The sequence below is a fragment of the Kitasatospora sp. NPDC051914 genome, assembly GCF_040680995.1.
Lineage (GTDB): Bacteria > Actinomycetota > Actinomycetes > Streptomycetales > Streptomycetaceae > Kitasatospora.
Genome location: NZ_JBFAXX010000066.1, coordinates 1 through 41,771 on the forward strand (window position 1 = coordinate 1; position 41,771 = coordinate 41,771).

At 71.7% G+C, this 41,771-nt stretch carries 36 protein-coding genes and 1 pseudogene; 31 read left to right on the top strand and 6 right to left on the bottom strand.

Going from position 1 to position 41,771, the window contains the following annotated elements; all coding sequences use genetic code 11:
• Positions 1-336 precede the first annotated feature (336 nt).
• From rimM to AB0M03_RS32515, 14 genes are all read left to right on the top strand, one after another.
• Positions 337-978 (top strand): ribosome maturation factor RimM, encoded by a 642-nt coding sequence (rimM, locus tag AB0M03_RS32450; protein ID WP_363498208.1) that lies wholly within the window; start codon positions 337-339, stop codon positions 976-978.
• A 5-nt stretch (positions 979-983) separates the two neighbouring features.
• Complete coding sequence (trmD, locus tag AB0M03_RS32455) at positions 984-1,802, top strand: tRNA (guanosine(37)-N1)-methyltransferase TrmD (RefSeq protein WP_363498299.1); 819 nt, start codon at positions 984-986, stop codon at positions 1,800-1,802.
• Positions 1,803-1,957: 155 nt separating this feature from the next.
• Entirely contained in the window at positions 1,958-2,308 is a 351-nt protein-coding gene (rplS, locus tag AB0M03_RS32460; RefSeq protein ID WP_363498211.1) for a 50S ribosomal protein L19, read from the top strand.
• A gap of 346 nt (positions 2,309-2,654) precedes the next feature.
• Positions 2,655-3,308 (top strand): signal peptidase I, encoded by a 654-nt coding sequence (gene lepB, locus AB0M03_RS32465; RefSeq protein WP_363498214.1) that lies wholly within the window; start codon positions 2,655-2,657, stop codon positions 3,306-3,308.
• On the top strand, positions 3,292-4,248 hold the full coding sequence (gene lepB, locus AB0M03_RS32470; RefSeq protein ID WP_363498217.1) for a signal peptidase I: 957 nt from the start codon (positions 3,292-3,294) through the stop codon (positions 4,246-4,248). Before lepB (AB0M03_RS32465) ends, lepB (AB0M03_RS32470) begins: the two co-directional genes overlap by 17 nt.
• A 237-nt stretch (positions 4,249-4,485) precedes the next feature.
• Positions 4,486-5,478 carry a signal peptidase I gene (gene lepB, locus AB0M03_RS32475; RefSeq protein ID WP_363498220.1) on the top strand — a complete coding sequence of 331 codons (993 nt, stop codon included), beginning with the start codon at positions 4,486-4,488 and terminating at the stop codon, positions 5,476-5,478.
• 195 nt (positions 5,479-5,673) lie between these two features.
• A complete protein-coding gene (gene lepB / locus AB0M03_RS32480; RefSeq protein ID WP_363498223.1) occupies positions 5,674-6,426 on the top strand; it encodes a signal peptidase I in 753 nt (250 codons plus the stop codon).
• Between the two features lie 91 nt (positions 6,427-6,517).
• Complete coding sequence (locus AB0M03_RS32485) at positions 6,518-6,967, top strand: NUDIX domain-containing protein (protein ID WP_363498226.1); 450 nt, start codon at positions 6,518-6,520, stop codon at positions 6,965-6,967.
• Between the two features lie 55 nt (positions 6,968-7,022).
• Positions 7,023-7,349 (top strand): DUF2469 domain-containing protein, encoded by a 327-nt coding sequence (locus tag AB0M03_RS32490; protein WP_030275680.1) that lies wholly within the window; start codon positions 7,023-7,025, stop codon positions 7,347-7,349.
• Between the two features lie 243 nt (positions 7,350-7,592).
• On the top strand, positions 7,593-8,240 hold the full coding sequence (locus AB0M03_RS32495) for a YraN family protein (protein ID WP_363498229.1): 648 nt from the start codon (positions 7,593-7,595) through the stop codon (positions 8,238-8,240).
• Between the two features lies 1 nt (position 8,241).
• Positions 8,242-9,918 carry a YifB family Mg chelatase-like AAA ATPase gene (locus tag AB0M03_RS32500; RefSeq protein ID WP_363498232.1) on the top strand — a complete coding sequence of 559 codons (1,677 nt, stop codon included), beginning with the start codon at positions 8,242-8,244 and terminating at the stop codon, positions 9,916-9,918.
• Positions 9,919-10,038: 120 nt separating this feature from the next.
• On the top strand, positions 10,039-11,313 hold the full coding sequence (dprA, locus tag AB0M03_RS32505; RefSeq protein ID WP_363498235.1) for a DNA-processing protein DprA: 1,275 nt from the start codon (positions 10,039-10,041) through the stop codon (positions 11,311-11,313).
• Between the two features lie 1,414 nt (positions 11,314-12,727).
• Positions 12,728-13,498, top strand: coding sequence for an RNA polymerase sigma factor WhiG (gene whiG / locus AB0M03_RS32510; protein ID WP_363498238.1), 771 nt, complete (start codon positions 12,728-12,730; stop codon positions 13,496-13,498).
• 120 nt (positions 13,499-13,618) lie between these two features.
• On the top strand, positions 13,619-14,182 hold the full coding sequence (locus AB0M03_RS32515) for a helix-turn-helix domain-containing protein (RefSeq protein WP_363498301.1): 564 nt from the start codon (positions 13,619-13,621) through the stop codon (positions 14,180-14,182).
• Positions 14,183-14,319: 137 nt separating this feature from the next.
• Here AB0M03_RS32515 and AB0M03_RS32520 read toward each other — a convergent pair.
• Positions 14,320-14,997 (bottom strand): annotated as a pseudogene (locus AB0M03_RS32520) (M23 family metallopeptidase); the annotation flags it as partial.
• 665 nt (positions 14,998-15,662) lie between these two features.
• Between AB0M03_RS32520 and rpsB the strand changes: the two are divergent.
• The 6 genes from rpsB (at position 15,663) to rlmN (ending at position 21,417) form a co-directional block, all read left to right on the top strand.
• Positions 15,663-16,508 (top strand): 30S ribosomal protein S2, encoded by an 846-nt coding sequence (gene rpsB / locus AB0M03_RS32525; protein WP_363498241.1) that lies wholly within the window; start codon positions 15,663-15,665, stop codon positions 16,506-16,508.
• Between the two features lie 129 nt (positions 16,509-16,637).
• Positions 16,638-17,477 carry a translation elongation factor Ts gene (tsf, locus tag AB0M03_RS32530; RefSeq protein WP_263103491.1) on the top strand — a complete coding sequence of 280 codons (840 nt, stop codon included), beginning with the start codon at positions 16,638-16,640 and terminating at the stop codon, positions 17,475-17,477.
• A gap of 282 nt (positions 17,478-17,759) precedes the next feature.
• Positions 17,760-18,524, top strand: coding sequence for a UMP kinase (pyrH, locus tag AB0M03_RS32535; protein WP_363498244.1), 765 nt, complete (start codon positions 17,760-17,762; stop codon positions 18,522-18,524).
• Positions 18,525-18,590: 66 nt separating this feature from the next.
• Entirely contained in the window at positions 18,591-19,148 is a 558-nt protein-coding gene (frr, locus tag AB0M03_RS32540) for a ribosome recycling factor (RefSeq protein WP_363498247.1), read from the top strand.
• Between the two features lie 44 nt (positions 19,149-19,192).
• The gene (locus tag AB0M03_RS32545) at positions 19,193-20,182 is read left to right on the top strand and encodes a phosphatidate cytidylyltransferase (RefSeq protein ID WP_363498249.1); all 990 of its coding nucleotides are present in this window, start codon (positions 19,193-19,195) and stop codon (positions 20,180-20,182) included.
• A 134-nt stretch (positions 20,183-20,316) separates the two neighbouring features.
• A complete protein-coding gene (gene rlmN / locus AB0M03_RS32550; protein WP_363498252.1) occupies positions 20,317-21,417 on the top strand; it encodes a 23S rRNA (adenine(2503)-C(2))-methyltransferase RlmN in 1,101 nt (366 codons plus the stop codon).
• A gap of 120 nt (positions 21,418-21,537) precedes the next feature.
• Here rlmN and AB0M03_RS32555 read toward each other — a convergent pair whose 3' ends face one another.
• The 4 genes from AB0M03_RS32555 to AB0M03_RS32570 all read right to left on the bottom strand — a co-directional run bounded on the left by AB0M03_RS32555 (position 21,538) and on the right by AB0M03_RS32570 (position 25,514).
• The gene (locus tag AB0M03_RS32555) at positions 21,538-22,674 is read right to left on the bottom strand and encodes a hypothetical protein (RefSeq protein ID WP_363498255.1); all 1,137 of its coding nucleotides are present in this window, start codon (positions 22,672-22,674) and stop codon (positions 21,538-21,540) included.
• A gap of 17 nt (positions 22,675-22,691) precedes the next feature.
• Positions 22,692-23,420 (bottom strand): ATP-binding cassette domain-containing protein, encoded by a 729-nt coding sequence (locus AB0M03_RS32560; protein ID WP_363498258.1) that lies wholly within the window; start codon positions 23,418-23,420, stop codon positions 22,692-22,694.
• A gap of 229 nt (positions 23,421-23,649) precedes the next feature.
• The gene (locus AB0M03_RS32565; protein ID WP_363498261.1) at positions 23,650-25,044 is read right to left on the bottom strand and encodes an aspartate aminotransferase family protein; all 1,395 of its coding nucleotides are present in this window, start codon (positions 25,042-25,044) and stop codon (positions 23,650-23,652) included.
• Positions 25,041-25,514, bottom strand: coding sequence for an Lrp/AsnC family transcriptional regulator (locus AB0M03_RS32570; protein WP_030306695.1), 474 nt, complete (start codon positions 25,512-25,514; stop codon positions 25,041-25,043). Before AB0M03_RS32570 ends, AB0M03_RS32565 begins: the two co-directional genes overlap by 4 nt.
• Before the next feature lie 265 nt (positions 25,515-25,779).
• On the opposite strand from AB0M03_RS32570, the gene AB0M03_RS32575 reads away from it, so the two are divergent.
• Positions 25,780-27,225, top strand: coding sequence for a gamma-aminobutyraldehyde dehydrogenase (locus AB0M03_RS32575; RefSeq protein WP_363498264.1), 1,446 nt, complete (start codon positions 25,780-25,782; stop codon positions 27,223-27,225).
• A 158-nt stretch (positions 27,226-27,383) separates the two neighbouring features.
• Positions 27,384-28,742: an aspartate aminotransferase family protein gene (locus AB0M03_RS32580; protein WP_363498267.1), complete on the top strand. Its 1,359-nt coding sequence runs from the start codon at positions 27,384-27,386 to the stop codon at positions 28,740-28,742.
• 73 nt (positions 28,743-28,815) lie between these two features.
• Here AB0M03_RS32580 and AB0M03_RS32585 read toward each other — a convergent pair whose 3' ends face one another.
• Positions 28,816-30,471: a PucR family transcriptional regulator ligand-binding domain-containing protein gene (locus AB0M03_RS32585; RefSeq protein WP_363498270.1), complete on the bottom strand. Its 1,656-nt coding sequence runs from the start codon at positions 30,469-30,471 to the stop codon at positions 28,816-28,818.
• Positions 30,472-30,899: 428 nt separating this feature from the next.
• Between AB0M03_RS32585 and AB0M03_RS32590 the strand changes: the two genes are divergently transcribed.
• The 9 genes from AB0M03_RS32590 to AB0M03_RS32630 all read left to right on the top strand — a co-directional run bounded on the left by AB0M03_RS32590 (position 30,900) and on the right by AB0M03_RS32630 (position 41,252).
• Positions 30,900-32,426 carry a gamma-aminobutyraldehyde dehydrogenase gene (locus AB0M03_RS32590; RefSeq protein WP_363498273.1) on the top strand — a complete coding sequence of 509 codons (1,527 nt, stop codon included), beginning with the start codon at positions 30,900-30,902 and terminating at the stop codon, positions 32,424-32,426.
• A 49-nt stretch (positions 32,427-32,475) separates the two neighbouring features.
• Positions 32,476-33,732 (top strand): spermidine/putrescine ABC transporter substrate-binding protein, encoded by a 1,257-nt coding sequence (locus AB0M03_RS32595; RefSeq protein ID WP_363498276.1) that lies wholly within the window; start codon positions 32,476-32,478, stop codon positions 33,730-33,732.
• Between the two features lie 43 nt (positions 33,733-33,775).
• Entirely contained in the window at positions 33,776-34,942 is a 1,167-nt protein-coding gene (locus tag AB0M03_RS32600) for an ABC transporter ATP-binding protein (RefSeq protein ID WP_363498279.1), read from the top strand.
• On the top strand, positions 34,939-35,865 hold the full coding sequence (locus AB0M03_RS32605) for an ABC transporter permease (protein WP_363498281.1): 927 nt from the start codon (positions 34,939-34,941) through the stop codon (positions 35,863-35,865). Before AB0M03_RS32600 ends, AB0M03_RS32605 begins: the two co-directional genes overlap by 4 nt.
• Complete coding sequence (locus tag AB0M03_RS32610; protein ID WP_363498284.1) at positions 35,865-36,668, top strand: ABC transporter permease; 804 nt, start codon at positions 35,865-35,867, stop codon at positions 36,666-36,668. Before AB0M03_RS32605 ends, AB0M03_RS32610 begins: the two co-directional genes overlap by 1 nt.
• A gap of 68 nt (positions 36,669-36,736) precedes the next feature.
• Positions 36,737-38,131: an FAD-dependent oxidoreductase gene (locus tag AB0M03_RS32615; protein WP_363498288.1), complete on the top strand. Its 1,395-nt coding sequence runs from the start codon at positions 36,737-36,739 to the stop codon at positions 38,129-38,131.
• 175 nt (positions 38,132-38,306) lie between these two features.
• Positions 38,307-38,753: a hypothetical protein gene (locus AB0M03_RS32620; protein ID WP_363498291.1), complete on the top strand. Its 447-nt coding sequence runs from the start codon at positions 38,307-38,309 to the stop codon at positions 38,751-38,753.
• A gap of 101 nt (positions 38,754-38,854) precedes the next feature.
• Positions 38,855-39,541 carry a hypothetical protein gene (locus tag AB0M03_RS32625; RefSeq protein WP_363498294.1) on the top strand — a complete coding sequence of 229 codons (687 nt, stop codon included), beginning with the start codon at positions 38,855-38,857 and terminating at the stop codon, positions 39,539-39,541.
• 172 nt (positions 39,542-39,713) lie between these two features.
• Positions 39,714-41,252, top strand: coding sequence for a CoA-acylating methylmalonate-semialdehyde dehydrogenase (locus tag AB0M03_RS32630; RefSeq protein ID WP_363498297.1), 1,539 nt, complete (start codon positions 39,714-39,716; stop codon positions 41,250-41,252).
• Positions 41,253-41,771 lie beyond the last annotated feature (519 nt).

The window sequence follows — 41,771 nt, forward strand, 5'->3', positions numbered from 1 at the left end:
CCGGGGCAGCCTTAATTTTTACGAAGGGACCGGGGGGCCCCGGGGGCCCCCCGCCGCCCCGGTCGGCCCTTCTGGCGTTCCCGGCCCGCGCCGGACCGCCGTCCGCCGGGCCCTTCCGTTCCGCGTCCGCGGGCGCGTCTTGCGCGGAGCTTGAGGCCCGAGGGTGTGCCGCGCGGGCAACTTCGCGGCGTGCGGCGGTGCCCGTTGTGTACGGCAGCCGCGCCCGGGCGTCCGCGCCGGAGCATCCGCGTCGGGGCATCCGCGCCGCCATTCAGAATCAGCCAGCCAGAGCCAGGACCGCGCCCGGGGCGCGGCGACACCAGGAGAACGATCACCGTGCAGCTCGTCGTCGGTCGGATCGGCCGTGCCCACGGCATCAGGGGCGACGTCAGTGTCGAAGTCCGCACCGACGAACCCGAACTCCGGCTCGGCCCGGGCGCGGTCCTGCTCACGGACCCCGCCTCCGCCGGCCCGCTGACGGTCGAGTCTGGCCGCGTGCACAGCGGTCGGCTGCTGCTCCGATTCGCGGGCGTCAAGGACCGCAACGGCGCCGAGGCCCTGCGCGGCACCATGCTGATCGCCGAGGTCGACCCGGAGGAGACCCCGGAGGACCCGGACGAGTACTACGACCACCAGCTGATCGGTCTCGACGTCGTCCTTCTCGACGGCACCCTCGTCGGCGAGCTGACCGAGCTCGTCCACCTGCCGTACCAGGACCTCCTGACCGTCACCAGGCCCGATGGCACCGAGGTGCTGGTGCCTTTCGTCGAGCAGATCGTCCCCACCATCGATCTGGAGAACCAGCGCGCGGTGATCACGCCGCCGCCCGGTCTGATCGAGCCGCTGGAGTCAGAGTCGGACACCGCGGAGGGCGGCGAGACCGGGACGACCGGCGACGCCGCGGACGGCGGGGCGGCCGATGCCGCCGGCCGTGACGCCGGTGCCGGCGAGGATTCGTCGGGCGGTGCCCGGGCGTGAGCGAGATGCGGATCGACGTCGTCACGATCTTCCCGGAGTACCTGGAGCCGCTGAACGTCTCCCTGGTCGGCAAGGCCCGGGCCCGCGGCCAGCTCGACGTGCACCTGCACGACCTCCGCAGCTGGACCACCGACGTGCACCGGACGGTCGACGACACCCCGTACGGCGGCGGGCCCGGCATGGTGATGAAGCCCGAGCCGTGGGGCGCCGCCCTCGACGCGGTGCTCGCCCAGGGGCCGGAGGGCGAGGTGCCGACACTGGTCGTCCCGACGCCCAGCGGCCGCCCGTTCACCCAGGAGCTCGCCCAGGAACTGGCCGCACGCCCGTGGCTGGCCTTCGCGCCCGCCCGGTACGAGGGCATCGACCGCCGGGTGATCGAGGAGGCCGCCACCCGGATGCCGGTGGTGGAGGCGTCGATCGGCGACTACGTCCTGGCCGGCGGTGAGGTCGCCGTCCTGGTGATGGTCGAGGCCATCGCCCGGCTGCTGCCCGGCGTCCTCGGCAACGCCGAGTCGCACCGGGACGACTCGTTCGCCCCCGGGGCCATGGCCGACCTGCTCGAAGGCCCCGTCTACACCAAGCCCGCCGAGTGGCGCGGCCGCGAGGTGCCGGAGATCCTGCTCAGCGGCCACCACGGCAAGATCGCCCGCTGGCGGCGCGAGGAGGCCTTCGCCCGCACGCTGGCCAACCGGCCGGACCTGGTCGCCCGCTGGCAGCTCGGCTCCTTCGACAAGAAGGAGCGCGAAGCGCTCAGCCGGCTGGGCCTGGTCTGGGACGAGGCGGAAGGCCGATTTCGGCCGGTGCCGGAGGCTGTGGAAGAATAGGCGACTGCTGTCTGTCGCTGGGCGTCCCCTCGGGGCCGCTACGTGGCCCGATGCGCCCGCCACAGGGGGTTCGTCGCCAGCCGATGCGGCCCGCAGCACCATCATTTCTCACGAACTTCCGTGGACGGCCTGTGGCGTCTGCGATGGAGAGCACCATGAGCAACAAGCTCGCTGCTGTCGACGCGGCCTCGCTGCGTTCCGACATCCCGTCCTTCCGCCCGGGTGACACCCTCAAGGTTCACGTCCGGGTCATCGAGGGCAACCGCTCCCGCGTTCAGGTCTTCCAGGGCGTCGTCATCCGCCGCCAGGGCTCCGGCGTCGGTGAGACCTTCACCGTTCGCAAGGTGAGCTTCAACGTCGGTGTGGAGCGCACCTTCCCGGTGCACACCCCGGTCGTCGAGAAGATCGAGGTCGTGACCCGCGGTGCCGTTCGCCGCGCCAAGCTGTACTACCTCCGTGACCTGCGCGGCAAGGCCGCGAAGATCAAGGAGAAGCGCGAGAACTGATCCGCTGCCCCGGCTCGCCGGGGCACGGAGTCTCGGGTCGAGCCCGCCCTTCGGGGCTGAAGGCCTTGGCCTTTCAGGCCTTGGGGATAAGCTCAGCCCGATGACCACGTTCGAACCTTCCACGGACCACGACGGAAGGTCCGCACCTGCCGGTGCGGACTCGCCGTCGTGGTCCGTGGTCGTTTCCGCTGGTACGCAGGCCGCGGAATCCGCTGCAGCGGGAGCCCCGGATGCCGGCGATGCCGGCGATGCCGGCGAGGACGTTACGGGAGCCGGCGGCGACGCCAGTGACGCCGCTGGGGCCACTGCCGCTGCTGGCGACGACTCCGGCCGCGGGGCCGGGTGGGTGCGCGACCTGGCGCTGATCGGCGGCACGTGCCTGCTCCTCCTGGTCGTGGTGAACACCTTCGTCGCCCGTCCCTTCGCCGTGCCTTCCGCGTCGATGGAGAACACCCTGCGACCCGGCGACCGTGTCGTGGCCAATGAGTTGGCGTACGCGTTCGGCGGCCACGTCCAGCGCGGCGACGTCGTGGTCTTCGACGGGACCGGCTCCTTCCTGCCGTACGCGGCCGAGCCCACCGCGGGACAGAAGATGCTGGACCGCCTGGGGCTGGACCCCGGCAGTGACACGGTCTTCGTGAAGCGGGTGATCGGCGTGGGCGGTGACAGGGTGACCTGCTGCGGGTCGGACGGCCGGCTGCGGGTGAACGGGGTGCCGATCGACGAGAGCGCCTACCTGGCTGCGGGCGACGCCCCGTCGAAGGTGGCCTTCGACGTGGTGGTCCCGGCCGGCAAGCTCTGGGTGATGGGCGACCACCGCAGCGACTCCCGCGACTCCCGCGACCACCTCGGCGAGCCCGGCGGCGGCTTCGTGCCCGAGTCCCGGGTGATCGGCCGAGCCGACTGGGTGGTCTTCCCCTTCGACCGCTGGACATCGCTCGACCGGCCGGAGGCGTTCGCCGCAACAGGGGGGACTGGTGGCCATGGGCACCCGAGGTAGGGGCAGGACGGTCGAGGCGGCCCCGCAGGAGGCCGGTGCGTCCGCACCGATACGCGGCCGGGCCGAACGCCGCAGGACGGCCCAGCGGGCTGCCCGCCGCCGCCGGCGCTCGCTGCTGCGCGAGATACCGCTGGTGGTGGTCGTCGCGCTGGTGATCGCCCTGGTGCTGAAGACGTTCTTCGTCCAGGTCTTCGTCATCCCTTCGGGGTCGATGGAGGAGACGATCCAGATCGGTGACCGCGTCCTCGTGGACAAGCTGACGCCGTGGTTCGGCAACGAGCCCGGCCGGGGTGAGGTCGTCGTCTTCCGCGACCCGGGCGGGTGGCTGGAAACCGACCGCACCACGTCCACCGACGGGCCGGTGCTGCGGCAGGTCAAGCACGCGTTCTCCTCGGTCGGCCTGCTGCCGTCCGACAACGAGCACGACCTCATCAAGCGGGTCATCGGCGTCGCCGGCGACACCGTGGAGTGCTGCGACGCGAAGGGCCGGGTGAGCGTCAACGGCACCCCCGTGGACGAGCCCTACCTCGCGCCCGGCAACGTCCCCTCCCGCCAGCCGTTCAAGGTGAACGTACCGGCCGGCAGGCTGTGGGTGATGGGCGACCACCGGGACCTGTCGGCGGACTCCCGCTTCCACATGGGCAATCCCGGCGGCGGCACCATCCCGGTCAAGAACGTGGTCGGCCGTGCCGTCCTCATCGCCTGGCCGCTGCCCAGGCTCAGTCAACTCGACGTGCCACAGTCACTCTCCTCGATCCAGGCGCGGTCGACCGGTGTGGTCGCCCCGGTTTCGGCGACGGCGCTCCCGGCGCCCACCGGATTGGTGGGCCTGCCGCCGACTCCTGCGGAACCCTCGCTCGTTATGGGTGTGTTGGGCGTCCTTCCGTTCGCCGTCAGGCGGAGGTCGGCCGGGTCGCGGCGCATGCACCGCTCCGGTTGATGGTGGGGCCGGCCGTGTGGGAGCGCGGCTGGGCCGATCGGGAGTGATAGAGAAGTGCTGGAATGCTCGGCGCACGGTCTCGTGGCCTTCCGGGGTTCCCGGGTCGTCATCGGTGTCAGGCAGGGCCTTCGCGGGCAGGCCTGATGCGGGCCGACGGTCGGTTACGGAGCGTGGTGCCCGCTGTGCGGCACTGTGAGCGCGGGCGCATGGGCGTCCGCACAGCAGGGAGGAGATGTCGTGGGGGATCTGGTGGTCGGTGCCCGCTCGGGCGCCCCGGAGCCCGATGGCGCGGGGGGCCGTGCGGTCCGGTCGGCCCAGTCCGCACAGACCGCGGGACCGGCAGGCGCCGGCGCGGCGGTCGCCGCCGACGGTCGCCCCGTCGGTGCCCCGAACGACTCGGAGGACGTGGTGAGTGAGGCGGCGGAGGACAACGACACCGCACAGGACGGCTCCGACGAGCGCGGTTCGCGACCGCAGAAGCAGCGGTCGTTCTGGAAGGAACTGCCGATCCTGATCGGCATCGCGCTGATCCTGGCGCTGGTGATCAAGACCTTCTTCGTGCAGGCCTTCTCGATCCCGTCGGGCTCGATGGAGCAGACGCTCAAGATCGGCGACCGCGTCCTGGTCGACAAGCTCACCCCCTGGTTCGGTGCGGAGCCGGAGCGCGGCGAGGTCGTCGTCTTCCACGACCCGGGCGGCTGGCTGAACGACGAGCCGACCCAGCAGAACAGCAATGCCTTCGTCCGGGGCATCCAGAACGTCTTCAGCTTCATCGGCCTGATGCCCTCCTCCAACGAGAAGGACCTGATCAAGCGGGTGATCGCGGTCGGCGGCGACACCGTCGAGTGCCAGGGCAGCGGCCCGGTCAAGGTCAACGGCATCGCACTGGACGAGCCCTACCTCTACCCCGGCAACACCCCCTGCGGCGAGAAGCCGTTCGGGCCGGTGAAGGTCCCCGACGGCCGGATCTGGGTCATGGGCGACCACCGCGGCGACTCGCTCGACTCCCGCTACCACCAGGACCAGCCCGGCGGCGGCACCGTTCCGGTGGACAACGTCGTCGGCCGTGCGTTCGTCGTCGCCTGGCCGATCGGGGACTGGGCCACCCTGCCCGTGCCGGACACCTTCGACCAGAAGGGCCTCTCCGCCGCGGCGCCCCTCGCCCCGCCGATGGCAGGCGCGGCCGCCGTGCTGCCGGCCGTCTGGTGGCTCCGCCGGCGCCGCCCCTGAGCGGACGGACCGGGGAACGGCCGACAGCCGATCCGCCACCGACTCTTGCGCGAGCCGCGGTACCGACGAGTAATCTGCTCGGACGTGCCGCGGCTCGCCGGTTCCTCGGAGCCCGGCGCAGTGCCCGTACCGCAGGCGCGGACCGCAAGAGGGCGAGCCGAGACGGCGCGTCCCGGCCAGGAAGGTGCGACCGCGATGAGCAGTGTCACGGAGCGTCCGGTCGCCACCCCGGCGGCCCGAAAGCCCCGGCGGAACATTGCCTCCGCGCTTCAGGGCGTAGCCATCGCCGTCGGCTTCGCCATGCTGGTCGGCGGCTTCGGTCTGATCGCCCTGCAGTACCGGCCCTACCGCATCCCCACCACCTCCATGTCGCCGACGCTCCAGACCGGGGACACCGTGCTCGCCCGGAAGACCGACGGCGCGTCGGTCGGCCGTGGTGACGTCGTCGTCTTCAGCGAGCCGCTCTGGGGCGGTGCGACGATGGTCAAGCGGGTCGTTGCCGTCGGCGGCGACACCGTCGCCTGCTGCGACGCCGGCGGACACCTCACCGTCAACGGCGTGCCGGTCGACGAGGCCTACGCCGACGAGCGGATCGGCCCCGGTGCTGCCTTCAGCACCACCGTCCCCGAGGGGCGGATCTTCCTGCTCGGCGACTCCCGCTCCAACTCGCTCGACTCGCGCGCCCACCTGGATGTGGCGAGCGGTACCGTGGCCGCGTCCGACGTCGTCGCCCGGGTGGAAGGCATCGCCTGGCCGTCGGCCCGGATCATGGCGCTGCCCCGGACAACGGCCTTCGACGCCGTGAAGGGACCGAAGACATCGGAGCACGGCCTGCTCGTGCCGGCCTCCTATGCCGCGGTCGGCGGCGGTGCGCTCGTCCTGCTGGCCGGTGCCGCCGGGTGGGTGGTGTCCTTCGGGCACTGGGTGCAGCGGCGTCGGCGCGGATGACCCGCCGTACGCCTGCTGCCGCTCCGGCTGCCGCGACCGGGCCGCTCCGCAGAAGGAGGTGAGCGGGCTGGCTGCTCGACGCCGCCGTGCCGTGCGCGTGCTGCTCCTCGATCCGGACGACCGGGTGCTGCTCCTACGGGGGCTCGATCCTGCGGTACCGGAGACCACCTGGTGGATCACCCCGGGAGGCGGACTGGAGCCCGGAGAGGGCGCGCGCGAGGCCGCCCTGCGCGAACTCGGGGAAGAGATCGGGCTGGCCGACGTGGAGCTGGGCCCCGTGGTGGCGTACGGCACGGTGTCGTTCTCCTTTCAGGGGCAGGCGTACGAACAGGAGCAGTGGTTCCATCTGGCGCGGACCGGGACCAGGGACATTCGGCTCGCCGCCCCCGGCAGCGACGAGCACGCCCGGCTACTGGCCGTCCGCTGGTGGACGGTCGGCGAGCTGCGGGACACCCCGGAGACGGTCTATCCGGCAGGCCTGACCGAGCTGGTCGAACAGCTGGTCACGGATGGCCCGCCAGTCCCGCCGGTACGGCTTTGAGTGCGGGTGCGGTGGTCCACAATGGGGTGGACGTGACGAGTGAGGGGACGCCTGGATGAGTGCCGAAGACCTCGAGAAGTACGAGACCGAGATGGAGCTCAAGCTCTACCGGGAGTACCGGGACGTCGTCGGGCTCTTCAAATTCGTGATCGAGACCGAGCGGCGGTTCTACCTCACGAACGACTACGACCTGCAGGTCCACTCGGTGCAGGGCGAAGTGTTCTTCGAGGTGTCGATGGCGGATGCGTGGGTCTGGGACATGTACCGGCCGGCCAGGTTCGTCCGCAAGGTGCGGGTCCTGACCTTCAAGGACGTCAACATCGAGGAGCTGGCGAAGAGCGACCTGGAGCTGCCCTCCGACGACGCCTCGTTCGGCAACTGACCGTCGACCGTCGGCAACCGACTGCCGACCGCTGATCGCTGACCGCCGGCATTCGACCGTCGGTGTCCTTTCCGGTGCACCGAGCATGGGGGCGCCGTTTTCCCCATGTCCAGAGCAGCCCCCGCAGAGTCACCCCTGAGAGGGACCCGAGTTATCCACAGGCCCGGGTTGTCCACAGGTTGAGGCGCAGTGCCGACCCGAACCGCGGGACCGCGGCAACCTCCGTCCTCGGAGGTGATAGCGGTGCAGAGTCCCAACAACGGTCTCGGCCGATACGGCGAAGAGGTGGCCGCCCGCAGGCTCGCGCACGACGGCCTGCACATCCTGGAGCGCAACTGGCGGTGCGCCGAGGGTGAGCTCGACATCGTGGCGCTCGACGGGGACACCCTTGCGATCTGCGAGGTGAAGACCCGGTCGGAGCACGCATTCCAGCAGCCCACCGAGGGCATTGATCGGACGAAGGCAGAACGGCTGCGCAGGCTCGCGGAGCGCTGGCTGGCCGAACGCTGGCCGACCCACTTCGAGCTCCTCGCCGAACGCGTGACGCCCCGGCCGCACGCCGACGGATCGGCCGTCCCGCCGGGCCCGTCGTCCCAGCCGGACCGGCAGGAGGTGTCGGCTCCGACGGCGGAGCCGGCGATCGAGGGACGGGCTGGGGCGTCGTCCCCCACATCGGGCGAGACCGCCGCCGGCTCCGCGCCGAAGAAGGCCGCCAGGAAACGGGTCGCCAGGAAGCCGGAGGCGAAATCGATCGCCGCGGCCGGGGGAGTGACCGCCCTCGCCACAGTGCCGGCGCCACCGCCGCCCGGCGGTGTCCGCATCGACCTGGTGGCAGTGATCAACCGCCTCAAGGGCGCGGCCCAGGTCGAGCACGTCCGAGGGGCGGTCTGACATGGCCTTCGCCCGCACCTGCTCGGTCGCGCTCGTCGGAGTCGACGGTGTCGTGGTCGAGGTCCAGGCCGATCTCGAACCCGGCTTGGCCGCATTCACCCTGGTCGGCCTCCCCGACAAGGCACTGTCCGAGGCCCGGGACCGCGTCCGTGCCGCCGTCGTCAACAGCGGCGAGACCTGGCCCCAGCGCAAGCTCACCGTCGGCCTCAGCCCGGCGTCCGTCCCGAAGAGCGGCAGTGGTTTCGATCTTGCGGTCGCCTGTGCGGTCCTGGCAGCCGCAGACCGACTGGACCCCTCTGTGATCGCAGGCCTCCTCATCATCGGAGAACTCGGCCTGGACGGCCGGGTACGGCCCGTCAGGGGTGTCCTTCCCTCGGTGCTGGCGGCAGCCGACGCCGGATACCGCCAGGTCGTGGTCGCCGAACAGACCGCGGCGGAAGCCTCCCTCGTGCCCGGGGTGTCCGTGATGGGCGTTCGCAGCCTTCGCCAGCTGATCGCCCTGCTGACCGACGCACCGCCGCCGGAGGAAGCCCCGGAAACCCTGGTCGGCCGCCCGGACCCGCTCCTGGCAGGCCTGCTGCTGCCCGGTATCGGCGTACGGGATGTGGCTTCCGCGCATGTGATTCGGCCCGACCTCGCCGACGTGGCAGGGCAGTACGAGGCCCGCCACGCACTGGAGATCGCAGCGGCAGGGGGCCACCACCTCTACCTGAAGGGCCCGCCGGGCGCAGGCAAAACGATGCTGGCCGAACGGCTGCCGGCACTGCTCCCGCCACTGACCGAGGCCGAGGCCTTGGAGGTGACGGCCGTTCACTCCGTCGCAGGCCTCCTGCCGCCCAACCGGCCGCTCATCGACAGCCCTCCCTACTGCGCGCCCCACCACTCGACCACGATGCCCGCCATCGTCGGAGGCGGCAGCGGCATGCCCAGACCGGGAGCAGTCTCGCTCGCGCACCGCGGCGTGCTGTTCCTCGACGAGGCACCCGAGTTCCCCGTCCGGGTGCTGGACGCTCTGCGGCAGCCCCTGGAATCGGGGGAGGTGATGATCGCCCGGTCGGCAGGCTCCATGCGTCTGCCTGCGCGCTTCCTCCTGTGCCTGGCGGCCAACCCGTGTCCCTGCGGCCGTCACTCGATCCGAGGCGAGGGCTGCGAGTGCACGCCGACCATGGTGAACCGCTACCAGGCGAGACTCTCCGGACCGCTCCTGGACCGGGTCGACCTCCAAGTCCGGGTGTCCTCGGTCTCCCGGGCCGAGCTGCTGGCACGCGACAGCAGGGCCGAGAGCACGGCAACCGTCGCGGCCCGCGTGCGGGAGGCACGGCGGCGTGCCGCCGTACGCCTGGCAGAGACGCCCTGGCGCACCAATGCCGAGGTCCCCGGCCACGAACTGCGCACCCGGTGGCGCCTGCAGTCCGATGCCCTCACCGACGCCGAACGCGACCTGGAACGCGGACTGCTGACGGCCCGCGGACTCGACCGGGTGCTGCGGGTGGCCTGGACGATCGCCGACCTCTCCGGCCGGGATCGCCCGAGCCGACCCGACGTCCGCACGGCCCTGGCCCTACGGACCGGCGTGCACCGCGGGCCGCTGGCAGAGCGACCGCCGCACCGCCGCGCTCCGGACTTCGAAGGCACCAACGACGGCACCAGCGACAGCGACATCGGTGCCGAGCAGTGACAGCACTTGGCGCCGCCCTGACGGCCGCCGCAGGCACGGCGGACGGGCTCCGCGGCCCGACTGCGGTCTCACCGCCGCGCCCGCCGACCGGCACGCCCACCCACACACCGGAGGACCACCATGGACCACACAACCACCGCACCACCGCCCCCGACCGCGGCCGACAAATCGGACGCGGGTGCCCCGATGCAGCAGGCCCCACCGCGGGCCGCGGCCAGGGACAACCTGCCGTCCGAACAAGCACGACCATCCCCGCCCGGCGGCCCGCCGCCACCCTCCCCCGAACGACTGGCCAGGGCCGCACTGACACGGCTGATCGAGCCCGGCGACGCCGTCATGGGCCGCTGGCTCGCAGAACTCGGGGCCATCGCCGTGGTCGACGCCGTCCGAGGCAGCGCGGACCCGGGGCCTCTCGGCCTCGACCCGGGTCGGATCGCCGACTACCGCGCCCGAGGTGCGTCCCTCGACCCGATCGCCGACCTGCGCCGCATCCAGGGCGGCGGCGGACGGTTCATCATTCCGGGCGATCCGGAGTGGCCCAGCCAGCTGGACGACCTCGGTCACGGGCGCCCCGTCGGCCTGTGGGTCCGCGGCACCGGCTCGCTCCGCCTTCTCGCCCTGCGATCCGTCGCCCTGGTCGGCTCCCGGGCCTGTACCGCCTACGGTGCCCACGTCGCCGGCGAGATCGCGGCACAACTCGCCGAACGCGGCTGGGTGGTGGTCTCCGGGGCGGCGTACGGCATCGACGCCGCCGCGCACCGCGGCACGCTCGCAGTCGGCGGCGCCACCATCGGCGTGCTGGCCTGCGGGGTCGACACGGCCTACCCGCCCGGCAACGCCGAACTCATCCGCCGCATCTCCGAGCAGGGCCTGCTGGTCAGCGAACTGCCGCCCGGCACGCACCCCAACCGCTTCCGGTTCGTCCTGAGGAACCGCGTCATAGCCGCCCTCACCCGCGGCACCGTCGTGGTCGAGGCGGCCATGCGCAGTGGCGCGCTGAGCACCGCCCGCCGTGCCCGCGACCTCAACCGCCACACCATGGGGGTCGCCGGCCCCGTCACCTCGGAGCTGTCCGCCGGGGTGCACGCCCTGATCCGGAGCGGTGGAGCGACCCTGGTGACCGACGCCGCCGAGATCGCCGAACTCATCGGCGCCATCGGCGACGATCTCGCCCCGCCCAGGTCGGGCCCCGTCCTGCCGCGGGACCTCCTGGAGCCGGCCGTCGCACGAGTGCTGGAGGCCGTACCCGCAGGAGCAGACGGGGCGCCGGTCGACCGACTCGCCCGCGAGTCCGGAGTTCCGCCCGACGATGTGCTGCAGCGCCTGTACGAGTTGGTGTCGCTCGGATACGTCGAACGCTTCGGCGCCCACTGGAGGCTCGTCCGCCGGCGCTGACTGCCTCGTGCCCCTCGCGTACAGCCATTTGCAGTCATCTGCGCAGACGTCGGTGACCCGGTGACGGCCCGGCGCGTGTCGCGTTCACGCGCCGGGTCCGCCACCGGATCGGGGGACGACCGAGTGGCGGTAGCACACCGCAGCGATGCGGTCACGCTACGCTCCTTTGTGGCTTCCCTATCAGCACATGACTCGGCAGAACGGCGCAGACCAACGCATGCCCACAAACATTCCGGGACACAGGGTGACCGGTGACGCCCGGTCTGCGGGAAGGGCTGGGGCCGGTGCCCGTCCCGCAGCGGACCTCGGACCGCAGGGGCCGACGCTGTTGAACCCCTCACGGTCCGCCAACCCGACCCGCTCGGCAGCTCGACAGGTCTCCCGCGGCCAGCAGGAGACCCGGGGCGTCGTCGTCCCGCCGGCACCCGGACCGTCGCCGGCAGCCGGTTCTGCCCCGGAACCGGCATCGCGGCCCGCTCCGGCGGCCCCCACGGCGTCCGGCGTACCCGGTGTGCCGACGGCGCAGGCCTCGGCGCTGCCCGCCTCGCCGACGGCGTCCCGACCGCTGGTGGGCCTGCCGGCTCCGCAGCCGTACGGCCTGTCGGCCGCGCACTCACGGCCGGCACCGGACCTCGCTGCCGCGGAAGCCGTTGCCTGCGGCCCGACGCCCTTCGGGTACGGCGGTGGGCGCGCAGCTGGGCATCCCGGCGAGCACGGCGGGCGCGACTCGGCCGAGGTCGAGCGCCCCTCGGCGGAGCACATCGGCGGTCGTCCGGGCGGGGGACCGGCGGAGGGGGCACCTGCGGCCAGGACGCCCGCATCCGGGAGCGCGGATCCAGGTGGCCGACGTGGTGCGGCGTCGTACGAGACGGAGCCGACCCACGGCCGTGTCCACGCTCACGCGGACCAGCCGCCACCGGCCCGCAGCGCTTCGCAGAGCGGGGGCGGGGACCGGCCGCCGTCGGGCATTCGGCCGTCGGGTGCCGGCCGTGCGACAGGCAGCGGTCCGGGGACACCCCGGAGGCTTCCGTCACCGGTGAAGCCGAATCCACCGTCCTCCACGTTCGGCGGCGGGCACGAACGCGTCCCCGACGGTGTGGAGACCGTCGGACGGCCGGTGGCGCCACGCGAGTCGGAGGACTCCCAGCCGTGCGGTCAGGAGGCGGCTCGCAACGGATCGACCGCGGCGGAGGTCGGACGCCAGGCTGCTCCGCCCGACCGTCCCGGAGCCCACCCCGAGCCCGGGCAGGTGCAACCCGCCTGCCCGACGCCAGGGCATCTGCAGCAGGCCCGTCCCGCTGCACCCACGGCACCGTCCGCCGAGCAGTCCGAGCAGTCCGAACAGTCCGAGCAAACCGGGCAGCCGCAACCGACCGCGCAGACCGGGCGGCCGTCGTCCGGCCGGGGGACGAAAGTGCCCACCGAGCGCAGCGCGTTGGAGATGCTTTGGCGCTCGTACAAGGAGTCCGGCGACCCGCGGCTGCGGGAGCAGCTGATCCTGCACTATTCGCCGCTGGTCAAGTACGTGGCCGGCCGGGTCGGCGTCGGTCTCCCGGCCAACGTGGAGCAGGCGGACTTCGTGTCCTCCGGTGTCTTCGGGCTGATCGACGCGATCGAGAAGTTCGACATCGATCGGGCGATCAAGTTCGAGACCTACGCGATCAGCCGGATCCGCGGGGCGATCATCGACGAGCTCCGGGCCCTGGACTGGATTCCCCGGTCGGTGCGGCAGAAGGCCAAGACCGTCGAGCGGACGTACGCGACCCTGGAGGCCCGGCTCCGCCGGACACCGCACGACCCCGAGGTCGCGGCCGAGATGGGCATCGCGCTGGAAGAGCTGCACACCATCTTCAGCCAGCTCTCCCTGGCCAACGTCATGGCCCTCGACGAGCTGATCCACCCCATCGGGGAGAGCGGCGACGCCCTCACCCTGATGGACACCCTGGAGGACACGGGTGCGGACAACCCGGTGGAAATCGCCGAGGACCGCGAACTCCGCAGGCTGCTCGCCACCGCCGTCAACACCCTGCCCGAGCGGGAGAAGACCGTGGTGACGCTCTACTACTACGAGGGCCTCACGCTCGCCGAGATCGGGCAGGTCCTCGGCGTCACGGAGAGCAGGGTCAGTCAGATCCACACCAAGTCCGTACTGCAGCTGCGCGCGAAGTTGTCGGACGCGCGCTGACGCACCGGGATGCGGCCGGAGTGCTGCTCAGGGCCCACGCGGCCGGGATGCGTGGTGGCACCTTCTCCACCTGTAAGGCTCCGTAAAGTAGGGAACGTGCCGAAGATCCGGGCCGCCACTGTGGCCGAGCATCGACAGTTGCAGCGGGCTGCCCTCCTTGATGCCGCTCGCGTCCTGCTTGCGGAGGGCGGCCGGGAGGCGCTGACCTTCTCGGCCATCGCGGCACGGGCGGGTCTGGCCCGGTCGTCCGTCTACGAGTACTTCCGTTCCCGTGCGGCTGTGGTCGAGGAGCTGTGCGCGGTGGACCTCCCGCTCTGGGCCGCCGAGATCGAGGCAGGCATGGCGGCGTGCGACAGTGCCCGGGACCGGCTCGAGGCGTACGTCAGGGGCCAGCTCCACCTGGCGGCCGACCCGCGGCACGTCGCCGTTGCCGCCATCTCCGAGCTGGAGCTGGACGATGCTGCGCGCGAGCGGATCCGGGCAGCGCATGCAGGCCTGATCACCCTCGTCGTGGACGCGCTTCGCAAACTCGGCCACGAGAACCCGCGGCTCGCCGCAGTCCTGCTGCAGGGCGTGGTGGAGTCGGCGTCCCGGCAGGCCGAGCGGGCCACGGCGGACGAGGCGGCGGCAATTGCCGACGCTGCTGTCGCGCTGGCACTGGACGGGCTGGCCGGCTCCGCCTGAGGGCACGGCAGATCGGGCAGCGAGGACGACACCGGCCGTCGCCCTGCCGGGCCGCTCGTGCCGCCCGGGCCGGCTCGGCCGTGGAGCGGCAGCAGGCGGACCCGACCGGAGCCGAGCAGGGCGAGCGGGTCGAGGTACCGCGGGCCGCGCAGCAGTCCCCAGTGCAGACAGCTGCCGGCCCTGCAGTGGGGTGCGCCGTCGGCGACCGTCCCGATGACCGCGCCCGCCGGCACGGCCGTGCCGAGCGGGGCGGAACCCTCCACCGGCAGGTACGTCGTCCGCAGGGGCGGGTCGCCCGAGCCGGTGTGGGTCACCGTCACCACCGGGTGGCCGGCGACCGTGCCCGAGAAGGAGACGACGCCGGGCGCAGCGGCCCGTACGGGTGTCCCGACGGCAGCGGCGAGGTCGACACCGCGGTGCCCGGCAGCCCATCGTTCAGCCGGCGGCTCGAACCGGCGCAGCACCCCGGCAGGTCCGCCGACCGGCCACACCCGTCCGCCCCTCTGCGCCGGTGCCGCACCGGCCGGCCCCACGACACCGACCACCCCCACCGCTCCCTCCACCCCGACAGCGTCGGCGGCCCCCGCCCCGGGCGATGGCGGCGCTGTGGTGAACACCGCCGCGAGCACGAGCGCCAGCATCACCGGCCAGTGCCGCCGGTCCGGCGCCGGTGGAGGCAGGACGGTCCGGGCAGAGCCGAGCCGTCGCGGCATCGGAAACCACCGCGCCACCGACAACCACAACAGCCGCAGGGGCGACGGCGGACGCAGGCGGAGCAGGCGCGACGGCCCCGCGGAGGAGAACGAACGACTCATGCCGGCCAGCGTGGCCCCTTGTCACGCATCGCACCGGCACCGCCCCGAGGCTTGTGGACAACCCGGCCCTGTGGAGAACCGCTGTCGCCCGGACGGGTGAACATCCCCGCACCACCGCGCAACACGCGCCCCTTCCGGAATGAACACTTCGCCACCCCCTGCTGAACTGATCCCTCGAACTGATCACCGCTCACCTCCGCCGCGCCGGCACCCGACGACCACGGAAGCCGCGCCGGCACCTGCTCCGGCGAGGGCCCCACCTCCGCCGACCCCCTCGACCCGACCCCCCTCGACCCGGCCGGCCCGGTCCGCCCCGCTTCCGGGCCCGGACGCGTTCCGGGGCCCGCCCGCACCTGCCGGAGTCGCCCGCAACTCGGGCCTTCCCGTACACTTCACACGCGACCCGGTCCACCGGGTCGACTTCGCACGCCCCGCCACAGGTGGAGCGGCCGCCCCGCAAGGGGCCGGCCGGGCTCCTCCGGTGCGAGTGCCGCTCGGTCCGCCGAGCCCGCTGCGGCCATCGCCGCGCCGGGCCGAGGCGGCTTGGCACGTACGGGGCGTCAGGCGTGGCGGTCACCCGGCCGCTGCGGAGACAACCGAGAGACTCGGCTCCCCGCCTCCCCCGCGGAGCGGCGCGCCGGGCGCAAAACCTGAGGAGCACGGCCATGGCCGTCGTCACGATGCGGGAGCTGCTGGAGAGCGGCGTCCACTTCGGTCACCAGACCCGTCGTTGGAACCCGAAGATGAAGCGCTTCATCTTCACGGAGCGCAACGGCATCTACATCATCGACCTCCTGCAGTCGCTGAACTACATCGACCGCGCCTTCGAGTTCGTCAAGGAGACCGTTGCCCACGGCGGCAGCATCCTCTTCGTCGGCACCAAGAAGCAGGCCCAGGAGGCCATCGCCGAGCAGGCCACCCGCGTGGGCATGCCCTACGTGAACCAGCGCTGGCTCGGCGGTATGCTGACCAACTTCTCGACCGTCTACAAGCGTCTGCAGCGCCTCAAGGAGCTCAGCGAGATCGACTTCACGGATGTGGCCGGCTCCGGCCTCACCAAGAAGGAGCTCCTGGTCCTCCAGCGTGAGTACGACAAGCTGGAGAAGACCCTCGGCGGTATCCGCGACATGCAGCGCGTTCCGAGCGCCGTGTGGATCGTGGACACCAAGAAGGAGCACATCGCGGTCGGCGAGGCCCGGAAGCTCAACATCCCGGTCGTCGCCATCCTCGACACCAACTGCGACCCCGACGAGGTCGACTACAAGATCCCGGGCAACGACGACGCGATCCGCTCCGTCACCCTGCTGACCCGTGTGATCGCCGACGCCGTCGCCGAGGGCCTGAAGGCCCGTGCCGGTGTCGCCAAGGGCGACGCGAAGGCCGAGCCGGGCGCCGACCAGCCGCTGGCCGACTGGGAGAAGGACATCCTCGAGGGCCAGAAGGCCGCCGAGGCTCCGGCCGCCGAGGCCCCCGCCGCCGAGGCTCCGGCCGCCGAGGCCGAGCAGGCCTGACGTACCAAGGGTGAGGGGCACCCGCCGGGTACGACACCGGTAGGTGCCCCTCTCTCCCGTGCCGGGGCCGAACCACCGGCCCTCGCACCACCCCACGCAGACACGCGAGACGTGAGAAGAGATCACACCATGGCGAACTTCACCGCCGCGGACGTCAAGAAGCTCCGTGAGCTCACCGGCGCCGGCATGATGGACTGCAAGAAGGCCCTGGACGAGGCCGAGGGTGACGTCCAGAAGGCCGTCGAGCTCCTTCGCATCAAGGGCCAGAAGGGCGTGGCCAAGCGCGAGGGCCGTGACGCCTCCAACGGCGCCGTCGCCTCGCTGATCGCCGAGGGCAACAAGGCCGGCGTCCTGGTCGAGCTGAACTGCGAGACCGACTTCGTCGCCAAGGGTGGCAAGTTCGTCGAGGTCGCCAACGCGATCGCCGCGCACGTCGCCGCCACCTCCCCGGCCGACCTCGAGGCCGCCCTGGCCTCCGAGATCGCCGCCGGCCAGACCGTCCAGCAGTTCGTGGACGAGGCCAACGCCACCCTGGGCGAGAAGATCGTCTTCCGTCGCTTCGCGCAGTTCGACGGCGACGGCTACGTCGGCGTCTACATGCACAAGTCCGACCCGGACCTCCCGCCGACCATCGGCGTCCTCGTCGAGCTCGACAAGGAGAACGCCGAGGTCGCCAAGGACGTCGCGCAGCACATCGCCGCCTTCGCGCCGAAGTACCTCTCCCGCGAGGACATCCCGGCCGAGGACCTCGAGAACGAGCGCCGCGTCGCCGAGGCCACCGCTCGCGAGGAGGGCAAGCCCGAGGCTGCCCTGCCGAAGATCGTCGAGGGCCGCGTGACCGGCTTCGTCAAGGAGAACTCCGTTCTGGAGCAGGCGTTCGCCAAGGACAACAAGAAGACCGTCGCCAAGGTCCTCGAGGAGAACGGCGTCGCCCTCAAGCGCTTCGTCCGCTTCCGCGTCGGCGCCTGAAATCCGTTCCGCGGCGCTTCCGGCCTAAGGTAGGAAGCGCCCCGGGCCGCAGTCGCGGCCGGGAACGCGCCGATCGGGCTCTCCAGCACCCCTCGGGGGGCGCGTCGGCACCACGAACGACGAGGAGGCCATTGCCGTGCAGGACACCGTACCGGTTCCCGCGGCAGTGGCCTCCTCGCGTGTACGCGCCCAGCGTGTACGCACAGAGCCGGGCACCTCACTCCCGGCGTTGTGAGCAGCACATGCAGTCCTGCGAGCCCGCAGGTGGAGAAGGAGAAGTCCATGCAGGAGACGCTGGAGACCGGCCGGGACACGCAGGACGGTTCGCGCCGCCGGGTGCTGCTCAAGCTGTCGGGTGAGGCCTTCGCCGGCGGCGGCGGCCTGGGCGTGGACCCGGACGTGGTGCACGCGATCGCCCGCGAGATCGCGACCGTCGTCCGCGCCGGCACCGAGGTGGCCGTGGTGATCGGCGGCGGCAACTTCTTCCGCGGCGCCGAGCTGCAGGTCCGCGGCATGGACCGGGCCCGCTCGGACTACATGGGCATGCTCGGCACCGTGATGAACTGCCTGGCGCTGCAGGACTTCCTGATCAAGGAAGGCATCGAGACCCGCGTCCAGACCGCCATCACGATGGGCCAGGTCGCCGAGCCGTACCTGCCGCTGCGCGCGGTGCGGCACCTGGAGAAGGGCCGTGTGGTGATCTTCGGCGCCGGTATGGGCATGCCGTACTTCTCCACCGACACGACGGCGGTGCAGCGCGCGCTGGAGATCCACGCCGAGGTGCTGCTGATGGGCAAGAACGGCGTCGACGGGGTCTACGACTCCGACCCGCGGACCAACGCTGAGGCGGTCCGGTTCGACTCGCTGGACTACACCGAGGTGATCGCCCGCGACCTGAAGGTGGCGGACCTGACGGCCATCACCCTGTGCAAGGACAACGACCTGCCGATCCTGGTCTTCGAGCTGCTGGCCGAGGGCAATATCGCCCGGGCGGTGAAGGGTGAGAAGATCGGCACACTCATCAGCCAGGACTCCGCCCGGCCCTGAGCAGCAATCAGCCGTCCGGGGCACCGGTACGGGACTACAGCAGATGAACCGGACAGGGAGCAGACAGTGATCGAAGAGACCCTCCTCGAGGCCGAGGAGAAGATGGAGAAGGCCGTCGCCGTCGCCAAGGACGACTTCGCCGCCATCCGCACCGGCCGTGCCCACCCGGCGATGTTCAACAAGATCGTCGCGGACTACTACGGCGCCCTGACGCCGATCAACCAGCTCGCCTCGTTCTCCGTGCCGGAGCCGCGGATGGCGGTCATCACGCCGTTCGACAAGAGCGCGCTGCGCAACATCGAGACCGCGATCCGCGACTCGGACCTCGGCGTCAACCCGTCCAACGACGGCTCCATCATCCGTGTGGTGTTCCCGCAGCTGACCGAGGAGCGCCGCAAGGAGTACATCAAGGTCGCCCGCGGCAAGGGCGAGGACGCCAAGGTCTCGATCCGCTCCATCCGCCGCAAGGCCAAGGACGCCATCGACAAGCTCGTCAAGGACGGCGAGGTCGGCGAGGACGAGGGCCGCCGCGGCGAGAAGGAGCTCGACGACACCACGGCCCGCTACGTGGCCCAGATCGACGAGCTGCTGAAGCACAAGGAAGCCGAGCTTCTCGAAGTCTGATGAACGACGCCCCCGACCCCCACGGCCGCCGGGGCGGAACCGAAATGCTCGCCACCGAGTTCTCTGCTGCGAGTGGCCCCCGGGCCGGCGGTCCGCGTCGGCCCCGAACGGGTCACTCGCAGCAGCCTGTGGTGTACCGAAGGGGCACTGCGGCACAGAATCGGACCATGCCCCCCGCGCAGGAGACGCCCGTGGCCCCAACCGACCAGCAGCCCCGCAAGCAGCGCGGCGGCCGCAATCTGCCGGCCGCGATAGGCGTGGGGGTCGGCCTCGGCGCGGTGATCGTCGCCTCGCTGTTCTTCGTCAAAGCGCTGTTCCTGGTGGTCGTGATCGCGGCCGTCGCGGTCGGCGTCTGGGAGCTGAACTCCCGCCTCGCGGAGACCAAGGGCGTGCACGTGCCGATGGTCCCGCTGATCGCCGGCGCGGTGGCGATGCCGCTCGTCGGCTACACGGCGGGCGGGCAGTGGGCGTCCGCCGTCCTGGCGCTCACCGGCCTGGCGGTGCTGGTCTGGCGCATGAGCAAGCCCCCGGAGAACTACCTGCGGGACATAACGGCGGGTGTCTTCACCGCCTTCTACGTCCCGTTCCTGGCGACCTTCGTGGCGCTGATGCTGGCCGCCGACGACGGGGCCTGGCGCATCCTGATCTTCCTCGTGGTCACCATCTGCAGCGACACCGGCGCGTACGCGGTGGGCTACAAGTTCGGCCGGAACAAGCTCGCGCCGACGATCAGCCCCGGCAAGACCCGCGAGGGCCTAGCCGGCGGCATCGGCCTGTCGATGATCGCGGGCGCGCTGCTGATGGAGTACGTGATCGACGACGGTGCCTGGTGGCAGGGCCTGATCCTGGGCGGCTGCGCGGCGGTCACCGCCACCCTGGGCGACCTGGCCGAGTCCATGATCAAGCGCGACATGGGCATCAAGGACATGGGCACCCTGCTGCCGGGCCACGGCGGCATCATGGACCGGCTCGATTCCCTGCTCCCGACCGCCCCCGTGGCCTGGCTGCTGCTGGCCGCGTTCGTCGGCGGCTGAGCCGCACCACCTGCTCCACCCCCTGCGAGCCCCGGGCCCCGACGCCCGGGGCTCGCGGCGTCCCGTGCCTCCGCAGTCGGGCGCCCACGGCGCCGGGCCGAGGACGATTCCGCATCTGCGACACTGGATGCACCATGCCTAAGCCCGGAGAACTCACCTTCGTCGCGCCGCGCGGCGCCAAGCCCCCGCGACACCTTGCCGACCTCAGCCCCGCCGAGCGCAAGGAGGCCGTCGCCGAGCTGGGCGAGCAGCCGTTCCGCGCCAAGCAGTTGTCCAACCACTACTTCGGCCGGTTGTCGGACGACCCGGCGACCTGGACGGACATTCCGGCGGCGAGCCGCGGGAAGCTCACCGAGAGCCTGCTGCCCGAGCTGATGTCGGTGGTCCGGCACGTCTCCTGCGACGACGACGCGACCCGCAAGACGCTGTGGAAGCTCTTCGACGGCACCCTGGTCGAGTCGGTGCTGATGCGCTACCCGGACCGGGTGACCATGTGCATCAGCTCGCAGGCCGGCTGCGGCATGAACTGCCCGTTCTGTGCGACCGGCCAGGCCGGTCTGACCCGCAACCTGTCGACGGCGGAGATCGTCGAGCAGATCGCCTCCGGGATGCGGGACCTGAAGAGCGGCGCGGTGCCCGGCGGCGAGGCCCGGCTGTCCAACGTGGTGTTCATGGGCATGGGCGAGCCGCTGGCGAACTACAACCGGGTGCTGGCTTCGATCCGCCGCCTCACCGACCCGGCTCCGGACGGGTTCGGCCTCTCGCAGCGCGGCATCACGGTCTCCACGGTCGGCCTGGTGCCGGCGATGTACCGCTTCGCCGACGAGGGCCTGAGCTGCCGGCTCGCGCTGTCGCTGCACGCGCCCGACGACGAGCTCCGCGACGAGCTGGTGCCGGTGAACACCCGCTGGAAGGTCGACGAGGTGCTGGAGGCCGCGTGGAACTACGCGGACAAGTCCGGCCGCCGGATCTCCATCGAGTACGCCCTGATCAAGGACATCAACGACCAGGCGTGGCGGGCCGACCTGCTCGGCCGGCTGATCAAGAACCGCCGGGTGCACGTGAACCTGATCCCGCTGAACCCCACCCCGGGTTCCAAGTGGACGGCCTCGCGTCCCGAGGACGAGCGGGAGTTCGTCCGGCGGTTGCAGGCCCACGGCGTGCCGACGACCGTCCGCGACACCCGTGGCCAGGAGATCGACGGCGCCTGCGGCCAGCTGGCCGCCGCGGGCTGACACACCACCGAGGAAGCCCCTGAGGCGCCGAAGCATCGAGCGGTGGACACCCACGGGTGTCCACCGCTCGGCGCATTCCGGTGCGCGGTCAGAAGGTCAGACGGCCAGAAGGTCAGACGGTCAGACCAGGCAGGCCGCCGCGAACAGCGCCGTCAGCCCGCCGGTGAACAGCAGCACGGCCGCTGCGGCGCCGGCCCGGGCGGCGGCCGCGGCGGTGAGCGTCCGCTGCTCGGTGCCGAGCCGGACGAGGGTCGCGGTGATCTCGCGCCGCGCCGCGTGGATCTCCAGTGCGCGGGCGGCCACCGCCCCGACGGCGCAGCCGACGAGCAGCAGCACCGCCACGGTGACCGGGACGTCCGGGTCGTCGCCGTAGGCGAGGGCCGCGGTCAGGACGGCGAGACCGAGGGTCAGTACGGCCAACGGGGTGGCGAGCCGGCGGGCCTCCGCGGTGAGCGACCGGCCGGCGAGCAGCCGTACCGGGCCCGGCCGGTGGAGGGCGAGCAGCCGTCCGGCGAGGGCCAGCAGCGGTGCGGTGAGCAGGGCGAGCCCGAGGGCGGTGAAGGCCCAGCCGGTGAGGGCGGCGGTGCCGACGGAGCCGAGGTGGGCGGGCAGCTCGACCGGACGGCCGTCCTGTTCGGCGCCGGGGCGCAGCCCGTACAGCTCGAGGGCCATGCCGACGACGGTGAGGCCGGTCGGGACGGCGATCCGCACGGGGTGGAAGCCGACGGCCGGGGGAGCGGCGGGGGTGCCGGGCAGGGCTTCGTCGAGGGGGATGGCCGCTGCGGCGGCGAGGCCCGCCACCAGCGGGACGAGGACGAGCAGGGTGACCGGGGCGGCGGCCGGCAGCCGGGTGCCCATGCCGAGGTCGGCGGCGAGTTCGGGGCCGGCGATGTCGTTGCGCAGCACGAGGAAGAGCAGCAGGGCGAGCACGCTGCCGAGCGCGGCGGCGAGGGCGGTCTCTACGGCGATCAGCAGCCGGATGCGGCCCGGGCCGTAGCCTGCGGCGGCGAGGCCGGCGATCCGCTCGGGGTGCTGGGCGGGGACGGCGCGGGCGGCGGCCGCGGCCAGCCAGCCGACGGCGGCGAGGGCCGGCAGGCACCACAGCAGCCGGGGCACGGAGGTGGCGGCGGGTTCGCCGAGGGCGCGGCCGAGGGAGCGGAGCAGGAAGGCGGCGGTGGTGGCGGCGGCGATCGCGGTGAGCAGCCAGCGGCCCAGGTCGGTCGCCCGGTAGCCCCTGACCAGTCGGAGTGGGAACAACGTCGTTCTCCCGGCTCTCAGCGCGCGGCCGTGACGGCGGTGGAGCCGGCGGCAGGGGCCGTCGCCGTGCCGGCGATCCGGCCGTCGACGAGGGTGAGGGTGCGGTCCGCCTGGCCGGCCGGCTCCGGGTCGTGGGTGGCGAGCAGGAGGGTCAGCCCGTGGCTGCGGGCGGCGCTGGCGAGTATCCGCAGCACCTGCTCCCGTTCCTCGCGGTGCAGCGGGGCGCCGGGGTCGTCGGCGAAGACCACCGGGGGCAGCGGGGCGAGGGCGCGGGCGACGGCGATCCGCTGGCGCTGGGCCTGGGTCAGTTCGGCGGGACGCAGCCCGGCGACGTCGGCGACGTCGAGGCGCTCGAGCCATTCGACGGCGGCGGTGTGGGCGGCGCGGCGGCCGGCCCCGGCGAGCAGCAGCGGCAGGGCGGCGTTCTCCCGGGCCGTCAGTTCCGGCACCAGGTGGGGTTCGGAGCCGACCCACCCGAAGCGTTCGCGGCGGAGCTTCTCCCGGCCGGCCCGGGTGAGGGTGTGCACGGGGGAGCTGTGGAACCAGACCTCGCCCTCGTCGACCGTCAGCTGGGCGGACAGGCAGCCGAGCAGGGTGCTCTTGCCGGAGCCGCGGGGGCCGGTGACGGCGAGGACCTCGCCCTCGCGGACCGCGAGGGAGACGCCGCGCAGGGCCGGGGTGCCGTGGTGGGACTTGACGATTCCTCGGGCCCAGAGCACGTCGTTGTCGGGCGGGGCCGCTGACATGGAGATCCATCCTGGTGCCTGGTGGGATATGACAGTCGTCAGATTAGAACGAACAGGTCGCGGTGCGGTTGCGGCACACTGGCCCATCCCCGGGCAAATCGCCGTTATTCCGGCGGTCGGATCGGCGGTCGATTTGCCCGTCGCCGCAGGACGGAGCCGGTGGACCGCAACGCCGCAGGGCGGCCCCGGTGGTCCGGGGCCGCCCTGCGGCGGAGGGTGGGAGGGAAGGTCAGATCTTCGCCCACGCGTCGGTGAGGCTGACCCGCAGGATCTGTTCGATCTCGTCGAAGGTCGACTGGTCGGAGATCAGCGGCGGGGCCAGCTGGACGACCGGGTCGCCGCGGTCGTCGGCGCGGCAGTACAGGCCGTTGTCGAAGAGCGCCTTCGACAGGAAGCCGTAGAGCACGCGCTCGACCTCGTCGTCGTTGAAGGACTCCTTGGTGGCCTTGTCCTTGACGAGCTCGATGCCGTAGAAGTACCCGTTGCCGCGGACGTCGCCGACGATCGGCAGGTCGCGCAGCTTGTCCAGGGTGCCCAGGAAGCGCGACTCGTTGTCGAGGACGTGCTGGTTGAGGCCCTCGCGCTCGAAGATGTCGAGGTTGGCCAGCGCGACCGCGGAGGACACCGGGTGGCCGCCGAAGGTGTAGCCGTGCAGGAAGGTGTTGTCGCCCTTGTAGAACGGCTCGGCGATGCGGTCCGAGATGATCGTGGCGCCGATCGGGGAGTAGCCCGAGGTCATGCCCTTGGCGCAGGTGATCATGTCGGGCTGGTAGCCGAACTTGTCGGCGCCGAACATGGTGCCGAGGCGGCCGAAGGCGCAGATGACCTCGTCCGACACGAGCAGCACGTCGTGGCGGTCGCAGATCTCGCGCAGGCGCTGGAAGTACCCGGGCGGCGGCGGGAAGCAGCCGCCGGCGTTCTGCACCGGCTCGACGAAGACGGCGGCGACGGTGTCCGGGCCCTCGAAGAGGATGGCCTGCTCGACCTGGTCGGCGCACCAGCGGCCGTAGGCCTCGGGGTCGACGGTGCCGTCCGGGCCCTGGAGGTACTCGGGGGCGCGGTAGATGTTGGTGTTGGGCGCCTTGTGGGTACCGGGCACCAGCGGCTCGAACGGGGCCTTCAGGCCCGGCAGACCGGTGATCGACAGGGCGCCCTGCGGGGTGCCGTGGTAGGCGACGGCGCGCGAGATGACCTTGTACTTGGTCGGCTTGCCGGTCAGCTTGAAGTACTGCTTCGCGAGCTTCCAGGCGGTCTCGACCGCCTCGCCGCCGCCGGTCGAGAAGAAGACCTTGTTCAGGTCGCCCGGGGCGAGGTTGGCCAGGCGCTCGGCGAGCTCCACGGCCTTGGGGTGGGCGTAGCTCCAGACCGGGAAGAAGGCCAGCTCCTTGGCCTGCTTGGCGGCGGCCTCGGCGAGCTCCTCGCGGCCGTGGCCGGCCTGTACGACGAACAGGCCGGCGAGGCCGTCGAGGTACTTCTTGCCCTTGTCGTCCCAGACGTAGGTGCCCTGACCGCGCACGATGGTGGGGACGGGGGACTTCTCGTACGACGACATGCGGGTGAAGTGCATCCACAGGTGGTCGTAGGCGGTCTTGGAAAGGTCCTTCTGCGCCGGGTCGGCTGTCATCTGGTGCCCCAGGTGTAGGTCTGTTTCCGGAGCTTCAGATAAACGAAGCTCTCGGTGCTCCGCACGCCGGGAAGCGCGCGGATGCGCTTGTTGATCATTTCGAGCAGGTGCTCGTCGTCCTCGCACACCAGCTCGGCCAGCAGGTCGAACGAGCCTGCGGTGCAGACGACGTAGTCGACCTCGTCGAGCGCGGCCAGCGCGTCGGCGACCGGCTCGATGTCGCCCTCCACCCGGATGCCCACCATCGCCTGGCGGGTGAACCCGACGGTGAGGGGATCGGTGACGGCGACGATCTGCATCACGCCCTGGTCGAGCAGCTTCTGGACGCGTTGTCGCACGGCCGCCTCCGACAGGCCGACGGCCTTGCCGATGGCGGCGTACGGACGGCGTCCGTCCTCCTGGAGCTGTTCGATGATCGCCTTGGAGGCGGCGTCGAGGGGAACGCTGGCGTTCCGGTCGCGGTTGGCCACGTCGCAACTGTGCACGATCGCCGGGCGCCGCGCAAGCCATCGCCCTGCTGATTTCGTCGCGGTTTCCAAAATTGCATGCGGATTGCGTCGTATCCGAGCGTGACACCTGTCGATACCGTCGGTCTTTGGGTAGCCTGGGCCACGTACACGCGCAGGCGTGCACACCCCCAGTGGACCGCGGCCGGTCCGACCCGGCCAGCCGTGCGCCGGAGGTACCCTGGCGCCGGATTCTGCAACGCCGCAGGCCCAGACCGAGGAGAGACCCGTGAGCGACCTTCGTACGCTGCGCAACTACATCAACGGCGAGTTCGTCGATGCGGCGGACGGCCGCACGCTGGACGTGATCGACCCGACGACCGGCGAGGCGTACGCGACCTCCCCGCTCTCCGGTGCCGCCGACGTCGACGCTGCGATGGCCGCCGCCGCCGAGGCGTTCCCGGTATGGCGCGACGCCACGCCGTCCACCCGCCAGAAGCTCCTGCTGAAGATCGCCGACGCGGTCGAGACCCGCGCCGAGGAGATCGTCGACACCGAGTGCCGCAACACCGGCAAGCCGCGCGGGCTGACCCTCTCCGAGGAGATCGGCCCGATGGTCGACCAGATCCGCTTCTTCGCCGGCGCCGCCCGCCTCCTCGAGGGCAAGGCCGCGGGCGAGTACATGGACGGCATGACCTCGATCGTCCGCCGCGAGCCGGTCGGCGTCTGCGCCCAGGTCGCGCCGTGGAACTACCCGATGATGATGGCGGTCTGGAAGTTCGCCCCGGCGATCGCCGCGGGCAACACCGTCGTCCTCAAGCCCTCCGACACCACCCCGGCCTCCACCGTGCTGCTGGCCGAGATCATCGGCGGCATCCTCAAGGACATGGAACTGCCGGCCGGCGTCTTCAACGTCATCTGCGGCGACCGCGAGACCGGCAGGCTCATGGTCGAGCACCCCACCCCGGCGATGGCCTCCATCACCGGCTCCGTCCGCGCCGGCATCCAGGTCGCCGAGTCCGCCTCCAAGGACGTCAAGCGCGTCCACCTGGAGCTCGGCGGCAAGGCCCCGGTCGTGGTCTTCGAGGACGCCGACATCGCCGAGGCCGTCGAGGGCATCTCGGTGGCCGGCTTCTTCAACGCCGGCCAGGACTGCACCGCCGCCACCCGCGTCCTGGTGCACGAGTCCATCCACGACGCCTTCGTCGAGGCCCTCGCCAAGGCCGCCGCCGACACCAAGACCGGCGGCGTCGACGACGAGGACGTCCTCTACGGCCCGCTGAACAACGCCAACCAGCTCGCCCAGGTCACCGGCTTCATCGAGCGCCTGCCCGAGCACGCCAAGGTCGAGGCCGGCGGCCACCGGGTCGGCGACAAGGGCTACTTCTACGCCCCCACCGTCGTCTCCGGCCTGCAGCAGGACGACGAGATCATCCAGCGCGAGGTCTTCGGCCCGGTCATCACCGTGCAGAAGTTCACCGACGAGGACCAGGCCGTCGGCTACGCCAACGGTGTCGAGTACGCGCTCGCCTCCTCCGTCTGGACGAAGGACCACGCCCGCGCCATGCGGATGTCCCGCCGCCTGGACTTCGGCTGCGTCTGGATCAACACCCACATCCCGCTGGTCGCCGAGATGCCGCACGGCGGCTTCAAGAAGTCCGGCTACGGCAAGGACCTGTCCTCCTACGGCTTCGAGGACTACACCCGCGTCAAGCACGTCATGACCGCCATCTGACCGACCGACGCGACCGGCGCACCCAGGGGGCGCGGGCAGTTGCGCGCACAGCGCGGCCGCCCGCGCCCCCGGCGCTTTGCCACCCTGTCACGGCGACGCGCGGATCGGGTGACATGGTGCAACTGCCTTGCGGCCCCGGCGCTCCATAGGCTTGCCGCATGAGCATCCCCACCGCTGACTCAGCCGCAGGCCAGGCCGTCAAGGCCGCCGACCGCGCGCACGTCTTCCACTCGTGGTCCGCCCAGGCGCTGATCGACCCCCTCGCGGTGGCCGGCGCCGAGGGTTCGTACTTCTGGGACTACGAGGGCAACCGCTACCTCGACTTCTCCTCCCAGCTGGTGAACACCAACATCGGCCACCAGCACCCGAAGGTCGTCGCCGCGATCCAGGAGCAGGCGGCCAAGCTCTGCACCATCGCGCCCGGCTTCGCCGTCGAGCCGCGCAGCGAGGCCGCCCGGCTGATCGCCGAGCGCACCCCCGGCGAGCTGAACAAGATCTTCTTCACCAACGGCGGCGCCGAGGCCAACGAGAACGCCATCCGCATGGCCCGCCTGCACACCGGCCGGCAGAAGGTGCTCTCCACCTACCGCTCGTACCACGGCGCCACCGCCAACGCCATCGCGCTGACCGGCGACCCCCGCCGCTGGGCCAACGAGACCGGCGTCTCCGGCATCGTCCACTTCTGGGGCCCCTACGCCTACCGCTCGGTCTTCCACGCCGAGAACGAGGCACAGGAGTGCGAGCGCGCGCTCGCCCACCTGGAGCAGGTCATCGCCTTCGAGGGCCCGGCCACCGTCGCCGCGATCATCCTGGAGACGGTCGTCGGCACCGCCGGCGTCCTGGTCCCGCCGCCCGGCTACCTGCAGGGCGTCCGCGAGATCTGCGACCGGTACGGCATCGTCTTCATCCTCGACGAGGTGATGGCCGGCTTCGGCCGCACCGGCGAGTGGTTCGCCGCCGACAACTGGGGCATCACCCCGGACCTGCTGACCTTCGCCAAGGGCGTCAACTCCGGCTACGTGCCGCTCGGCGGCGTCGCCATCAACCCGGAGATCGCCGCGACCTTCGACGAGCGGGTCTTCCCCGGCGGCCTCACCTACTCCGGCCACCCGCTGGCCTGCGCCTCCGCGATCGCCACCATCAACGCCATGGCGGAGGAGGGCATCGTCGAGAACGCCAAGCAGGTCGGCGAGAGCGTGATCGGCCCCGGCCTGCGCGAGCTCGCCGAGCGCCACCCCTCGGTCGGCGAGGTCCGCGGCCTGGGCGTCTTCTGGGCGCTCGACCTGGTGAAGAACCGCGAGACCCGCGAGCCGCTGGTGCCCTACAACGCGGCCGGCGCCGCCAACGCGCCGATGGCCCAGCTGGCCGCCGCCTGCAAGCAGCGCGGCCTGTGGCCCTTCGTCAACATGAACCGGTTCCACGTGGTGCCGCCGTGCACCGTCAGCGCGGAGGAGGCCAAGGCCGGCCTCGCGATCCTCGACGAGGTCCTCACCCTCACCGACGCGCACACCGTCTGACACACCGGCAGCCGGACGCCGGAGCGGCCCCGGGGCACACCGCCCCGGGGCCGCTCCCGCATCCCACGCCGCCTCAGCGGCGCACCGCGTCCAGCGCCAGCAGCGCCACGTGCAGCGACAGGCAGGACTCCACCTGATCGAGGTCCACCCCGAGGATGCGCTCCACCTTGTGCAGCCGGTCGTAGAACGACGGGCGGGACAGGTGCGCCGCGTCCGCCGCCGCCGACTTGTTGCGGCCCTGCTCCAGGTAGATCCGCAGCATCCGCACCAGCTGCCCGTTGTGCTCCGCGTCGTACGCCAGCAGCGGCCCGAGCTCGCGCTCCACGTACGTCTGCAGCCGCTCGTCGTCGCGCAGCAGGTGCAGCAGACCGCGCAACCGCACGTCCGGCAGCCGGTAGTAGGCGGCCGCCCGCGCGCCCGGCGCGTCGTGCAGCGCCGCGTCCGCGACCTGGGTGGCCTCCAGCAGGGTGCGGCGCGCGTCGCGCACCGAGCCCACCGAGGAGCCCACCGCGACCACCGGCTCCGGCGGCGGCGCCGCCGCGTCCCGGGCGCCGTCCGCGACCAGCTTGCGCAGCGCCGCCGCGAAGGACTCCAGCGCGCCGTGCTCGTCCTGCTGCGAGCCGAGCGCGATCAGCACCCCGACGCCCTCGTCGTCCAGCGCGCCGACCAGCGCCGACAGTCGACAGGTGCGGATCGCGGTCGCCGCCAGCTCGGTGAAGTCGCGCAGCCTCGCCTGCGCCTCCAGCGCCGCCGGCACCGGGCCGCGGCGCTGCCGCAGCACCGTGCCGACCAGCCGTCGGCCCTCCAGCGGCACGCCCAGCGCCTGCGCCCGCAGCGCGACCTCACTGACCGTCAGCGCATGCGTGAGGATGCCGGACAGCAGCGTGCGGTGGGTCTGCCGCTCCAGGCTCTCCCGGTCGCGCACCACCAGCCGGTTGAGCGCGAGCGTCGCCGCGCCGCGCTCCAGCATCATCGCGTGCGGGTGCGGGGTGCCCTCCGGCAGCGGGCCGGGCTCGCCGATCAGCACCAGCCGCCCCCAGTCCTGGCCACGCGCGCCGACCGTGGTGACCAGCCAGCCGCTGCGCGGGTCGTACCCGGTCCGCCCCGGCGGCCGGACCCCGCGCGAGTGCGCCTCCCAGCCCTCCAGCAGCTCCGCCTCCTGGTGCCCGGCGCTCTCGTGCGCCAGCACCTGGTGCGCCAGGTTCTCCAGCACCACCGGCGCGCCGGCCAGCTGCGCCACCTGCCGGACGACCTCGGCCGGCTCGGCGCCCTCCACCGCGAGCTCGTTGAACACCTGGTGCACCGCCTCGGAGGTGCGCAGCTGCTCCAGCTGGGCGTTGACCACCAGCGCGTGGACGGCCTCGGTGACGGCGACGAAGCGCAGCTCGCGGCGGAGCGCGATCAGCGGCAGGCCGCGCTGCTCGGCGGCGTTGACCAGGGCGCGGGGCAGCGAGTCGAAGTAGCGGCGGCCGAACTCGACGACCAGGCCGGCCGCGCCGACGTCCGCGAGGTCGTGCACGTAGCGGGCCAGGCCCTCGCGCTGCTCGGGCAGGGCGATGCCGGTGGTGAGCACCAGCTCGCCGCCCTGCAGGACGCCGGCGACGTCCGGCAGTTCGCTCACGTGGACCCAGCGGACGGGGCGTTCCAGGTGGTCCGCGCCGGCCACCACCTGGGGCAGGCCTCGCCGCATCACGTCCAGGTCCAGTACCCGGGCGACGGTGGGGAGCATCGCGGGCCTCCAGCTGATCAGGGGTGTCAGGGAAATCTTGCCTCGCCGCAGGGGCCGACCACCCGCCGCGAACCCTTGCATCCTGTAAACCCCTTGCCGCCGGGCCTGTCGGAGTGACCCTTGTCACCCGATCGCCCGAGGCGGCATCGTCGGGCAATCGGAAGTGGCGAAATCCGGGACGTGGCAGCGGAATCCGCAGCGTAACCAGAAGGCAACAGCGGAATCCCTTGTGGAAGAAAACCGGGCCTGTCAGGATCGCGCAATCCCGGTGTTCCGCCGCCCCGGACACCAACGTCTGCTAAGGGTCGACTCGACCAGTCGCACGCCCGGCGCACGGGAATCGCTGCTCCGCCGCGCAAACACGGCGTGCAGCGGGTTCCCACCGCAGGGCGCGGAAGCCGAACCACCGGGCACATGGAGGACAGCAGATGGACCTGACCAGCTTCAGCGCCGGCGCGCAGCACATCGCCGGGCGGGTGGTCACAGGGAGTGGCGACGAGCGGTTCCGGGTGGTCAACCCGGCCGACGGCAGCACCGTCGAGGAGGTCGTACTGGCCTCGCCCGCCGACGTGGACGCAGCCGTCGACGCGGCCCGCACCGCACTCCCCGAATGGTCCCGGGCCACCCCCGGCGCCCGCGCCGAGGTGCTGGGCCGCCTGGCCGGCGTCCTCGCCGACCACGCCGAGGAGTTCGCCCGCGTCGAGACCGCGCAGACCGGCAAGCCGATCAAGCTCTCCACCGAGTTCGACGTGCCCGGCACCATCGACAACACCGCCTTCTTCGCCGGCGCCGCCCGCAACCTGGAGGGCAAGGCCGCCGGCGAGTACTCCGGCGACCACACCTCGTACGTGCGCCGCGAGGCGATCGGCGTGGTCGGCTCGATCTCGCCGTGGAACTACCCGCTGCAGATGGCCGCCTGGAAGATCCTCCCGGCGATCGCCGCCGGCAACACCATCGTCCTCAAGCCGGCCGAGCTCACCCCGCTCACCTCGCTGATGTTCGCCGCCGCCTGCACCGAGGCCGGCATCCCCGACGGGGTCGTCAACGTGGTCACCGGCGCCGGCCGCACCGCCGGCGAGCACCTGGTCTCCCACCCCGCGGTGTCGATGGTGTCCTTCACCGGCTCCACCGCCGTCGGCAAGCGGGTCGCCGAGCTCGCCACCGCGACCGTCAAGCGCACCCACCTCGAACTCGGCGGCAAGGCCCCGTTCGTGGTCTTCGACGACGCCGACCTGGAGGCCGCCGTGCACGGCGCGGTCGCCGCCTCCCTCATCAACAGCGGCCAGGACTGCACCGCCGCCACCCGCGCCTACGTCCAGCGCCCCCTCTACGAGGCCTTCGTCGCCGGCGTCGCCGACCTGTACGCCGCCGTCCGCCTCGGCGACCCGCGCAACCCGCAGACCGACCTCGGCCCGCTGGTCTCCTTCGCCCACCGCGACCGGGTCGCCGGCTTCGTCGAGCGCGCCCGCCGCGACGGCGCCACCGTCGTCACCGGCGGCACCGTCGGAGCCAACGGCACCAAGGGCCACGACGGCACCGACCTCACCCTCGGCGCCTACCACCTGCCCACCCTGATCACCGGCGCCGCCCAGGACAGCGAGGTCGTCCAGGGCGAGATCTTCGGCCCCGTCCTCGTCGTCCTCCCCTTCGACAGCGACGAGGAGGGCCTGCGGCTCGCCAACGACACCCCGTACGGCCTCGCCGCCTCCGCCTGGACCCGCGACGTCCACCGCTCGCTGCGCGCCACCCGCGAGATCGCGGCCGGCTGCGTCTGGGTCAACGACCACATCCCGATCATCAGCGAGATGCCGCACGGCGGCTACAAGGCGTCCGGCTACGGCAAGGACATGTCGCAGTACTCCCTCGACGAGTACACGCAGGTCAAGCACGTCATGTACGACACCACCGCGGTCGCCCGCAAGGACTGGCACCGCACGATCTTCGGGGACCGATAACCCCGTCCGTCCCCCACTGCCCGAGCCCCCTTCAGGAGGGTGTCCCCGCATGCAGCACCACGAGATCACCGACGGCCTGCCGGAGCCGATCCGCAAGGCCTGGGAACGCAGCCTGACCAGCGGCCGGGCCGCCCTCAGCCGCCGGACCGTGCTCCGCGCCGGTGCCCTCGCGGCCGGCGCGAGCACCCTCGCCGCCTGCGGCATCCCGCCGGCGAAGAGCTCGGGCGGCACCTCGGGCGAGGCCGCGAACGCCGCCAAGGACCTCTCCGACACCGACAAGGTCGTCAACTTCTCCAACTGGCCGCTGTACGTCGACGTCGACGAGAAGGACGAGCAGAAGCACGGCACCCTGGAGGCCTTCACCGCCGCCACCGGCGTCAAGGTCAAGTACACCGAGGACGTCAACGACAACGTCGAGTTCTTCGGCAAGGTCAAGCCGCAGCTCGCCGCCGGCCAGGACACCGGGCGCGACATCATGGTCCTCACCGACTGGATGGCCGCCCGGCTGATCCGCCTCGGCTGGGTGCAGAAGCTCGACCAGTCGGCGATCACCACCGCCATCACCAACCTCGAAGCCCGCTTCCGCGCCCCCGACTGGGACCCGGGCCGCCTCTACTCCTACCCGTGGGCGGGCATCCAGGTCGTCATCGCCTACAACAAGAAGGCCACCAAGGGGAAGACCGTCAGCAGCGTCTCCCAGCTGCTCGACGACCCCGAGCTCAAGGGCCGCGTCACCTTCCTCTCGGAGATGCGCGACACCGTCGGCATGACCCTGCTCGACATGGGCAAGGACCCGGGCAAGTTCACCGCCGACGACTACGCCGCCGCGCTCGCCCGCCTCCAGAAGGGCGTCGACAGCAAGCAGATCCGCAAGTTCACCGGCAACGACTACGGCCAGGAACTCTCCTCCGGCGACATCGCCGCCTGCGTCGCCTGGGGCGGCGACCTCATCCAGCTGAAGGCCGACAACCCCGACATCGAGTTCGTCGTCCCGGAGGCCGGCTACGTCGCCTCCACCGACAACATGCTGATCCCGGCCCGCGCCCAGCACAAGAAGAACGCCGAACACCTCATCAACTTCTACTACCGGCCGGAGATAGCCGCCCAGCTCACCGCGGGCATCGGCTACGTCTCCCCGGTCACCGGCGCCCAGGCCGAACTCGCCAAGCTCGACCCCGACGCCGCCGCCAACCCGCTCGTCATCCCCACCCCGGAGATGGCCGCCAAGGTCCACAACTTCCGCAGCCTCACCGAGGCCGAGGAGACCGACTTCGAGGACCGGTTCTCCAAGCTCATCGGCGCCTGACCACCGCCCCCCACCACCGGCCTCGGACAGAAGGACCCACGCCATGACCGACCAGGCGACCGACAGCACCGCGAAGGCCACCGGCCCCGCGACCACCGGCGGCGACGTCCGCCTCACCGGCATCAGCAAGACCTACGGCAGCTCCACCGCCGTCCACCCCCTCGACCTGACCGTCCCCCAGGGCTCCTTCTTCGCCCTGCTCGGCGCGTCCGGCTGCGGCAAGACCACCACCCTGCGCATGATCGCCGGCCTGGAGGAGCCCACCACCGGCACCGTCCTCATCGGCGGCCAGGACGTCACCGCCCTGCCCCCGTACAAGCGGCCGGTCAACACCGTCTTCCAGAGCTACGCGCTCTTCCCGCACCTCGACATCTACGAGAACGTCGCCTTCGGCCTGCGCCGCCGCGGCAAGAAGGACGTCAAGAAGCAGGTCGAGGACATGCTGGAGCTGGTCGAGCTCGGCCCGCTCGCCCGCCGCAAGCCGCACCAGCTCTCCGGCGGCCAGCAGCAGCGCGTCGCCGTCGCCCGCGCCCTCATCAACCACCCCCAGGTGCTGCTCCTCGACGAGCCGCTCGGCGCCCTCGACCTCAAACTCCGCCGCCAGATGCAGCTCGAACTCAAGCGCATCCAGACCGAGGTCGGCATCACCTTCGTCCACGTCACCCACGACCAGGAAGAGGCCATGACCATGGCCGACACCATCGCCGTGATGAACGCCGGACGCATCGAACAGCTCGGCGCCCCCGCCGACCTGTACGAGAACCCCGCCACCACCTTCGTCGCCAACTTCCTCGGCCAGTCCAACCTCATCCCCGCCGAGGTCACCGGGAACTCCGGCGACGACCTCCTGCTCAGCGCCGGTGGCACCCGCCTCGCCGTGCCCCGCGCCCGCTGCGCCGGCGACGCCACCAAGGTCCACCTCGGCGTCCGCCCCGAGAAGATCACCATCGCGCACTCCTCCGCGGACGTCCCCGAGGACCGCAACCGGCTCGTCGGCACCGTCGTCGACTCCAGCTTCATCGGCGTCTCCACCCAGTACACCGTCCGCACCGGCACCGGCCAGGAGATCGCCGTCTTCGAGCAGAACATGGAGCGCGACGGCCGCATCGTCCCCGGCGCCACCGTCCAGGTCCACTGGAACCCCGCCCACTCCTTCGCCCTCGACGCCTCCCAGGCGATCGACGCCGGCACCGCGGAGGAGGACGCGTGACCACCACCACCGAGACGGCGCCCCTCCAGGAGGCCGCGCCCGCCGCACCGCCGCGACAGCGGCGCAAGCTCGTCCCCTACTGGCTGCTGCTGCCCGGCATCGCCTGGCTGGTCGTCTTCTTCGCGGTGCCGATGGTCTACCAGGCCTCCACCTCGCTGCAGACCGGCTCGCTCGAGGAGGGCTTCCGCGTCACCTGGCACTTCGCCACCTACTGGGACGCCTTCACCGAGTACAAGTGGCACTTCGTGCGGTCCTTCGGATACGCCGCCACCGCCACCGTGCTCTGCCTGGCCATCGGCTACCCCCTCGCCTACACGATCGCCTTCAAGGCGAGCAAGCGCTGGCGCAACGTCATCCTCGTCCTGGTGATCGCGCCGTTCTTCACCAGCTTCCTGATCCGCACCCTGGCCTGGAAGACCATCCTCTCGGACGGCGGCTACGTCGTCGGCGCGCTCAACACCCTGCACCTCCTCGACCTCACCGACGCCCTCGGCGTCACCACCGGCCACCGCGTCCTCGCCACCCCGCTCGCCGTGGTGTGCGGCCTCACCTACAACTTCCTGCCGTTCATGATCCTGCCGCTCTACACCTCGCTGGAGCGGATCGACCCCCGCCTCCACGAGGCCGCCGGCGACCTGTACGCCAAGCCGTTCACCACCTTCCGCAAGGTGACCTTCCCGATCTCCCTGCCCGGCGTCGTCGCCGGCACCCTGCTCACCTTCATCCCCGCATCCGGCGACTACATCAACGCCCAGCTGCTCGGCTCCCCCAACGAGCAGATGGTCGGCAACGGCATCCAGAAGCAGTTCCTCAACGTGCTCGCCTACCCGACGGCGGCCGCGCTGAGCTTCATCCTGATGGCCCTGATCCTGGGCGTGGTGACGGTCTACATGCGCAAGGCCGGAACGGAGGACCTCGTCTGATGAGCAGTGTGTTCAGCTGGTTCCGCCGGCACCTGGTGACCCTCGCGGGCATCCTCGCGCTCGCCTACCTCGTCCTGCCCAACCTCGTCGTCCTCGCCTTCTCGTTCAACAAGCCCGCCGGCAAGTTCAACTACGAGTGGGCGCAGTTCTCCACCGACGCCTGGACGGACCCCTGCGGCGTCGCCGACATGTGCGGCTCGCTCGTCCTCAGCCTGCAGCTCGCCCTCGCGGCCACCGCCGGCGCCACCGTCCTCGGCACCATGGTCGCCTTCGCCCTGGCCCGCTACCGCTTCCGCGGACGCTCCGCCACCACCGGGCTGATCTTCCTGCCGATGGCCATGCCCGAGGTCGTGATGGCCGCCTCGCTCGGCACGCTCTTCCTCAACATGCGCATCCCGTTCGGCTTCACCACGATCCTGATCGCGCACGTCATGTTCTGCCTCAGCTTCGTGGTCACCGCCGTCAAGGCCCGCGTCATGAGCATGGACCCGCGCCTCGAACAGGCCGCCCAGGACCTCTACGCCACCCCGATGCAGACCTTCCTCAAGATCACCCTGCCGCTCGCCGCCCCCGGCATCGCAGCCGGCGCGCTGCTCAGCTTCGCGCTCTCCTTCGACGACTTCATCATCACCCAGTTCAACTCCGGCCCCACGACCGTCACCTTCCCGATGTTCGTCTGGGGCGCCTCCCAGCGCGGCATACCCGTCCAGGTGAACGTCATCGGCACGGCGATGTTCGTCGCCGCCGTCCTGCTCACCTTCACCGGACAGTGGATCGGCAACCGCCGGAAGGCGCGCGCCTGATGACCACCCGCGCCACCGCTCCGTTCTACTGACAAGCACCGACGACACCCGAAAGCGGCTGATACGGCATGGACTCCGCCCGTGCGCTCAGTGACGTCAAACCCACCTCCTTCTGGCTGGAGGACCCGGGCCGGCCGGAGGCCGTGCCCGCCCTCGTCGGCGACACCACCTGCGACCTCCTCGTCGTCGGCGGCGGCTACTCCGGCCTGTGGACGGCGCTCCTCGCCAAGGAACGCGACCCCTCGCAGGACGTCGTCCTCGTCGAGGCCGAAGAGGTGGGCTGGGCGGCCTCCGGGCGCAACGGCGGATTCTGTGCCGCCAGCCTCACCCACGGCTTCGGCAACGGCCTGCAACGCTGGCCCGCCGAACTCACCCGTCTCGAACAGCTCGGCCAGGCCAACCTCGACGCCATCGAGACCTCCCTCAAGCAGTACGGCATCGACTGCGAATGGGAACGCACCGGCGAGATCGACGTCGCCACCCAGCCCCACCAGCTCGACGAACTCCACGAGGTCGCCGAGGCCGTCACCCGGTACGGCCTCGACATCACCGTCCTCGACGCCGACCAGGTCCGCAGCGAGGTCGACTCGCCCACCTTCCTCGGCGGCCTCTGGGACCGCGACGGCGTCGCCATGCTCCACCCCGCCAAACTCGCCTGGGGCCTCAAGGAGGCCTGCCTCGCCCAGGGCGTCCGCATCCACGAGCGCACCAAGGCCCTCACCCTCGCCGAGCACGGCAGCGGCATGGCCGTCCGCACCCCCTACGGCCGGGTCTTCGCCCGCCGCGTCGCACTCGGCACCAACGTCTTCCCGTCCCTGCTCAAGCGCGTCCGGCCCTACGTCGTCCCGGTCTACGACTACGCCCTGATGACCGAACCCCTCGACGACGCCCAGATGGCCGCCATCGGCTGGCGCGGCCGCCAGGGCCTCGGCGACAGCGCCAACCAGTTCCACTACTTCCGGCTCTCCGCCGACAACCGCATCCTCTGGGGCGGCTACGACGCCATCTACCACTACGGCGGCAAGGTCCGCGCCGAACACGACCAGCGGCCCGAGACCTTCCGCACCCTCGCCCGCCAGTTCTTCGAAACCTTCCCCCAGCTCGAAGGCCTCCGCTTCACCCACGCCTGGGGCGGCGCCATCGACACCTGCAGTCGCTTCTCCGCCTTCTTCGACACCGCCCACCGCGGCCGCGTCGCCTACGCCGTCGGCTTCACCGGCCTCGGCGTCGGCGCCACCCGCTTCGGCGCCGACGTGATGCTCGACCTCCTCTCCGGCCAACGCACCGAACGCACCGACCTGGAGATGGTCCGCAAGAAGCCGCTGCCCTTCCCGCCCGAACCCGTCCGCTGGGCCGGCATCGAACTCACCCGCTGGTCCCTCGACCGCGCCGACCGGCGCGGCGGCCACCGCAACATCTGGCTGCGCACCCTCGACCGCCTCGGCCTCGGCTTCGACAGCTGACCGACGAACCGCACCGACGAACCGCACCGCCCGTGGGGCGCACCCGGCCACCCCGGCCGGGTGCGCCCCACGGGCGCGTTCACCTCCCGCACATTCACCCCCGCAACCGTGTAAGAGCCGACCCCCACCGCCCTCTCCCCGGTGAGCGTCTCGACCGCGCCCCAGGAGAAACCCGATGCCGCCCGCCGAACGCACCGCCGCCCAGTGGCTCGCCCAGGCAGCCCCCGACCCGTACACCTTCCTCCGCGACTGGGAACGCACCGGCCGCCGACCCGCCGTCCTCCCGACCGGCTGCCGGTGGGACGCCCTCCTCACTCCCGCCACCCTCGGCAACCCCACCCTCGACGCCCTCGCCCGCCTCCCCGGCCCGGGCCCCGTCCTCCTCGACCGCACCGCCGGCACCGTCACCTTCCTCGTCCCCACCGGCACCGCCGACAGCTGGATCGGCTCCGGCATCCGCGCCCTCGGCCACGGCAGCCGCCTCGCCGTCCCCCACCCCGACGCCCCCGGCCACGGCCTCACCTGGCTCGTCCCCCCGGACGGCACCGGCCGCCTCGTCGACCCCCGCCGCCTGGAACTCGCCCTGCACGACGCCGCCGCGCGCCTCACCGGCCTCCCGTGAACCACCGCCCTGCCCGCCGCCCTGCCCTGCCCCGCTGCGACCCGACCGATCGGCGCCCCTCGCACGGCCACCGCCGCACCGTTCCGCGCCAGACTGGACCCATGACCGCAAGCGCACTCGCCGAGGACCGCCTCCGGCTGCTGGAGACCGCACAACCGCTCTGCCTCCGGTACGCCCTCGCCCTCGCCGGACCCGACGCGCTCGCCGCCCACGGCCTCCCCACCGCCCGCTCCGGCGGACTCGTCCTCGTCACCGCCGACGGTCCGCCGCTCGCCGACATCGCCGCAGGCCTCGCCGAACACCTCCGCGCCGCCGGCCACCGCGTCACCCTCCAGAGCGGAACCCCGCGGCAGATCCAGCTCACCGGCACCCCCTGCCCGGTCGAACTCCGCAAGGAGCCGCTGCGCCACCCCGCCGTGCTGATCCCCGGCACACCCGTCCCGGTCGTCGCGTTGCCGGACGCCGCCGCCCTGGCCGTGCTGCGCCTGTGCGACCGGGCCCTGCCCGAGGACCTCTTCGCACTGCACGCGCTCAGGGAGTCGTTCAGCGAGGGCGAGCTGCTGGCCCTGGCCCGCGCTCTGGACGAGGACTTCCAGCCGGCGGTGCTCGCCGACCGGTTGGAGGCGGCCGCGGGTCTGGTCCACCCGGACGCCGCGGCCTGCTCGGCCTGGGCCCAGGCGTGGGCGCAGGACCTCCGGCTGGACCTGCTGGAGGTGCGCGAGGGGGACGACGGGCTGCACGACCCGTACCTGGAGGACGCCGAAGCGGAGCAGCCCGACGACCTGTAAGGGTGAATCTCGGTTCCCCGTCATGCTGCTCGTTGAGGCAGGCCGATCGGGTCCGCAGACTGGATTACGAGCGCGGGAGCCCCGTGATCCCGCCACCCGGCCGGAGCCGGGTGGCGCCGTACACAGGTACCGGCGGCCCACACACCGCACGGGACTTCGGAGGCAGACGACCTTGAGCAAGCCCAGCCCGTACAAGCACGTCACCCACTGGATCGGCGGCGCCCCCGTCGCCACCGCCGGCGCCGCGCCCCGTCGCGGTGACATCTTCGACCCGGCCACCGGACAGGTGTCGGGCCAGGTCGACTTCGCCGAGATCGCGGAGGTCGACCAGGCCGTGGCAGCCGCGGCCTCGGCGTTCGCCGAGTGGCGGCGTTCGTCGGTGGCCAAGCGCACCCAGGTGCTCTTCCGCTTCCGCGAGCTGTTCAACGCCCGCAAGGACGAGCTGGCGTCGATCATCGTCTCCGAGCACGGCAAGGTGCACTCGGACGCCCTCGGCGAGATCGCCCGCGGCCTGGAGGTCGTGGAGTACGCCTGCGGCATCCCGCAGCTGTCCAAGGGCGGCTTCTCGGAGCAGGCGTCCACCGGCATCGACGTCTACTCGATCCGCCAGCCGCTCGGCCCGGTCGCGATCATCTCGCCGTTCAACTTCCCGGCCATGGTGCCGATGTGGTTCTTCCCGATCGCGATCGCGACCGGCAACACGGTGGTGCTGAAGCCGTCCGAGAAGGACCCGTCCGCCGCCAACTTCCTCGCCGAGCTGTGGAAGGAGGCCGGCCTGCCGGACGGCGTGTTCAACGTCGTGCACGGCGACAAGACCGCGGTCGACCGCCTGCTGGAGCACCCCGACATCAAGTCGGTCAGCTTCGTCGGCTCCACCCCGATCGCCCGCTACGTCTACGAGACCGGCACCCGCTACGGCAAGCGCGTCCAGGCGCTCGGCGGCGCGAAGAACCACATGCTGGTGCTGCCGGACGCCGACCTCGACCTCAGCGCCGACGCCGCGGTCAACGCCGGCTTCGGTGCGGCCGGCGAGCGCTGCATGGCGGTCTCCGTCCTGGTCGCCGTCGACCCGATCGGCGACGAGCTGGTCGAGAAGATCAAGTCCCGGATCTCCACCCTCAAGGTGGGCCCCGGCTGCAACGGCGACTCCGAGATGGGCCCGCTGGTCACCGGCCAGCACCGCGACAAGGTCACCTCGTACGTCGAGTCGGGCCTCGCCGACGGCGCCGAGCTGACCGTGGACGGCCGCAAGCACGCGATCGCCGCCGAGGACGTCAACGGCGCCCCGACCACGGACGGTTTCTGGCTCGGCCCGACGCTGTTCGACCACGTCAAGCCCGGCATGTCCGTCTACAACGACGAGATCTTCGGCCCCGTCCTGTCCGTCGTCCGGGTCTCCACCTACGAGGAGGGCCTCGCCCTCATCAATGCCAACCCGTACGGCAACGGCACGGCCATCTTCACCAACGACGGCGGCGCCGCCCGGCGCTTCCAGAACGAGGTGGAGGTCGGCATGGTCGGCATCAACGTGCCGATCCCCGTCCCCGTCGCCTACTACTCCTTCGGCGGCTGGAAGGCCTCGCTCTTCGGCGACGCCCACGCCTATGGCCCCGACGGCGTCCAGTTCTTCACCCGCGGCAAGGTCGTGACCCAGCGCTGGCTCGACCCGTCGCACGGCGGCATCAACCTGGGCTTCCCCACCAACAGCTGAGCCCGCACCGCACCGACTTCCGGCCGGACCCTTTTCCCCAGGGTCCGGCCGGTTCGTTTGCATCCGCTCCCCGTTCGGCGTAGTGTTCACTGGTCGCTCGGCAGGGAGCACCGGACACGCGTCTGCGCGGACGGTCCCGGGGCGGCCAATCCTCTGAAACACCATTTCCCGGCTCGGGCTGGGTCGCGTCGTGCTGCGTGCCGTCGCGTCTCGGTGCGAATTTCGGTGTGCGCGTTTTCGGGGATGGTGTTCGGGCCGGCGCCGGATTCGCTTCTCGGAGCGGGGATCGGCTAAGGTTTGAAACGTCGGACGGGCCGTCAGGTCGGTTCCGGCAAAGCGGTGGAGAAAGCAAGTCGGCGAAGAGCACTGACTCGGGTCTGATAAGCTGGGAACACGAAAGAGCGAAACACCCGGAGGGTCCGCCGGAAGGCGGTCCGAAGGAAGTGTCCGTTCCTTGAGAACTCAACAGCGTGCCAAAAGTCAACGCCAGATATGTTGACATCCCCGGCCGGTCGGTCA

Bases quoted from the DNA above. Each gene is read 5' to 3' on its own strand.
- trmD (WP_363498299.1), top strand. From the start codon at position 984: ATGCGGATCGACGTCGTCACGATCTTCCCGGAGTACCTGGAGCCGCTG.
- lepB (WP_363498223.1), top strand. From the start codon at position 5,674: ATGAGCAGTGTCACGGAGCGTCCGGTCGCCACCCCGGCGGCCCGAAAG.
- AB0M03_RS32610 (WP_363498284.1), top strand. From the start codon at position 35,865: ATGAGCAGTGTGTTCAGCTGGTTCCGCCGGCACCTGGTGACCCTCGCG.
- AB0M03_RS32560 (WP_363498258.1), bottom strand. From the start codon at position 23,420: ATGTCAGCGGCCCCGCCCGACAACGACGTGCTCTGGGCCCGAGGAATC.
- rpsB (WP_363498241.1), top strand. From the start codon at position 15,663: ATGGCCGTCGTCACGATGCGGGAGCTGCTGGAGAGCGGCGTCCACTTC.
- AB0M03_RS32620 (WP_363498291.1), top strand. From the start codon at position 38,307: ATGCCGCCCGCCGAACGCACCGCCGCCCAGTGGCTCGCCCAGGCAGCC.
- rlmN (WP_363498252.1), top strand. From the start codon at position 20,317: ATGCCTAAGCCCGGAGAACTCACCTTCGTCGCGCCGCGCGGCGCCAAG.
- AB0M03_RS32580 (WP_363498267.1), top strand. From the start codon at position 27,384: ATGAGCATCCCCACCGCTGACTCAGCCGCAGGCCAGGCCGTCAAGGCC.
- AB0M03_RS32600 (WP_363498279.1), top strand. From the start codon at position 33,776: ATGACCGACCAGGCGACCGACAGCACCGCGAAGGCCACCGGCCCCGCG.
- pyrH (WP_363498244.1), top strand. From the start codon at position 17,760: ATGCAGGAGACGCTGGAGACCGGCCGGGACACGCAGGACGGTTCGCGC.
- tsf (WP_263103491.1), top strand. From the start codon at position 16,638: ATGGCGAACTTCACCGCCGCGGACGTCAAGAAGCTCCGTGAGCTCACC.
- dprA (WP_363498235.1), top strand. From the start codon at position 10,039: ATGGACCACACAACCACCGCACCACCGCCCCCGACCGCGGCCGACAAA.
- AB0M03_RS32585 (WP_363498270.1), bottom strand. From the start codon at position 30,471: ATGCTCCCCACCGTCGCCCGGGTACTGGACCTGGACGTGATGCGGCGA.
- AB0M03_RS32545 (WP_363498249.1), top strand. From the start codon at position 19,193: ATGCTCGCCACCGAGTTCTCTGCTGCGAGTGGCCCCCGGGCCGGCGGT.
- lepB (WP_363498217.1), top strand. From the start codon at position 3,292: ATGGGCACCCGAGGTAGGGGCAGGACGGTCGAGGCGGCCCCGCAGGAG.
- AB0M03_RS32595 (WP_363498276.1), top strand. From the start codon at position 32,476: ATGCAGCACCACGAGATCACCGACGGCCTGCCGGAGCCGATCCGCAAG.
- AB0M03_RS32590 (WP_363498273.1), top strand. From the start codon at position 30,900: ATGGACCTGACCAGCTTCAGCGCCGGCGCGCAGCACATCGCCGGGCGG.
- AB0M03_RS32565 (WP_363498261.1), bottom strand. From the start codon at position 25,044: ATGACAGCCGACCCGGCGCAGAAGGACCTTTCCAAGACCGCCTACGAC.
- rplS (WP_363498211.1), top strand. From the start codon at position 1,958: ATGAGCAACAAGCTCGCTGCTGTCGACGCGGCCTCGCTGCGTTCCGAC.
- AB0M03_RS32615 (WP_363498288.1), top strand. From the start codon at position 36,737: ATGGACTCCGCCCGTGCGCTCAGTGACGTCAAACCCACCTCCTTCTGG.
- AB0M03_RS32490 (WP_030275680.1), top strand. From the start codon at position 7,023: ATGAGTGCCGAAGACCTCGAGAAGTACGAGACCGAGATGGAGCTCAAG.
- AB0M03_RS32500 (WP_363498232.1), top strand. From the start codon at position 8,242: ATGGCCTTCGCCCGCACCTGCTCGGTCGCGCTCGTCGGAGTCGACGGT.
- AB0M03_RS32625 (WP_363498294.1), top strand. From the start codon at position 38,855: ATGACCGCAAGCGCACTCGCCGAGGACCGCCTCCGGCTGCTGGAGACC.